This window comes from Burkholderia sp. NRF60-BP8 (assembly GCF_001522585.2).
Lineage (GTDB): Bacteria > Pseudomonadota > Gammaproteobacteria > Burkholderiales > Burkholderiaceae > Burkholderia.
Genome location: NZ_CP013373.1, coordinates 1763036 through 1817985, shown reverse-complemented (window position 1 = coordinate 1817985; position 54950 = coordinate 1763036). Strand labels below are relative to the sequence as shown.

Below are 54950 nucleotides of genomic sequence, written 5' to 3'. Positions count from 1 at the left end.
TGGCGGGCACTGGCGGGATCGGCGGCTGCGGGCCGCGCGGGAGTCTGCAGGGTGTTGTCGCTGCTCATGGTTCGATATCAAGGACGGTTGGAAGGCGTGGCGGCAAGCGCAACGTCGTCGGGCTCGGCGCGAAAGCCGCCGCCGAGGGCTGCAACGAGCTGCAGCGACTGGTCCGCGCGCTGGGCGCGCAACGCGGCGACCTCGCGGCTCGCGATCAAGAGCTGCTGGCGCACGACGAGCGCGTCGAGGTAACTGCCGACGCCGGCCCGGTAGCGCGCGTCCGCGAGCCGCCATGCGTCGGTGGCGGCATCGAACGCGCGCTGTTGCGCATCGGCCTGCACGGCGAGCGCATGCAACCGGTGCAGATCGTCGGCCACCTCGCCGATCGCGCCGATCAGCGTCTTGTTGTAGCTGGCGACCGCGACGTCGTATTGCGCGTCGCGCTTGCGCAGCACGCCGCGCCGTTCGCCGCCGTCGAAGATCGGCAGGCTCACGGCCGGGCTGACGTTGTAGGTGCGCGAGGCGGCCTGGAACAGCGATGCGCCGCCGCGCGTTGCAAAACCGATCAGCGCGGTGAGACTCACGTCGGGCAGGAAGTCCGCGCGGGCGGCCTCGACGTTGCGGCTCGCGACCTCCACCCGCCAGCGTGCGGCGACGAGATCGGCGCGCCGGCCGAGCAGCGCGGCCGGCAAGTCGGCCGGCACCGCGAGCGCGGCGGCGGGCAGCGGCGCAGGCCGCGCGAGCGCGAGGCCGCGATCGGGGCCTGCGCCGAGCAGGATCGCGAGCGCGATGCGCGCGCTGTCGACCGCCTGGGCCGCGCGTGCCTGTTCGCGCATCGCGGTCGCGACTTCGCTTTCCGCCTGGCGCTGCTGCGCGACGTTGTCGATGCCTTTCGTGACACGCTGCCGCGTCAGCGACAGCGCTTCGCCGGCGCGGTCGTATTCGGCCTGCGCGACGTCCTGCTGATCGAACGCATAGGCGAGATTCACGTAGGCCCGCGCGACGTTGACGGACAGCAGCACGCGCGCGGCCCGCGCATCGATCCGTGCGGCCCGCGCTTCGCCGAGCGCGGCTTCCCACGCCGCGCGGCGGCCGCCCCACAGATCGAGATCCCAGCTCAGGCCGAGATTGATCTCGCGCGTGTGGCTGAAGAAACCACCGCCCTCCCCCGCCGAGAATTGCGTGCCGGACGTTCGCTCGCCTTTCGCGCTTGCACGGCCGACGAGGTGCGGCAGCCGGGCGGCCTGCGCTTCGATCACGAGCGCCTGCGCCTCGCGCGCACGCGCATCGGCGGTCGCGAGATCGGGATTGCCGGCAAGCGCTTCGTCGATCAGCGCATTCAGTTGCGCATCGTTCAGCGCAACCCACCAGTCGGCGGCCGGCCAGTCGCCGGCCGGCGCATGCGCGAGGCTGCGCGATGCGGCGAGCGTATCGGCGCCGCGCAGCGTGCCGGCGGGCGCGAGCCCGTCGCGGCTCGCGCAGGCGCCTAGCAAGGCGAGCGCCACGGCGACGGCCATGCGCGACAAGGTGCGCAGCGTGACGGCATCGCGTGGCGAGGGAGCAAGTGCTGCATGCATCGCGTTCCTCTGCTTCGTTTGGGTTTGAACACGACTCGCATTGTTGGACGCTCGCGGGCAAAGCTGATAATGTTGTTTAGACAAAAAATAATGAATTCCGGCCATGCCCATCCGAGACGCTTCTCCCGCCCGCGCAGTGCAGCGCGCCAACGCCGATCCGAGCGAACGCGCGGACGGCCCGTCACTGATCGCCGTCTGGGGCGAGGACGACGGCAGCAACGCCTACCAGCTCGGCACGCGAGAGGTCGACTGGCACAGCCATCTGCGCGGCCAGGTGTTCTGCGTCGAAAGCGGGTTCGCGCACGTGCGCACGCCGCACGGTTCGTGGCTGCTGCCGCCGCATCGCGCGGGCTGGATTCCGCCGGGAGAGCAGCACAAGGTCAGCATCAGCGGTGCGTTGAGCGGCTGGAGCGTCGTGATCGCACCGGCCGCGAGCCGCCGGATGCCCGATCAGCCGTGCGTGATCGCGATCACCGAACTGATGCGCGCACTCGTGCGGCGCGCGGTGTCGTGGGCCGACCAGGATCGGCTCGACATCGAGCAGGCGCGCATGAGCGTCGTGCTGCTCGACGAGATGCGCCGCGCGCCGCACGAACCGCTGCACTTGCCGATGCCGCACGACCGGCGGTTGCTGCGGATCGCCAACGCGATCCTCGGGCAGCCGCACGATGGCCGCACGCTCGACGCGTGGGCCGAATGGGCCGGGCTGTCCGCCCGCACGCTGAGCCGGCTGTTCGTCGCGGAAACCGGCACGAGCTTCGCGCAGTGGCGGCAGCAGGCGCGGCTCACGCATGCGCTCGAACGTCTGGCGAACGGCGACAGCGTCGCCAACATCGCGGACGCGCTCGGCTATGCGACGCCGAGCAATTTCATCGCGATGTTCCGTCGCGCGTTCGGCGATTCGCCTGCCCATTACTTCGCGAAGCGCAAGCAGCCGTAATGCCGCACGGCCCCTATCACCCCTGCCAGTACTGCGCGCGCATCGACGTCGCTATAGTCGCCGTGCGACCGGCCGGTCGGTCGCCCAATGTGACCTGTGGAGGGTGTCGATGTCGAATGCCGTCGGATCGGACAACACGCCGATCGTCTCCGAGCAGCAGCTCGCCGATCATCTGGCCGCCGGCTGCAAGCCGGCCGCGCAGTTCCGGATCGGTACCGAGCACGAGAAGTTCGTCGTTTCCCGCGCGACGCACGCGGCTGCGCGATATGAAGGGCCGTCCGGCATCGCCGCGGTGCTGGCGCGGCTGCGCGGCGACGGGACGCCGATCGTCGATGCCGGGCAGACCGTCGGCGTGATTCAGCGCGACGGCGCCGCGATCTCGCTCGAGCCGGCCGGCCAGCTCGAACTGTCGGGTGCGCCGCTCGATACGCTGCACGACACGCATGCCGAACTGCATGCGCACCTCGCCGCGGCCCGTGCGGCATGCGATCCGCTCGGCCTGCGCTGCGTGCCGCTCGGCTTTCACCCTCACCTGTCGCGCGATGCGCTGCCGTGGATGCCGAAACAGCGCTACGCGATCATGCGGCGCTACATGCCGCGCGTCGGCACGCGCGGGCTCGACATGATGCAGCGCACCTGCACCGTGCAGGCCAACCTCGATTTCGCATCGGAAAGCGACATGGCGCGCAAGATGCGCGTCGCGCTCGCGTTGCAGCCGGTCGCGACCGCGCTGTTCGCGAATTCGCCGTTCCGCGACGGCCGCCCGTCGGGCCTGCTGTCGACGCGTGCGCACACGTGGCTCGATACCGACGAGGATCGCTGCGGCGTGCCCGCGCTGTTCCTGTCGCGCAGCTTCGGCTTCGAGCGCTACGTGAACTGGCTGCTCGACAACGTGCCGATGTATTTCGTGCGGCGCGGCGATCGTTATGCGGATGCGACCGGGCACACGTTCCGCGATTTCATGCGGCGGCGCATTCCGCATCTCGAAGGCGAGACGCCGACGCTGGGCGATTTCGCGGACCATCTGACGACGGTGTTCACCGAGGTACGGCTGAAGCGCTATCTCGAGATGCGCGGCGCCGATGCCGGCTCGCCCGGCATGATGGTCGCGCTGTCCGCGTTCTGGACCGGCCTGCTGTACGATCCGGCCGCGCTGTCGGACGCCGCGACGCTGGCTGCCGCGATCGACCGCGGCACCTTGCTTACGCTGCGTCGCGACGTGCCGCGTACCGGGCTCGATACGCCGGTCGACGGCCGGTCATTGCGCGCGATCGCGGCCGATGCGCTCGCGATCGCGCGTCGCGGCCTGCGCGCGCGGACGCGCATCGATGCGGCCGGCCGCGATGAATCGATGTATCTCGCGCCGCTCGACGAGATCGTCGCCGGCGCGCCGACCCAGGCCGAACACTGGCTGGCCCGCTATCGCGACGCGTGGGCCGGCGACGCGACGCGGATCCATGACGAAGCCGCCATCTGAGCGCGTCGCGCCGGGCCGTTCACGCGCAGCAGGCGAGCAGCGGCTCGTGAGCGAACTCGGCGCCGAGCGGCAGCGCGTGGCCGCGTCGCCGCGTACGGACGGCGTGCGCGAGCGTCTCGAACAGCTGTGCGGTATCGGCGAACGACAGGCACGCGTCCGTGATGCTCTGCCCATAGCGCAGCGGTACGCCGGGCACGAGATCCTGCCGCCCTTCGATCAGGTTCGACTCGATCAGCACGCCGACGATGCGCGTATCGCCGGCCGCCACCTGCGCGGCGACTTCCGCGCCGACCGCGAGCTGATTCCGGTACTGGCGGCGGCTGTTGCCGTGACTGACGTCGATCATCACGCGCGGTGCGAGGTGCGCGGCCGTCATGCGCTCGCACGCGGCATTCACGGCGGCCGCGTCGAAATTCGGCTCGCGGCCGCCGCGCAGCACGACGTGCGTATGCGGATTACCGGACGACGCGGCCGCGCATAGCCGGCCGCCCGCATCGATCGACAGGAAGCGGTGCGCGTGCGCGGCCGCGCGCATCGCATCGACGGCGATCTGGACATTGCCGTCGGTACCGTTCTTGAAGCCGATCGGGATCGGCAGCGACGACGCCAGCTCGCGATGCACCTGCGATTCCACGGTGCGCGCGCCGATCGCGCCCCACGCGACCAGATCGGCCAGGTAGCGCGGCGACAGCGGATCGAGCAACTCGGTCGCGGCCGGCATTTCCGCGCCGTTGATGTCGCACAGCAACGCGCGGGCCGTGTGCAGTCCGACGTCGATCCGGTCGCTGCCGTCCAGCAGCGGATCGTTGATCAACCCCTTCCAGCCGACCGTCGTGCGCGGTTTCTCGAAATACACCCGCATCACGATTTCCAGTTCGTCCGCAAAGCGCGCGCGTTGCAGCGCGAGCCGCGCCGCGTAGTCGCGTGCGGCGTCCGGATCGTGTATCGAGCACGGGCCGGCGATGACCACGAGCCGGTCGTCCGTGCCGTCGAGCACGTCGACGATCGCGCGGCGGGTCGTATGAACGGTGCGCGACGCGCGCCACGCCGGCGGCAGTGCGTCGGCCAGATCCGCGGGGGACGGCAAGCGCAGCACGGCGTCGCGGTTTGTCGTCCAGGCGTTTGCATGCATGGGGACTGCCCTCCTGTCGATAATTAACGAGATTTTTTACTACAGCGCGACTGTATTGAATGGTGCTTTCGGCGCGCAACTAACATAGTTATCAGTATCTAATTCATAACCTTATGAATGTGAAGAATAAGCGTCGGATTCGATAATCGGGGGTCCGGCAATTTGCTGCTATCGGGGCGTGGAATGGGGCGTTCATTCGGTTTTCATTTGAAAACGCGGATGCGATTGTTGCACGGCAATGCGCGCACGTACGGCATTTTTACCAAGCTTCGCTATTCGTTCTGATAGTGGCGGCCAGATAGTCGTTCGATTAATTTTCGGATGCCCGACAGGCCATTCGGGCTCGAAAATATAAATCAACCCAGTCATTGCGGAGAGTCATCATGTCGAAACGACATTACGAAACCCCCATTCACGTCAAGTATCGCGATACGGATTCGATGGGGCATGTGAGCAGTCCCGTCTATTACGACTATCTGCAGCATTCGTATCTCTGCTACATGTTCGACCTGCTCGGCCTGCCGCGCAGCGAGAAACTGCCGCACATCATGGTGAAGACACAGTGCGAATACCTCGCGCCCGCCCAGTTCGGCGACAACCTGACCGTTCGCTCGAGCATCGTGCGCTTCGGCAGCAAGAGCTTCGATCTCGAACACCTGATGGAGCGCGACGACCAGACCATCGTCGCGCGCGGCGTGTCGACGCACGTGATGTTCGATTACGCGAACAACACGACGCTGGCCGTGCCCGACGAATTCAAGACGCGCGTGCTCGAATTCCAGGGGTCGCTGTAATGGGGGCGCGCCTGCTCGGGAGCGGCACGTGAGCTGCACGGTGGCGCGCGCCCGGCGCCGGATCGGCGCGATCGTCGAGCGGCGGGACGATCGCGCGATCGTGATCGTCAGGCATGCGGCGCAGGCATTGCTCGAGCCGGCGACGCTCGAGCGGCACCGCGCGCTCGCATGCCGCCATGAGGACGAGCTGGAGGTGCTGCTGCAGCCGTGCGGTGGCGTGCACGACGGCGTGCGGCCGCTGCTCGGTCGGCTGCGGGACGCCGGCGTAGCCGTGGCGCTCGACGCGGCGACGGTGGCCCACGACGCGTCGCTGCTCGAATTCGCGAGCTGGGTCACACGGTGTACGACGCCCGACGGTTCGGCGGCGGCACCCGACGACACGGCCGTGCCCGGCGGTGCGCTGCTCTACGGGCTGGTCGTGCGGTGGCGCGATCTGCACGGCAGGTGGCGGCGGCCGGGGCGCGACGCGGAGCCTGAACGCACGCCGCGGACCATCGCGGCGGACGCGGCCGAGCACCTCGTGGCCGGCGATCCCGACGCGCCGGTGCTCGGCGCGCTGCTCGACGCCGATGACGCGTCGACCGGCGCGGCGCTCGACACGTTGTCGGACGCGGTGCGCGCGCGACGGATCTGTCTGGCGACGCGGGCGCGCTGGCCGCTCGCGCGACGGCTATGAGCGGCGTGGTCGCGCCGGCTGGCGGGCGCGCGTTCCTGGTCGGCATGATGGGTGCGGGCAAGTCGACGCTTGGCCGCGCGCTCGCGGCTTCGCTCGGCTGGGCGTTCGCCGACAGCGACGACGAGATCGAACGGCGCACGGGGCGCTCGGTCCCCGCGCTGTTCGATGTGGTCGGCGAAGGCGGCTTTCGGCTGCTCGAAACGCAGATCGTCGACGAGCTGACGCAGCGCACGAACGTGGTCGTCGCGACCGGCGGCGGCTCGGTCCTGAATCCGCGCACCCGCGCACGCCTGAGCGAACGCGGCAGCGTGATCTATCTGCATGCGGATCCCGATGTGCTGTGGCGGCGGACGCGCGACGACACGCGGCGGCGGCCGCTGCTGCAGTCGGGCGAGCCGCAGCAGACGCTCGCCGCGCTGTACCGGATGCGCGACCCGCTGTATCGCGAATGCGCGCATGCGCTGGTCGATACGGCCGCACATGATGTCGCGCGCGCGACGGCGGAAGTATTGACGTTGCTGTTTGCGCGGATGAAGGCGCCGGAGTGACGGTGCTTTCGCTTCCCTGCCCTTCGAATCGAGCGCGCGTTCGGTATCACGCGCGTTTTTGAAATGGTGAGTTCGGATTCTTTATCGTGCCGTTGTGATAAGAAAAGTTATCCGGATGGTTCTGTTGCGTGATCAAACGGCGTGTTCCGCGACAGAAGAATCGACGCGCCGCACGCCGCGAATCCGTACTCGTCGAACCACCCGGCAGGACGTCGGCGGGTCGCTCGCGATCGGGCCGGCAAGGCTGGAAGAGACGGTGCGCTGTAGAAAGCGAAATAATGACGAGGCGCCTGTTCGCTTTAGGCAAGCGTTGACCGGACGACTGCTCCGCTTTCCCGCGGCCTTTCCGGAATCGTTCGCCGTTCGTCGATGTCCGGCCATTGTCGCCGGATCGCCTAAAAGCCTTGTCCAGCAAGGCGCTACACGATCCAGATACATTGAAATACAAAATATCGCATGCGATTTAATCGAATGCGCTTGACGTAGGTGGTCATCAAGCGGAAACTGCGTCGCATGCGATCGAATCGCATCTGAGACAAACCAACCGACGGAGCAAATGATGAGCAAGATCGACAAAGTGCTGTACACGGGCAAGACGCATACGACTTCCGGCGGCCGCGACGGCGCCGCGCGCAGTTCCGATGGCCGCCTCGACATCCAGTTGTCGTCGCCGGGCAGCGCCGGCACCGGCACCAACCCGGAGCAGCTGTTCGCAGCCGGCTGGTCGGCCTGCTTCATCGGCGCGATGCAGCTTGCGGCGCGCGCCGCGAAGGTGACGCTGCCGGCCGATCTCGCGGTCGACGCCGAAGTGGATCTCGGCACGGCGGGCAACGCGTACTTCCTGCAGGCCCGGCTGAACGTGAGCGTGCCGGGGCTCGAGCGCGACGTCGCGCAACGCATCGTCGACGCCGCGCACCAGACCTGCCCGTATTCGAAAGCGACGCGCGGCAACATCGACGTCGACATCCGGATCGCCTGAACGTGGCATCGGGCGGCCGAGCGCCGCCCTCCCGAATTCCCGATTCCTTTTCCATCGAGGTGAAACATGAAAGTCCAACTGATCGCTGCCCTGTTCGTCGCTGTTTCGGCTGCCGTTGCCGCTCCGGCGTTTGCCAATGAAGCCACCGTGACGCGTGCGCAGGTGCGCGCCGAACTCGTGCAGCTTCAACGCGTCGGCTATCCGCTGAACCGCGCGACCGACGCCACCTACCCGAACGATCTGCAGGCCGCGCTGACGCAGATCCACGCCGACGATGCCGTCGCGGCCAACGCCGCCGCGTCCGGCTACGGCAGCGACGGCGACACCGCGACGCAATCCGGCCGCCGGCACGTCGCAAGCGTGGCCGAGCGCTCGGTGTACTTCGGTCACTGAGCACGCGCGGTACGTGAACCCTGATTCCCTTTATCCCTGATTCCATTTTGTCGAGGTGAACGATGAAAACCCGATTGATCGCTGCCCTTCTCGTCGCTGTTTCCGCTTCTGCCGCCGCACCGGCGTTTGCCGACGAGGCCGTCGTGTCCCGCGCGCAAGTCCGCGCCGAACTCGTCCAACTGGCACAGGCCGGTTATCGGCCTGGCCGCGCGAACGATCCGCACTATCCGGACGACCTGCAGGCCGCGTTGACGCGCATTCACGCCGACAACGCGGTGGCGGCCGATGCTGCGGCATCCGGTTACGGCAGCGATGCCGCCGCCGCGACGCAGTCGGGCAGCCGGCCGGCGACGCGACTCGCCGAACGCTCGATCTACTTCGGCCATTGAACGAACGCGCGAACGGCGCCGATGGCCGGCGTGCGATGCGCAAACCCTGAATTCCTGAATCCCTGTCGAGGTGAATGATGAAGACCCAACTGATTGCCGCCCTTCTCGTTGCCGTGTCGGCTTCTGTCGCCGCACCGGTTTTTGCCGGCGAAAGCACCGTCACGCGTGCGCAGGTGCGTGCGGAACTGGCCGCGTTGCAGCAAGCCGGCTACCAGCCGAATCGCCCGAACGATCCGAACTACCCGGACAATATCCAGGCCGCGCTGAGCCGGATTCGCGATCACGATGCCGTCGCGGCCGATACGCAGGCAGCCGGTTACGGCAGCGATGCCGGCGGTGCCACGCAGTCCGGCAGCCGCAACACGGTGCGTACCGCCGAGCGGTCTATCTATTTCGGCCATTGAGCGCGGTACGGCGAATTCGGCCGCCGAAGCCCATCATATAAAGCGCATGCGATGTAATCGCGTGCGCTTTTTTATTTGTATCGTCCCGAACTGCATCGTCGCCGCTACCTGTTCGCCGGATCCGGGATTATTCTGTGCGGCACCCCATCTTCCACCCAGGAGCCGCCGATGCCGGACGCCATGATCGGAAACGCGACAGGCGATGCGCACGTGCTCGACCGGGTCGTCTGGAATGCGCTCGCGGGCAGGCAGCGCCGTTTCGCGTTCGGCGAGGGCCGCGCGCTGCGGTTCCCGGCGGCCATCGCGCCGTTTGCCGCGATCGACGACACGAGCCCGGCGTCGTTCGATGCGCTGCGCGAACTGATCGCCGCACACGGGCCGGCGGCGCTCGTCACGCCGGACGAGATCGAGCCGCCGGCAGGCTTGTCGGTGATCCGGCGCGCGACGTTGCTTCAAATGACCTGGCAACGGACGTTCGATCCGACGCACGACGCGGAATCTGTCCCGCTCGGCGAAGCCGACGTGCCGGACATGCTCGCGCTGACCGCCGCCGCGCAGCCGGGCCCGTTCGGGCCGCGCACGTGCGAGCTTGGCCACTACATCGGCGTGCGCCGCGAAGGCCGGCTGGCCGCGATGGCGGGCCAGCGGATGCAGGTCGACGGATATACCGAGATCAGCGCCGTCTGCGTGGATGCTGCGTTTCGGCGGCAAGGGCTGGCCGCGCGGCTGATTCGGTCGTTGATCGCGACGATCGGTGCGCGTGCGGAAACGCCTTTCCTGCACGTCCTCACGACGAACCAGGTGGCGATCGAACGCTATCTCGCGCTCGGTTTCGCCGTCCGTCGCGAGATGCGCCTGCTGGTGCTGGGCGACGCACGCGCGTGACAATGCGGCCGGCGCGATTCTCGCGTCGGCCGCTTGCCGTGTCCGGATGGCTTTATGCTTCGGTCGACCGGATCAGGTTGCCGCGCAGCGTGACGATCGCCTTCTGCACCTTGGCGAACTCGTCCGGCTTCAGGCCGGTGGCTTCGACCAGGTTCATGTCGAGCCCCTTCTCGCGCACGCGGCGACCGCTTTTCGTCAGGCTGACGAGCACCTGGCGCTCATCGGACGGATCGCGATGCCGCTCCAGATAGCCCATCGCCTCGAGCTTCTTCAGGATCGGCGTCAGCGTGTTGGATTCGAGGAACAGCTTCTCGCCGAGCTGGCCGACGGTCTGGTTGTCCTGCTCCCACAGCGCAATGATCGTGATGTACTGCGTATACGTGAGGCCGAGCTCGTCGAGGATCGGCTTGTATGCCTTGCCGAACGCGAGGTTCGCCGAGTAGATCGCAAAGCACAGGAACTCGGACAGCTTCGGCGCGGCGGGCGACGGGGTTTCGGTCGGTTTCATGGACTTCCTCCAGCGACACGAAGGGTCGCAGACGATCGCATTATATATCGCATGCGATCTTATCGGAAGCATGATAATCGGTGTCGATCGACCGACGCGCATCGTGCTCGCTCAGCCCGGCTTGCGGCGCTTGCCAGTTGGCTGACGGCTGACCGACAACAACGTGCACTGCACCGGATGCGCGATTTCGGTCGCGAGCCCGCCCGCGGCAAACAGCAGGATCATCAGCCAGCGTTTCATGCGTCCTCCACGACCGAGAGGCTCGCACCATCGGCGACCGTCGCGTCGAGCGCATACGGATCGACGCCGTCGAGGCAGCCGAGATTGACGCGCCAGCATGCCGGATCCTTGCGGGTCTGATGGAACGGATAGACGCCGCACCGGCTGCAGAAATAGTGGCGCGCGGTGTGCGTGTTGAAGCGATAGCACGTCAGCACGCCCTCGCCTTCGACGATCGTCAGGTTGGCGGCGGCGAACATCGGGCTCATCAGCGCGCCGCGCCGGCGGCACAGGCTGCAGTTGCAGCGCACGGCCGGCGCAATGGCCGTCGTGACTTCGAATTTGACGGCCCCGCAATGGCAGGACCCTTTGAACCAGGTGGCAGACATGGTGGGCTCCGAAACGGTCATGCCTGCTTTATAGCGAACCCGCGCGCGGGCGTTGTATCGCACTGTATCGACGGTCGGCGCAGATACAGGACATTGCAAATCCGCGGCGCGCGCGCTCGAACGCACGGTTCGTCGGCGACGTGTCGCCCCGCGCATTGCGGCGCAGCATTCCGCCCTCGGCTGCAACCGGCGTCATGGTTTTCCCGGTCCGCCGGATGGCGCGGGCGCTCATCGTCGTCGATACGCGCCCGCGCGCCACGCAGGCTGCAGCGGCCTGTCGCGCGAAGTCGGGCTGCCGCGCCCACCCTACCCTTTCTGCTCGGGAAAGGACGCTTGAAACATCCGCAATTATCACGCGCGGCCGATTTGCCCACCATGTGTCGGACGATCGGCACGGCCCGCATGGCCGGCGCTTGCACGAGCCCGGCGATGCCTGCCGCCGCGTCGCGCGGCCGACGCGTTACGCCGGTGGCGAACGGCTCGGCCCCGCACCACCGCATATCGATAATCAGGAGACACGATGAACAGCCAATCCCTCGACCTCGGCGGCCATGCGGGCGGACCCGAATCCGCCCGGCCGCCGGCCGCTTCAGCCGGCGCAGGCGTCGGCGTCGACGCGGCGGCCCTCCCCGGCCGTCGCGTCACGCTCGGCGATTTCATGGACGATCTGCCGGTCGGTGGGTTGCATCGGTTCGTCGTCTGGGTGATCGGCATCGGGTTGTTCTTCGACATGTACGAGATCTTTCTCGTCAGTACGATCGGCTCCGCGTTGCAGCACGAATACGGGCTGAGCCGGCAAAGCGCCGATTTCAAGCTGTTGCTGGCGTCCGCGTTCATCGGCATGTTCGTCGGGGCGATGTGCCTCGGCAGCCTGGCCGACCGTATCGGCCGGCGCAAGGCATTCCTGCTCACGCTCGGGTGGTACAGCGCGTTCTCGCTGGTCGGCGCGTTTTCGGTGAACGCCGACATGCTCGTCGCGTGCCGGTTCCTGACCGGCATCGGCGTCGGCGCGATCTATCCGGTCGCCGACAGCTACCTGTCCGAAATCCTGCCGAAGGACAAGCGCGGGCGGCTCGCCGCGTGGGCCTATACGACTTCGTACGTCGCGGTGCCGCTCGTCGGCTTTCTCGCGCTGTGGCTGAACCCGCTGCAGGTGGCGGGCGTCGCCGGCTGGCGCATCATCCTCGCGATCGGCAGCGTCGGCGCCGTGTACGTCCTGCTCGTCCGGCACCGGCTGCCGGAAAGCCCGCGCTGGCTGCTCGCGCAAGGCCGCACGGCCGACGCGCACGCGGCGCTGCGGCGCTTCGCGGAAAGCGCCGGCGTGCACGTGCCCGAACATTTCGCGGAACCGGTCGAGCCGCAGCGGCCGCTCGGGCTCGGCGAGCGCATCGCGCTGCTGCGCCGCCGACCGTATGGCGCGCGCTACCTGATGCTGGCGATCTTTCACCTGTTCCAGGGTTTCGGTTATTACGGGTTCGGCACGCTGGCCGGCACGGTCGTGAAGAGCCGCGGTTTCGACGTGACGGACAGCACGCTGTTCATCGCGTTGTCGTTCGTCGGTTATCCAGTCGGGTCGCTGCTGTCGATTCCGCTGCTCAACTGGATCGAGCGCCGCACGCTCGTGATCGTGTCGATCCTGTCGATCGCGGCGTTCGGGCTGTGCTTCGCGTATTCGGGCAATACCGTGCTGATCGTCGTCTTCGGATTCCTGACGACGTGCGCGTCGAACGTGTTCAGTAACGCGTATCACGTGTACCAGGCCGAGATCTTCCCCGCGCGCGTGCGCTCGACGGCGATCGGCAGCACGTATGCGCTGTCGCGCATCGTCAGCGGCGCGCTGCCGTTCGTGTTGCTGCCGGTGCTCGGCAGTTACGGCGCGGGCGCGATGTTCGGCGTGATTTCGGCCGCGCTCGGCATCGTCGCCGTCACGCTGCGCGTGCTCGGGCCGGTGACCACGCGGCGCAGCCAGGACGACATCAATCCGGTGTAACGCCGCGACCGGCGCGGCGCGCACGCAGGCGTGCGCCCTACGTCGCGTGGTGCCGCAGTTACCGCGCCGACATGAACTCGAACAGCTTCGCGACGTCGGTCGTCAGCACCGTGCCCGCCTTCACGCCGACCCACAGCGTGCGCGTCGCCCACGCGTCGTCGAGCTTCACGACACCGAGCCGCGCCGCCCGCTCGCCGGTTACCGCATCGCGCGGCAGCACGCCGATGCCGAGGCCGGCTTCGATCATCCGGCTCACGCCGTCGAAATTCGATACCTGGATCCGCAGCTTCAGCGAGCGCTCGGCCGCGAACGCGGCGTCGGTCATGCGCGCGAGCAGCGAACTGCCGTCGCTCAGGCCCACGTAGTCCTCGTCGAGCGTATCCGCGAAGCGGATGCTGTCGCGCGCCGCGAACCGATGCGTGCGTGGCACGAGCAGCACGAGCTCGTCGCGCCGGTACAGCCGCCGTTCGATGCCGGGCGCCGGCACGTTGTCGGCGAATACGCCGAGATCGGCCTTGCCCGACGCGAGCGCGTCGACGATCTCGTGGCTCAGGCGCTCCTCGAGACTGACCTTGATGCCGGGGTTGCCGGTGAGGAACGCGGCGAGATCGGCGGGCAGGAACTGGACGATCGCCGACGTGTTGGTCCATACGTGAATGTGGCCGCGCACGCCGGCGACGTAGTCGCTCATCTCGTGCGCCATCCGGTTGACCTGCTCGATCACCTTCGCCGCATGCTCGAGCAGCGCGCGGCCCGCGGGCGTCAGCTCGACGCCGCGCGCATGCCGGACGAACAGCGCGCTGCCGGTCACGCTTTCGAGTTCGGCGATGCGCTTGCTGACCGCCGACAGCGTGAGTTGGCCGTGTTCGGCCGCCTTCGTCAGGCTGCCGTGCTCGGCGACGAGCGCGAACACGCGCAGCGACTGCAGATCGAAATGAAGCGGGTTCACCATGTCGGGGTCCTGGAAGGCCGTGCGGGATACGCAGTCGGCGCGCCGGCCTGACGCCGATCATACGCCGCGCGATGCGCGTGCGATATGGTCGTCGTGGCCGACGTGGCGCGGCTAGCGCGGCGCGATGTCGTGCAATGCGGCGAGCATCGCGCCGTCCGGCGTCGCGAGATCGTCGAGCACCGCGAAGTGCTGCATGCCGGGCAGCCACGCGCGGGCGATGCGCTCGCCGGCGGCTTCGCACGCCGTCGCGTATTCGTCCGCTTGCCGGATGAGCTCGGGCAGTTCGGCGTTGCCGACCGCGACGACGGTCGGAGCGCCGCGCTCGATGCGATGCAGCGGACTGTATGCGTCGACTTCGTGCGCGGTGAGCTGCAATTTGTCGTTCAGGCAGCACAGCGCGATCGGTTCGAGATCGACGAGCGGACTGATCGCGAGCGCCGACACGACGGCCGGATGCGCGCGGTGCATGGCCGTCAGGTGGCCGCCCGCCGAATGGCCGCTCAGGTGGATCGGCCTTCCCGAGATGCCGAGGCCGGCGGGGTCGGCCGCCAGATGGTCGAGCAGCGCGCCAATCTCGCCGACGATATCGGTCATCGTCGCGACCGGCGCGAGCGTGTATTCGGCGAGCACGACGTCGTAGCCGCGCGCGAGCGGCCCAGCCGCCGCATACGCGAAATCCTCTTTCGCGCAGTGCTGCCAGTAGCCGCCGTGGATGAACACGAACAGCGGCGCGTGGGGCTGCCCGCACGGCAGCCAGTCGAAGCGCTGCGCGGGCTGCGCGCCGTAACGCAGGTCGCGGCGGCCGGGCGTCGCTGCGTACAGCGCCGCGCTGCGCGCCCGGCATGATGCGAGCAACGCCGGGAAATCGGCAACAGCCTTCGTGTTCAGGTACGCGGCGTCGAGCGCCGTGCGGTCCATGCCGCGATAGAGCGTCGTCATTCGAAAGTGCCTGGAGCGGGTTGCGGATGCGCGCGGCGGGGGGCCGGCGCGCGGCGAAGGCGGCGGCCGGGCCGACGCCGTTGCGCCATTATCCGCAGCGCGGCCGTGCACGGCTATCCGGAATCGGCGGGCGCGGCGCGTGCGTGTCCGCTTTCGGCGAAGTACTGCGGCGCCGTGCGCCGGCGCTCGCGCGGGCGGCCGAACCGCGTGCGTCAGATCGGCTCGGAGATTTCGATCAGGTTCAGGTCGGGATCGCGCACGTAGACGGAGCGGATCTTCTGCGTCGCGCCCGTGCGTTCGACCGGCCCTTCGACGATCGGCCAGTCGACGCGCCGCAGGTGCGCGATCACGTCGTCGAGCGGGACCGACGCGATGAAGCACAGATCGAGCGCGCCGGGTACCGGCACGTGCGCTTTCGGCTCGAATTCCGCGCCGCGCACGTGCAGGTTGATCTTCTGGTTGCCGAAACGGAACGCGAGCCGGCCCGCGCCGAAGGTTTCGAGCTGCATCTGCAGCACCTCGGTGTAGAAATGCTTCGTCCGTTCCGGATCGACGCAGGTCAGCACCAGATGGTCGAGGTGGTCAATCAGCGCCATGGAATTCGCTCCTGTTCCTGTTCACGAGAAAGCGCGTTGCGCGGGCATGTCGCCGGCGGCGGCGCGCGGCGGCGGATGAAGGTCCGAGCGGCGCCCGGCCTTCAGGATCTGGCTCGGCACGTCATGCCCGATCAGCGCGGGCAGCCGTGCCGACACGACGAGCACGGCCGCGAGGTCGATGCCCGTATCGTAGCCGTCGAGTTCGAGCATGTGCACGAGTTCCTCCGTGCAGACGTTGCCGGTCGCGCCCGGCGCATAGGGGCAGCCGCCGAGTCCACCGAGCGACGCGTCGAAGCGGTCGATGCCGGCGTCGAGCGCCGCGAGCGTGTTCGCGAGCGCCATCCCGCGCGTGTTGTGGAAGTGCAGCGTGAGCTGCAGCGCGCGAAAGCGCGCGCGCGCTCGTCCGGACAAATCGCGCACCTGCGACGGAAACGCCATGCCCGTCGTGTCGCACAGCGTGAAGCCGTCCACGCCGAGATCCGCGAAGCGCTGCATCCACGCGAGCACCGCCTCGGCCGGCACGTCGCCCTCCATCGGGCAGCCCATCGCGGTCGACAGCGACACGTTGATCGCGACACCCGTGCCGCGCACCGCGTCGATCACGTCGCGCAACTGCGCGAACGACTGCTCGCGCGTCATCCGCAGGTTCGCGCGATTGTGGCTCTCGCTCGTCGACATCACGAGGTTCACTTCGTCGACGCCGCACGACAGCGCGCGCTCGGCGCCGCGCACGTTCGGCACGAGCGCCGTATAGACGACGCCCGGCGCGCGCGCGATGCCGTGCATCACGGCCTCCGCGTCGCGCAGCGCGGGGATCGCCTTCGGCGACGTGAACGACGTGACCTCGATCTTTGCGTAGCCGCACGCGCTCAGCGCGTCGACGAGCGCGATCTTGTCGTCGGTGTCGACGAACGCCGCTTCGTTCTGGAAACCGTCGCGGGTCGCGACTTCGTGAAGATGGATGCGTTGCGTAGGGTGGGTCATGGGTTCGTCCCGGTGGCTGTGTCAGATCACGCCGCGCGTGCGCCAGTCGTCGCGCGTCGCCGCATCGATGCCGAGCGATTCGAGTACCGCATCGGTATCCGCGCCGAGCGCGGGCGCCGGCCGCTCGATGCGCCCGGGCGTGGCGTCGAGTTTCGGCACGATACCCGGCACGAGCACGGGCGTGCCGTCGGGCAGCTCGGCGTCGACGATCATGTCGCGCGCGCGGTAGTGCGGATCGGCCGCGATGTCGGCCACGTCGTAGATGCGCCCGGACGGAATGCGCGCGTCGTGCAGCGCGGCGAGCACGTCGTCGAGGTCGTGGCGGGCGCTCCATTCGCCGATCGCCGCATCGATGCGCGCAACCTGCGCGACGCGCCCGTCGTTGTGCGCGAGCGCCGGATCGTTGCCGAGATCGGGCCGGCCGATCAGTTCCATCAGGCGGCGGAAGATACTGTCGCCGTTGCCGGCGATCAGCGCGTACCTGCCGTCGCGGCAGCGGTATGCGTTGGTCGGTGCGATGCCCGGCAGGCTGCTGCCGGCCGGCTCGCGCACCGCGCCGAAGGCCGCATATTCGGGCAGCAGGCTCTCCATCATGTTGAATACCGATTCGTACAGCGCGACGTCGACGACTTGCCCGCTGCCGCCCTGCCGTTCGCGATGCCGCAGCGCGAGCAGTACGCCGATCACGCCGTGGAGCGCCGACAGCGAATCGCCGAGCGAGATGCCGACGCGCACCGGCGTCCGGCCGGGCTCGCCGGTCAGGTGGCGCAGGCCGCCCATCGCCTCGGCGATCACGCCGAAGCCGGGGCGGTCGCGATACGGGCCTGTCTGCCCGAAGCCCGACACGCGCAGCATCACGAGCCCCGGGTTGATCGCGGAGAGCGCGTCCCAGCCGAGCCCCCAGCCTTCGAGCGTGCCGGGCCGGAAGTTTTCGATCAGCACGTCGGTTTCGGCGACGAGGCGGCGCACGACGTCCTGCCCTTCGGGCGTGCGCAGGTCGAGCGTGACCGAGGTCTTGTTGCGCGATTGCGCGGCCCACCAGACCGACGTGCCGTCGTGCAGCAGCCGCCATTTGCGCAGCGGATCGCCGACGCCGGGCGGCTCGACCTTGATGACGTTCGCGCCGAATTCGGCGAGCATCCGGCCCGCGAACGGCCCGGCGATCAATTGGCCGAGTTCCAGCACGCGGATGCCGTCCAGCGGACGTGTCATGACTGTCTCCGATGAAATCGTGTTGTCGATGACGGCGATCATGACGGCGTTCGCGCACCGCGAAAATCGATCGATGGTCAACCAGCCTTTCCGAAACGGAAAAGGTGGACGACGGCGCGAGCGCGACGCCGGCGCGTGTGGGTAGCCGGCCTTTCCAGACGGGAAAGCGCGCTCGCCCAACGGTCAAACGACGGTGCGCGCGGCGCCGGCAGAATCGGATCCGTTCCGCGCCGCCGGGCGCCTGTCAGCGAGACCCGCCATGTTTTCCGTTTCCTCTCCCGCGAAGATCGTGTTTCTCGATCGCGCGACGCTGTCGCCGCAAATCGTACTGAAGCCGTTTCCGTTTCCGCACGTCGTGCGGACATTCGACCGGACGGCCGCGCACGAGGTCGCGGCGCGCATCCGCGACGCCGACATCGTCGTGACCAACAAGGCGCGCCTCGACGCGGCGGCCCTCGCCGACGCGCGGCAGTTGCGGATGATCGCGATCGCCGCGACCGGCACGGACATCGTCGATCTCGATGCGTGCGCGGCACGCGGGATCGTCGTGAGCAATATTCGTGGCTATGCGGTCCGCACGGTGCCCGAGCACACGTTCGCGCTGATCCTTGCGCTGCGCCGCAGCGTCGTCGCTTATCGCGACGCGGTGCGCGCGGGGCGCTGGCTCGACAGCGGGCAGTTCTGCTTTTTCGATCATCCGACTCGCGACCTGGCCGGCTCGACGCTCGGGATCGTCGGCGACGGTGCGCTCGGGCGTGCGGTGGCCGTCATCGCGCGTGCGCTCGACATGCGCGTGCTGTTCGCGGCGCACGGCGACGCGGCCGGCGACGGTTATGGGCCGCTCGACACGCTGCTGCGCGTCAGCGACGTGATCACGCTGCACTGCCCGCTCACACCCGCGACGCGGCATCTGATCGATGCACACGCATTCGCGCGGATGGCGCGCCGGCCGCTGCTGATCAATACCGCGCGCGGCGGCCTCGTGGATGAACGCGCGCTCGTCGATGCGCTGCAGTCGGGGCAGATCGCGGGGGCGGGATTCGACGTGGTCACGCAGGAGCCGCTGCCGGACGCGCATCCGTTTCACGCGATCCTGTCGCACCCGGCGTTCATCCTGACGCCGCATGTCGCATGGGCGAGCGACGAGGCGATGCAGGCGCTGGCCGATCAGCTCGTGGACAACGTCGCCGCGTTCGTCGGCGGCGAGCCGCGGCATGTCGTGTGACACGCACGAACGGAACGGCCCCGCTCGATTGCTCGAAGCGGGGCCGACCGGATGTGGGGCTGCTTACGCCAGCGACTCGGCACGTAACGGGTTCGTGCATCCGCCCTGTCTGGCGGCCGGTTTCCGAATACCGGATGGACGCTGCTTCAACGCACTCCGACCGGCGGCGATGCCGGGCCAGTCCGGCGAGCGGAAAAGCGGCTCCGGCTCAGTAAGCGGACATCTCGACGCAAGGATCGACCTTGGACGGCGAGCAGATCACCGAGTACCTGGCGCTCTCGCGCATCAGCGCTTCGCCTTCGTGCAGCGCGATCTTGATCTCGGGATGACGCTCGTACGCGAGGAAGGCCGAGCACACGACGGCGGACATCACGACGATGGAAAACACAAATTTTTCAAGGGTTTGGAAGCGTTCAGGCATGGTATGACCTTTCTCTCATGGCCGAAATTATACCTTGAGATAAGGGTTTTCCCTATAACCCTGCCTGCATACCGAGGATGCGTTCGAACGAGATGGGCGCGATGCTCGCGCCCTTTTTATCGAGGGAAGCGCGGCGCTGCGGCCGGCAAGGCCCGCGCCGCCTATCCGGGGAAGAGAACGAAGGCTTGCCGCCCGCGCATTACTGCGGCGCGGACGCGCCACTCGCCGCGTTGCTCGGCCACGCGTTGCCGATACGGTCGATCAGCGACTTCGCGGTGCCCGTCACGATCGCCGCGTCGACGCCCGACGTCTGCCACGAGCCGTCTGCCGCCTTCACGAAGGTCAGGTTCGCGCGCGACGGCGCGTAATCGGCGTTGCGCCACGTGACCACGACGTCGCACGAATACGTGCGATCGCCGAGCTTCTTGCAGTCGCCATCGGGTTTCGCCGACACGACGTCGGCCGACACGGGCAGCGGCTGGCCGAACAGCGCGTTCAGGCCGCCGTGGTTTTCCGCTTCGAGCGCGCGGCGCACGGCGGCGTCGACGTCGCTCGGTCCGGGGCCGTCGTGAAGCAGGTTGCAGGCGACCAGCAGCGTCGAGGCGCCGGCGAGTGTCAGCAGCGTTTGAACCTTCATGGATATCCGTCGATCGGGGGAACGCCGCGTAGTCTGCAACGTCCGCGTGTCGTGCGCGGTATCCATTTGTAACCAATTGCACGCTGCCGGCAGCTTCATGCGATCGTACGGCGCCCTCGCCTACTGCCGCTCCTGCTTCACGCGACTCACGAGCTGGGTCGGACTGACGAACTGCAGCGCGATCACGACCCACACGAGCGTGATGGCCATGTAGATCATCGCCATCGCGTCGATCGACTGCGGCGCGCGCACGCCGGTCGAGAACACCGCGTAATACAGCGCGACGACGAGCGTCTGCGTGCTCGGGCCCGCGGTGAAGAACGTCAGCTCGAACATCCCGATCGTGCGCACCAGCACGAGCAGCCCGGCCGCGAGCATGCCCGGCACCAGCAGCGGCAGCAGCACGTAACGGAAATAGCGCCACGTGTTCGCGCCGAAGATGCGCGCGGCGGCTTCGAGATTCGGATCGATCTGCTCGATGAACGGCGTCATCACGAGGATCACGAACGGCAGCGCCGGCACGAGGTTCGCGAGGATCACGCCCGGCAGCGTGCCCGCGAGCCCGATCTTGTACATCACGGTCGCCATCGGGATCCCGTAGGTGACGGGCGGCACCATCAGCGGCAGCAGGAACGCCAGCAGCGCGAAGCGCTTGCCGCGAAACTGCACGCGCGCGAGCGCATACGCGGCCGGCACGCCGAGCGCGATCGACAGCAGCACGACCGCGCCGACCACTTCGACGGTCACCCACAGCACGCTCGCGAGCTGAAAGTCTTCCCACGCCTTCGCATACCAGTGCAGCGTGAAGCCCTGCGGCAACGGCGTGCCGAACCAGCGCGTCGCGACCGAATTCACCGCGACGGTCGCGATCAGCAGCATCACGTTCAGCAGGAAGAACGCCATCAGCGCCCACACGAGCGCCTTCCATGCGCGGCCGGCGAGATTGCTTCTCATCCTGTGCGGTTTTCCCGTGTCGACGGGGCGCGCGTCGGGTGCATCGTGCTTCGGCGGCCACGTGCGAGCGGCATGATCGTCGGTCGCCATCAGCCCTTGCCTCCCGTCACCGCGCCCGTATAGAAGAAGCGGCGCGCGCCGAGCATCGACGCGACCACCAGCAACTGCACGAAGCCCATCACGATCGCAATCGCCGACGCGAGCGAATAGTCGTAGCTCTCGAACGCGGCTTCGGCCGCCGCGATCGAGATCACGCGTGTCGGCCCGGCCGGCGCGCCGAGCAGCACGGCCGACGGAAATACCGAGAACGCCTGCACGAACGACAGGCACGCGGCCATCGTGAGCCCCGGCACGAGCAGCGGCAGGTAGATCTGCCGGAACTGCTGCCACGGGTTCGCGCCGAGCGTCGCGGCCGCGCGCGCGAGCGTCGGGTCGATGCCGCTGATGTACGACAGCATCAGCAGGAACGCGAAGGGAAAGCCCGACACGATCAGCGACAGCAGCACGCCCCAGTAGTTGTGCGTGAGGCGCACTTCGTCCGTGTACAGGTGCAGCCCCTGCAGCGCCTGCGGAAACCAGCCGTTCGGCCCGAAATACGTGAGCATTCCGTCGGCGACGAGCACCGTGCCGAGCGTGACGGGAATCACGAGCAGCGTCGTGACGAACTTCTGGTATGGCGAGTTGCGGCGCAGCGCGAACGCGACGGGCACCGCGATGCCGACGTTGAGCAGCGTCGCCGGCACCGCGAGCTTCAGCGTGACGAGCACGGTCGGCCACATGGCGGTGTCGGTGAAGAACTGCACGTAGTTCGCGAGCGCGCCGCCGCCGTTCATCGGCTGGAACGACAGCACGAGACCGTACGCGAACGGATAGATGAATAGCGCGGCGATGAACGCGAGCGCCGGCGTGACGAGCCACGCTTTCGCGTCGCGCGGCGCGCTGCCGGTCGCGAGCGTGCTCATGCGGCCTCCGCTCGAGATGCCGCCGTGCATGCTACTTTGCGCAGCCCGTTCATTGCACGTCTCCCGGATAGACCAGCGTCCGGGCCGGCGCCACGCGCAGCCGCAGCGGTTCGCCTTCGGCGAACTCGCCGGCCATACGGGCCCAAATCGCGCCGAACGGCGTGATCGCGCGAATCAGCGAGTCGCGCCCGCCGTACTCGACGGTCTCGACGGTCGCGTCGAACGCATTGTCGGCGCCTTCTTCCGCGCGCTCGACGTCGTCGGGGCGCAGCGCGACCACGACGTCCTTCGCGTCGAAGCCGGCCATCGGCACGCCCGCGAGGCGCACGCCGCCCGACGCGACGCTCACGCGATCGCCGGCCATGCCTTCGAGCGTAAACGGCAGCACGTTGCGATAGCCCATGAAGCGCGCGACATGCAGGTTGTGCGGGCGCGTGTACACGTCCTTCGGCGACGCGACCTGCTGCACGACGCCCTCCTTCATCACGACGATGCGGTCGGCCATCGACAGTGCTTCGTCCTGATCGTGCGTGACGTAGATCGTCGCGCGTTCGAGCTGCGTGTGGATGCGGCGAATCTCCGCGCGCATCTCGATGCGCAGTTTCGTGTCGAGATTCGACAGCGGCTCGTCCATCAGCACGAGCGGCGGCTCGATCACGATCGCGCGCGCGATCGCGACGCGCTGCTGCTGCCCGCCCGACAATTGCCCGGGCAGCTTGCCTTCGTGGCCGACGAGTTGCACGAGCTCGAGCGCCTGCTGCGCGCGCCGCCGCATTTCCTGCTTCGGCACGCCGCGCATCTTGAGGCCGAAGCCGACGTTGTCGAGCACCGACATGTGCGGAAACAGCGCGTAGTTCTGGAACACCATCCCGAAGCCGCGACGCTCGGGCGGCAGTACGTCGATGCGCGTGTCGTCGAGCCAGATGCCGCCGCGCGTGAGCGGCTGCAAGCCGGCGATGCAGTTCAGCGCGGTCGATTTGCCGCAGCCCGACGGGCCGAGCAGCGCGATGAACTCGCCGCGCCGGATCTCGAGGTCGAGCCCGTTCAGCGCGGCGACCTGTGCGCCTTGCGCATTGATGAAACTGCGGCACACGCCGTCGAGCCGCAGCCGTTCGAAACCGTGCTTCATTCCACGAACTCCATCGACGCGGGCGCCGCGGCGCCCGCCGGTTCAGCCGTCACTTCGACTTCTGCGAACCGATCTCGCGGTCCCACTTCTGGAACGCGGCGACCATCGCCTGCGCGCTGAGCGGCTGCACGTGCGGGCGATCGGCGAGCAGCTTCGCGTATTCGGGACGGCCGAACTTGCGCACGACTTCCTGGCTGTGCGCGGGCGCCATCTCGAGCGTCACGCCCTTCACCGCCGGCCCCGGATAGAAGTACCCGTCGTCGTAGGTCATCGCCTGCTGCGCCGGTTCGAGCAGGAAATTCATCAGCTTGAACAGCACGTCGAGCTTTTCCTTCGGCACGCCCTTCGGGATCACCATGTAGTGTGCGTCGTTGACCCACGTCATGTCGTCGAACGCCTGGATCCTGAATTCGGCCGGCACGATGCCGAGCGCGCGCGGGTTGAGGTCCCAGCCGGTGACGGTCACGGTCATGTCGCGCGTGCCTTCGCCGAGTTCCTTCATCACCGCCGACGTGCCGCCCGGGTAGTACGGCACGCAGTCGTTCAACTGTTTCAGGAACGCCCAGGTCTTGTCCCAGCCGTTGATCGGGTCCTGCGGATTCTTGTCGCCGAGCACGTACGGCAGCCCCATCAGGAACGTGCGGCCGGGGCCCGAGTTTGCCGGGCGCGCATAGATCAGCTTGTTCGGGTGCGCCTTGCACCAGGCGAGCAGTTGATCGGGCGTCTTCGGCGGGGCGCTCACCTTCGCCGGGTTGTATTCGAGCAGCGGGCCGGCCGGCATGTAGGTGACCTCGAGGCCGAAGCCCTGCGCGAGATCCTGCATCTTGCGCGGGCCGGGCGCGTACTTGTCGAGTACGCCGGGGAAGGCGGCCGCGTTGTCGGGCAGAAGTTTCTGCCACAGGTTCTGCTCGATGCCGGCGGCCAGCGCGTCGGTGCCCGTCAGCACGAGGTCGATGTCCGAGCGCCCCGCCGCCTGCATCGCCTTGATCTTGCCCGGCAACTGCGGCGCGGGCGCGTTCGTGAACGTGACGTTCGCGACGAGATTCGGATTCTTCTCCTTGAACGCCTCGATGGCCTTCTGCGTGAGCTGCAGGTTGCCTGCGACGTCGACGATGTTCAGCGATACGGGGGCGGCAACGGCTGCGGCGGCCGACAGCGCGAAGCCCAGTGCGAGGGCGATCCGGCGGACACGGCGAGCGATCGGGGTGGTGTTCATGTCTCCTCACTTCGGTCGGTGGATGGGACCTTTCTTGTCAGGAAATCATGACGGCGTTATACGATGTCGGTCAACAAAAAACCACGGGATCCGGGGCGGGACTTTCCCTGACAAAAAGCTTCCGTTTCGTCGACGAATCGCGTGCCGCGCGATTGAGTCGGGTTGGCGGAACGGCTCCTGCCGCGTGTTAGGACGTCGTATCTCGATGCAGGACGAACGTGTATCGGGGCCGTATGCGGTCCGTCGGCCGACGGAGACGCGTTGCTCGTCGTGTCTCATGGCATCGTGAGCGATACCGAGGCGGCTATCACGCCGAACAGGCGGCGGCCGACCGGCCCCTGCATCGATTTCCCGGATCGGCTACAGTGGGCGCTTTCGGCGCGCCCCGCCCCGCCGCCGCGCCGCGAACCGTGCGCGAGCGCGGCGGCACGGGCGGGCGCGGATCATTCACTTCGACGAGCGAACCTTCATGCCCGATCTGTCCGCCTTCCCGATCACGCACAAGTGGCCGGCCCAGCACCCCGACCGTCTCCAGCTCTACTCGCTGCCGACGCCGAACGGCGTCAAGGTGTCGATCATGCTCGAGGAAACCGGCCTGCCGTACGAGCCGCACCTCGTGCGCTTCGACACGAACGACCAGATGTCGCCCGAGTTCCTGTCGCTGAACCCGAACAACAAGATCCCCGCGATCATCGATCCGAACGGCCCCGACGGCCAGCCGCTGCCGCTGTTCGAATCGGGCGCGATCCTGATCTATCTCGCGGACAAGACGGGCCAGTTGATCCCGAAGGATCTCGCGGGCCGCTACGAGACGATCCAGTGGGTGATGTTCCAGATGGGCGGCATCGGGCCGATGTTCGGCCAGGTCGGCTTCTTCCACAAGTTCGCCGGCCGCGATTATGAGGACAAGCGCCCGCGCGACCGCTACGTCGCCGAATCGAAACGCCTGCTCGGCGTGCTCGACGCGCATCTCGCGAACCGCCAGTGGGTGATGGGCGATTCCTACACGATCGCCGACATCGCGATCTTCCCGTGGGTGCGCAACCTGGTCGGCTTCTACGAGGCGGGCGAACTGGTCGGCTTCAGCGAATTCCGGCACGTCAAGCGGGCGCTCGACGCGTTCGTTGCGCGGCCGGCCGTCGCACGCGGGCTCAATATCCCGGCGCGCGATTAAGACCAGGCAGCAGCGCGGGCTCGCCGTGTGCGGCCTGCGCGCTGCTCGAGCCAGGCCCGCCGCATTGCGCGGCGGGCATTTTTTGCCCGCGCGGTGCGCCGGCATCACGCATCCGGCGGCGCTACTTTCCGCCGCGCGCTTCCGGTGAAGGATTTTCCAGCCCGGTCAGCAGCTTGCCCAACAGTTCCGACAACTGCGCCTGTTCCGCCGCCGACAACGCGGCCAGCAGATCGCGCTGGTTGTCGATGTGCGCGACCACCGCTTCGTCGATCAGCGCACGCCCGGCGTCGGTCAGCGCGACCAGCGTGCCGCGCCCGTCGGCCGGGTTCGGCCGGCGCTCGACCCAGCCGGCCTTCTGCAGCCGGTCGATGCGCGCGGTCATCCCGCCCGACGACATCATCAGCGCGTCGTACAGCGCGGTCGGCGTCAGCGCGAACGGCGCACCGCTGCGCCGCAGCGTCGCGAGCACGTCGAATTCGCCCGGCTGCATGCCGTAGCGCGCGAACAGCGGATTGAGACGGTCGCGCGCGATCACGAGCGCGGCTTCCTGCAGCCGCCCCATCACGACCATCGACGTCGCGTCGAGATCCGGACGCTGGGCGCGCCATTGCGCGAGCGCATGCTCGGCTCGATCCATTAACCCTCCTCGGCTTGCCAGTTATCTTGACGTCGAGATAAATCACCATTTATCTTGATGTCGAGATACTTTACCTGAAAAACGCGCGACGCCTCGCGGGCAGCCGCGCACCGATATCGAGGGCTTGCATTGACGCCCTCCTCTCCCTAAAGGGAGGGGATTCCCACACCTGGCGATGCACGTCCGCATCGGAGAATGTTCAGCGCAGCGTTGATATCACGATCATGTACGACACCACATTCACTGCAGGCCCATTCTCTTACTCGCAGTCCCGCGATACCTTTCGGCCGCATCGTGCTGTCTTTCGACCCGCACGACGAACAGGACTGGGTCGAATCGCTTTCGTCGACTTCCTTGTACGTGGCCCCGTGCGCGATCGCTTTGTAGCGGAGCTTGTTTCGGAAGGACGACCAGGATGCGTCGTAGACGCTCTTCGCCATCCTGGTTCTGGCAAGTTTGACGGCAGATACGTTGCCGACCGCGATGTAATCGAACCGCCGCACCAGATCGAGCGCGAGCTTGTGCTGGAAATCGGCACGGGCATTCGCGACCTTGGCGTGCAGCTTCGCGATATGCCGCTTGTGCTTTCGCGCTCGCTGGGCTTTCGCCAGCTTTTCCGCCGCGCGTCTGCCGAATTGGTCGTTGGGCAGTTTCTCGCCGGTCGAAAGTGTGGCGAAGTCTTTCAGGCCGAGATCGATGCCGACACCAGAGCGGATCGATCGGGCCTCCACATCCGGCATCTCGATCACGATGTCGAGAAACCAGTTGCCGCGTGCATCCTGCGCAAAGTTGGTCCCGTCCTTGATCTTGCCTTCGGGAAGCGGTCGGCTGTTGAACACGCGAAACGTGTTGCCGGCAAAGCGGAACGCGTCGCCCTCGCGCTTCAGGTCACGCCCCTTCAGCGGCACCCAGCCCAGCGATTTCCTGCCGCGATAGCGCAGGTAGGGCCGACGGTGCTGACTGCGCGATTTCGCATATTGCTCGCACGTCGCGTTGATCGTGCCGGAGTGAATGCCGAGTTCCTTGCTGCTGCCGGTCGTCAGCACGTTCAGATCGAATCCCGTCGGCCACTTCTTGCTCCACTTGAGCGCGTGCTTCTGCGTGTCATTGCAGAAGTTCCAGACGTAGTTCACCGCACGGCTCTGCTTGCCAAGCAGTCCGTTGAGCGACTTCACCCGGTAGCGGTAGACAAGGATCATGCAGGTGATCCTAACCTGTGGAAGAAGCTGCCTGTCAACCGTACGCCTTTCTTTCCCGCCATCAATGGCGGGGTTTCTCGGAGCAGCTGATGATGAATCGCTTCACTTCCCCCGGATGGCGGCTCGCCGCGATCGTGCTCGTCGGGCTGAACCTGCGGCCGGCGCTCGCCGCGATCGGTCCGCTGCTCGACATGATCCAGCGCACGACCGGTATCGGCGACGGCGCGGCGAGCCTGCTGACGACGATCCCGATCCTGCTGATGGGGTTCGGCGCGCTGGGCGCGCGGCGCCTGCAGCGCATCGCCGGGATCGCGGGCGGCGTGTGGCTCGGCGTCGCGTTGATCGGACTGGCTTGCGCATCGCGCGTCGGCGCGCAGCACGCATGGCTGCTGCTCGCGAGCGCGTGCTGCGCGGGCGTCGGAATCGCGATGGTGCAGGCGCTGTTGCCCGGCTTCGTGAAGGCGCATTTCGCGACGCGCATCGGCGGTGCGATGGGCGTCTACTCGACGTCGATCATGGGCGGCGCGGTGCTCGCGAGCGTCGTCGCGCCGTTCGCGGCGGCGCGCTGGGGCTGGCTTGCCGCGCTCGCCGGCTGGGCGCTGCCGGCGGCGCTCGCCGCATTGGCGTGGCCGCTGGCGAGCCGTGGCGGCGACGCGTTGGCCGGCGGGCCGGTATCCGGATCGGGCGCGCGGCCGTCGCGTTCGCCGCGCGCCTGGCGACTCGCGCTGTTCTTCGGCATCGCGACGGGCGCCTACACGCTCGTGCTCGCATGGCTGCCGCCGTACTACATGCGGCTCGGCTGGTCGCCGACCGCGGCGGGCAGCCTGCTCGGCGGCGTGACGCTCGCGGAAGTCGTCGCGGGGCTGACGATCTCCGCGACGATCGACCATCTGCCTGATCGCCGGCCCGCGCTGCATGCGGCGATCGCGTCGCTATGCGTCGGGTTGCTGGTGATGCTGGCCGCACCCGATGCGCTCGCGCTGCCGGCCGCGCTGCTGCTTGGCGCGGGAATCGGCGCACTGTTTCCGCTGTCGCTGATCGTTACGGTCGACCATGCGGCGACGCCGGCTGATGCCGCGTCGCTAACGGGGTTCGTGCAGGGTGTCGGCTATTTGATCGCCGGCTTGTTTCCATTCGCGGCCGGCATCGTGCGCCAGCATCTCGCGGACCTGACGCCCGCATGGATCGCGATGGCGTGCCTGTGTGTCGTGCTGTTCGTGCTCGCGTCCGGGTTTGCGCCAAAACTGGTGCGGCACGTCGCGCGGGCCTGAGCGACGCCGCGGGCCAGCGGCGCGGGTGCCTGCATGCCCGGTGTCGTCCCCGGCATGCTCGCACCGGCAATATCCTCGCGGCCCGTCCAGATACCCGGCTCCACGGCGCGGGCGCGTTCAGCCCGCGCTCGCGTACAGCGTCGAATCCGCGAACCCGTCGGCGTCGAGCACGCGGCCAATCAGGATCAGCGCGGTGCGCTCGATCTGCGTGCCCTGCACCTTGCCGACGATGTCGGCCAGCGTGCCCGTCACGCGCTCCTCGTCGGGCCAGCTCGCGCGATAGATCACCGCCACCGGGCAATCGGCGCCGTAATGCGGCAGCACTTCGTCGACGATGCGCGCGAGATGGCGCACGCCGAGATGGATCGCGAGCGTCGCGCGGTGCGCGGCGAGCGAGCCGAGCGCTTCGCCTTCCGGCATCGTCGTCTTGCCCGCGAAGCGCGTGAGGATCACCGTCTGCGCGACGCCGGGCAGCGTCAGCTCGACGCCGAGCGCCGCCGCGCACGCGGCCGTGGCCGTCACGCCCGGCACGATTTCGTACGGAATTCCGAGCGCTTTCAGGCGGCGGATCTGCTCGCCGATCGCACCATACAGCGACGGGTCGCCCGAATGCACGCGCGCGACGTCCTGCCCTTTCGCATGCGCGGCGGCGAGCAGCGCGACGATCGCATCGAGGTCGAGTTCGGCCGTGTTGACGACCTGCTCCGCGCGATGACCGTCGAGCACGGCGGCCGGCACGAGCGAGCCCGCATACAGGATCACCGGGCACGTGCGCACGAGGCGCTGGCCCTTCACCGTGATCAGCTCCGGGTCGCCGGGGCCGGCGCCGATGAAATACACCGTCATCGAAATTTCTCCGTCAATTCGTGGGATGACCGCTGCGTCGCGTCAGGCGCGCGCGGCCGGATCGAGTGCGTCGACGAGCGCCGCGACCGAGTCGAACGCACGGTCGGCATCGGGCAGCGGCGGCCGGCGCAGCATCACGACCGGCAGCCTGCGTTCGCGTGCGACGTCGAGCTTGGCCTCGGTGGCCGCGCCGCCGCTGTTCTTGCTGACGACGACGTCGATCCCCGCCAGCGCGAACAGCGCGCGCTCGCCGTCGGGCGTGAACGGCCCGCGCGCGGCGACGACCTGCGCGCGGGCGTTGCCGGGATGCGCGTCGAGGCAGCGCACGAGCCAGAACTGGTGCGGCGGGATCGTGTCGAGATGCGCGAGCGGTTCGCGGCCGAGCGTGAACAGCGGGCGCCTGAACGGCGCGAGCGCGGCCTCGATGCCGGCCCAGTCGTCGACCATCCGCCAGTCGTCGCCCGGTTGCGGCGTCCACGGCGCGCGGCGCAGCGCCCAGAGCGGCACGCCCGCGTCGCGCGTCGCCGCCGCGGCGTTCGCGCTGATTTGCGCGGCATACGGATGCGTCGCGTCGATCACGAGGCCGATGCCGGCGTCGCGAAGATACGCGGCGAGCCCGGCTGCGCCGCCGAAACCGCCGACGCGCACGTCGCAGCGCAGATCGTCGGGCGTCTTGCCGAGGCCGGCGAGACTATAAACATGATGCGGGCCGAGCGCACGCGCGATTTTCAGCGCATCGCCGGTGCCGCCGAGCAGCAGAATGCGCGGGCTCATCGCGCCTCCCCGACGAAGCGGCCCTGCCGGTCGATCGCGAACATCTCGACCGCGACCGACGGCGGCACGATGTCGCGCGCCACCTGCAACGCATGGGCGCAAACGAGATCGCCGAGCGGCACGCCATCGGTTTGCGCGAGTTTCAACGCTTCCTGGCTCGTGTTCGCGGCGCGCATCGCGGCCTGCAGCGCATCGCTCGCGCCGGCTTCGGCCGCCCATTGCGCGAGCAGCGGCAGATCGATGCTCGAATGGCGACTGTGCAGGTCGAGATGGCCGGCCGCGAGCTTGCTCAGCTTGCCGAAGCCGCCGCACATCGACAGACGCGCGACCGGCGCGCGCCGCAGGTGCTTGAGCACCGCGCCCGCGAAGTCGCCCATCTCGATCAGCGCCATGTCGGGCAGACGGTAGTGCGCGCGCATCGCGTCCTCGCTCGCGTTGCCGGTGCAGGCGGCGATGTGCGCGATGCCGTTCGCTCGCGCGACGTCGATGCCCTGATGGATCGACGCGATATAGGCCGAACACGAGAACGGCCGCACGATGCCGGTCGTGCCGAGGATCGACAGCCCGCCGACGATGCCCAGGCGCGGGTTCATCGTCTTCAGCGCGAGCGCCTCGCCGCCGTCGACGCCGATCGTCACGTCGAAGCCGCCCGCGTAGCCGTGCTCGGCGGCGAGCGCTTCCAGGTGCGTGGTCATCATCCGGCGCGGCACCGGGTTGATCGCCGGCTCGCCGACCGGCAGCGTGAGCCCCGCCCGCGTGACCGTGCCGACGCCCGGCCCCGCATGAAAGCGCACGCCGGACGCCGCCGCGAGCGCGACGCGCGCGAAGATCAGCGCGCCGTGCGTGACGTCCGGATCGTCGCCGGCATCCTTGATCGTGCCGGCTTCGGCGCCGTCGGCCGTGGCGCGGCAGAATTCGAGCCGCATCATCACGCGCTGGCCCTTCGGCAGCACGATCTCGACCGCGTCGTCCGCGTGGCCCGCGAGCAGCAGTCGCGCGGCCGCGAGCGACGTCGCGGTCGCGCAACTGCCGGTCGTGTAGCCGAAGCGCAGCGGCGCGGGCTGTTCGGGCGTTTCGTCGCGCATCACGCGTCCGTTGCGTTCGACGGATTCGACGGGGTCGACGAGCCGGCCGTATCGGCCGCGTCGGGCTTGCGCACGTCGTACAGCGTGACCGGCAGCGGTTGTCGCCACGTGTCGAAGCGGCCGAGCGGTTCGGCATGCGCGAGCGACACGCGCGTGAGCGTGCCGCCGTGCACGTCGCGCCACGCGGCGAGCGCCATCTCGCCCTGCAGCGTGACCGCGTTCGCGACGAGCCGCCCGCCGGGTTTCAGCGACGCCCAGCACGCGTCGAGCACGCCGGGCGCCGTCGCGCCGCCGCCGATGAAGATCGCGTCGGGCGCGGCGAGCCCCGCGAGCGCAGCGGGCGCACGGCCCGCGACGAGTTGCAGGCCCGGCACGCCGAGCGTCTCGCGGTTGTGTTCGATGAAGCGCTGCCGCTCCGCATGCCCTTCGATCGCGATCGCCTGGCACGATGGATGCGCGCGCATCCATTCGATGCCGATCGAGCCGCTGCCGGCGCCGACGTCCCACAGCAGTTCGCCGGGCGCGGGCGCGAGTCGCCCGAGCGTCATCGCGCGCAGGTCGCGCTTGGTGAGCTGGCCGTCGTGACGGTACGCGTCGTCGGGCAGGCCGGGCGTGAGCGCGCGGCGCGGTGCGTCGGGGCCCGCCTGACAGTCGAGCGCGACGAGATTGAGCGCGGCGGCTTCGTCGACGTTCCAGTCTTGCGCGAGGCCATCGATCCGTCGCTCGAGCGGGCCGCCGAGGTGTTCGAACACGCTGACGCGCGTCGGCCCGAAACCGCGGGCGGCGAGTTCGGCCGCGACGGCGGCCGGCGTGCGGCCGTCGGCGCTCAGCACGAACAGGCGCCGGCCCGGCAGCAGATGGCGCGCCAGCGTCGCGAGCGGCCGCCCGACGAGCGAGACCGCGCCCACGTCCTGCAGCGCCCAGCCGAGGCGCGCGGCCGCGAGCGACAGCGACGACGGCGCGGGCAGCACGCGCCATTCGTCGGGAGAAAGCACACGGGCGAGCGTCGCGCCGACGCCGAACAGCATCGGGTCGCCGCTCGCGAGCACGCACACGGGCGCGCCGCGGCGTGCGAGCAGCCCCGACAGGTCGAACGGCGACGGCCATGCTTCGCGCGTCGCGCGCAGCCGTGCGGGCAGCATGTCGAGATGCCGTTTCGCGCCGACCACGCGCGTCGCGTCGAGCAGCGCGCGCCGCGCGTGGCGTCCGAGCCCCGCGTAACCGTCGTCGCCGATGCCCACTACCGTCAGCCACGCCGTCATCCACCCTTCCCCATCGTTCGATTTCATCGTGTCGCCGCGCGGCCCCGAAAGCGCCGATGCGGCCGTCCGCATGGCGAAAAACGGCATGGTACCGTGTTCCACTCCGCGTTTCATCCGGCCGCCCGCTCGCCCCCGGGCATTGCCTGCGCCGCCCGCCGCGAACGGCCAGCCGGTCGCGAATCGCGGCCGAAATCGGGTATCCTACGGCCGTTCGTTCGCCGGTGCCCTTCGGGGCCGAAGAGGGAACACAGGGCGCACCGCGCGCCGCTGTGGCTGCCCCCGCAACTGTAGACAGCGAGCCGATCCCCCCTCATGCCACTGGTTTCACCGGGAAGGCCGGGAGCCGGCGCCGACCTGTCAGCCAGGAGACCTGCCGGCCAGAAAGTGCGTGCGTGCCAGTCGGCGTCGGGCGGGGTGTACCGATGCGTTGGCCGCGGCGCCACACTGTTGCGCTATCCCGTTGAGTTCCGTTCCCGATTCGATTCCTGCGTCGTCCGTCGTGCGCCCGTCGGCCTGCCCGGGGCTCGTGCGCGTGGTCGCGGCCGCCGACGGCGGGCTGTGCCGGATCAAGCTGCCGGGCGGCCGGCTCGACGCGCGCCAGGCGCGCGCGATCGCCGCCGCCGCGCGCCTGTACGGCTCCGGCGCGATCGATGCGACCAATCGCGCGAATCTCCAGCTGCGCGGCATTCGCGACGGCGCGGCCGATGCGCTGGCGCGCGCGTTGCTCGATGCGGGGCTCGGCCCGCGCGCAAGCGCCGACGACGCCACCATCGTCAATGCGGCCGCGCTCGCGGCGAGCGACGACGTCCGCAACGTGATGTTGAGCCCGCTCGCCGGGCACGACCCCGCCGCACTCGTCGATAGTTACGCGCTCGCCGTGCCGCTGCTCGACATGCTCGCGAGCGAGCCGCGTCGCGGCGAATTGTCGCCGAAATTCTCGATTCAGCTCGACGGCGGCGAAACGGTCGCGGCGCTCGATCATCAGCACGACATCTGGCTGGCCGCGTGGCGCCGCGGCGACGGCGCGGTACGCCTGGCGGCGGGGCTGGCCGGCTGTCCGCCGGTGGCGCACGGCGATCGGCCCGCTTCGGTCGACGTGTCCGTCGATCAGGGCGTGGCACTGGTTCGCGCGCTGCTGCTCGCGTTCCTCGATCTCGCGCCGGCCGACGTCACGCGGATGCGCGCATTGCTTGCGACGTGCGGCGAGCCCACGCTGCTCGCGCGCGCGCAACACTACCTGCCCTTCCCGCTCGCGGCCGATCCGGCGCTTGCCGGCTGGCGGCGCACGCGCGTCGACCCAGCGCTGCGTTTCGGCGCCCGCCCGTCGCGCGACACGGCGCGTTGCAGCGTCGGCGCGCAATTCGCGCTCGGGCGGCTCGACGCGACGCAACTGGAGCGGCTCGCCGTACTGGCCGAAGCCGACGGCGACGGCACGCTGTCGATGACGCCGTGGCAAGGCGTGTTCGTGCACGGCGTGCCGAACGAGCGCGCGGCTGCGATGCGCGACGCACTCGCGTCGCTCGGCCTCGTGTGCGCGTCGTCCGACCCGCTGGCCGCGCTCGTCGCCTGCACCGGCAGCACGGGCTGCGCGAAAGCGCGCGCCGACACGAAACACGACGCGCGCGCACTCGCCGCGCGCGTCGGCCATCCGCTCGACGTGCATCTGACCGGTTGCGAGCGCCACTGCGCGCTGCCGCACCCGGCCACCCATACGCTCGTCGCGGTGGCGCCCGCGCATTACGACCTTTACCGGCGCGACGCGGCCGCGGGCTTCGGCGCCCCACTCGCGCGCCATCTGACGATTGATCAGGCCGCGGTCCGACTCATGGACGCGCGGCACAGCCAGGACACCACCGATGCTTGACTACATTCGCGACGGGCAGGAAATCTACCGCCAGTCGTTCGCGACGATCCGCGCCGAGGCCGACCTGTCGCGGGTTCCGCCCGATCTCGAGAAACTCGCGGTGCGCGTGATCCACGCGTGCGGGATGGTCGACGTCGTGTACGACCTGCGCTTCTCGGCCGGTGCCGGTGCGGCCGGCCGCGCGGCGCTCGCGGCCGGCGCGCCGATCCTGTGCGACGCGAGGATGGTCGCCGAAGGCATCACGCGCGCGCGGCTGCCGGCGGCCAATCGCGTGATCTGCACGCTCGGCGAGCCGGAGGTGCCCGACCTCGCACGGCACCTCGGCAACACGCGTTCGGCCGCCGCGCTCGAACTGTGGCGCCCGCATCTCGCGGGCAGCGTCGTCGCGATCGGCAACGCGCCGACCGCGCTGTTCCACCTGCTCGACATGATCGACGCCGGCGCGCCACGCCCCGCGCTGATCCTCGGTTTCCCGGTCGGCTTCATCGGCGCGGCCGAATCGAAGGCGATGCTCGATGCCGACAGCCGCGGCGTGCCGTACGTCGCGCTGCTCGGCCGGCGCGGCGGCAGCGCGATGGCCGCTGCCGCGGTCAATGCGCTGGCGACGGAGGTCGAATGACGCGCGCGCACGGACGGCTGTTCGGGGTCGGCGTCGGCCCCGGCGATCCCGAACTGATGACGATCAAGGCGCTGCGCGTGCTGCAGGCGGCGCCCGTGGTCGCGTATTTCGTCGCGAAAGGCAAGAAAGGCAATGCGTACGGCATCGTCGAAGCGCACCTGCTCGACGGGCAGACGCAATTGCCGCTCGTCTATCCGGTGACGACCGAGGCGCTGCCGCCGCCGCTGTGCTACGAGACGGTGATCGCCGATTTCTACGACACCGCGGCCGAGATCGTCGCGGCGCACCTCGATGCGGGCCGCGACGTCGCGGTGATCTGCGAGGGCGACCCGTTCTTCTACGGCTCGTACATGTACCTGCACGACCGCCTCGCGCCGTGTTACGACACCGAGGTGATCCCCGGCGTGTGCGCGATGCTCGGCGGCACGGCGGTGCTCGGCCAGCCGCTCGTCTATCGCAACCAGAGCCTGTCGGTGCTGTCGGGCGTGCTGCCCGAGCACGAGCTGCGCGAGCGGCTCGCGCGCGCCGATGCGGCGGTCGTGATGAAGCTCGGCCGCAACTTCGACAAGGTGCGGCGCGTGCTCGACGAACTCGGGCTCGCGAAGCGCGCGCTGTACGTCGAGCGCGCGACGATGGCGAACCAGCGCATCGTGCCGCTCGACGAGGTCGATCCGATGGCGTCGCCGTATTTCTCGCTGCTCGTCGTGCCGGGGGAAAAATGGCAAGGATGACGACGGCGCCCGCGATCGTGATTCTCGGCGCGAGCGCGCTCGATACCGCGCAACGCATCCAGATGCGTTACCCGGGCGCCCGTGTGCACGGGCTCGCGTCGCGCGTCGACGCCGACGTGCCGTTCGACGAACTCGGCACGCACCTGCGCGAACTGTATGCGCGCGGCTTGCCGATCGTCGCGCTGTGCGCGGCCGGCATCGTGATCCGCTGCCTCGCGCCCGCGCTCGCCGACAAGGGCGTCGAGCCGCCGGTGCTCGCGGTCGCGGAAGACGGTTCGGCCGTCGTGCCGCTGCTCGGCGGGCTGACGGGCGTCAACGCGATCGCGCGCGAAATCGCCGAATGCGTCGGCGTCGCGCCCGCGATCACGACGAGCGGCGAACTGCGCTTCGGCGCGTGCGTGCTCAATCCGCCCGAAGGCTATGCGCTCGCCGATCTCGCGCAGGGCAAGCGCTTCGTGTCCGACCTGCTCGCGGGCGCGTCGACGCGCGTCGACGGCGCCGCGCCGTGGCTCGACGACGTCGCGCTGCCCCGTGATGCCGCAGCCGCGCACGCGATTCGCGTGACGCCCGACGCGTGGCGTGGCGCGCGCGACGAACTCGTGATTCATCCGCGCAGCGTGGTGGTCGGCGTCGCCGCTCATGCCGTGCATGCCGACGAAGCGCTGGCCGCGCGCGTCGCAGCCACGCTCGACGAACAGGGTCTCGCCCGGCTGGCGCTCGCGGCCATCGTCGCGCCCGCATCGGCGATCGGCGACGCCGCACTGGAAGCAGCGGCGAGCACGCTCGACGTGCCGCTGCGCTTCGTCGATAGCGACAGCGACCGCGATACGCCCGCCGACGCCGCCACGCTGCTCGCTCGCGCATTGCGCGTTCCCCACACGCTGCGTGAAGAATCGAACGGCCTCGCGTGCGCGGTCGCGTCGCATCCGGTCGATCCCGCGACGCTCGGCCGCGCGCGCGGCCGCCTGACGGTGCTCGGTCTCGGCCCGGGCGGCGGCGCGTGGCTCACGCCGGCCGCACGCGCAGCGCTCGCGGACGCGACCGACATCCTCGGCTATACGACCTACGTGAACATGGCCGGCCCGTTCCGGGCCGACCAGCGCGTGCACGGCACCGACAATCGCGAGGAAATGCAGCGCGCGCGCCATGCGTTCGAACTGGCGGCCGAGGGCCGCCGCGTCGCGGTCGTGTCGTCGGGCGACCCCGGCGTATTCGCGATGGCCGCGGCCGTGCTCGAAGCGCTCGACGCAGCGCGCGACCCGCGATGGGCCGCAGTCGACCTGCGCGTGGAGCCCGGCATCTCGGCGTCGCTCGCGACGGCCGCGCAGGCCGGCGCGCCGCTCGGCCACGACTTCTGCGCGATCTCGCTGTCGGACAACCTGAAGCCGTGGGACGTGATCGAGACGCGCCTGCGGCATGCGGCGCAAGCCGATCTCGTGATGGCGTTCTACAACCCGATTTCGCGCGCGCGGCCGTGGCAGCTCGACCGTGCGCTCGATATCGTGCGCGCGCATCGCACGGCCGACACGGTGGTCGTGCTCGGCCGCGACATCGGCCGGCCGGGCGCGACGCTTTCGACGACGACCCTCGGCGCGCTACGCGGCGACCAGGTCGACATGCGCACGATGGTGATCGTCGGCTCGTCGACGACGCGGCGATTCGCGATCGGCAACGCGCGCGAATGGGTCTATACGCCGCGCTGGTATCGCTGAAGGCCGCGGCGTTCCAGCCGGCGCGCGTCCCGCATCCGGCGGCGCTCTCCGGCGGCGCTCGCGTGAATGCGGATGCACGCGAGCCGGAAGTCGTCATGCCGGTGCGTCGCCGGTTCGCTGGAACCGGTCCATACGCACCGCGTCGCGCGATCGGTCGGAAAAAGTGCCCGCCCTGCGTTTCGAAATGCGACCGAATCGGCAAGTTCGTTACGTATCGGGAATCGAATAACAAAAAGAAGAACACCTAAATTCCCTATTCGACGCGAATCCTCCAAGATAGGCACGCCGCCGGCGGGGCACGTGCCGCCCCATCGGCGGCGATACGCAGGCCAGCGTATCCCTCTTCCACTTGGAGAACACAGAATGAACAACAATGCGTTGACGCGTTTCGTTCCGCGTGCGTTTGCCGCGGGTTGTCTGCTCGCGATGGCGAGCGTGTCGCACGGTGCCGGCGTCTATGCGCCCTATGTCGACGTGACGCTCTATCCGACACCGCTGGTCGACCAGATCGGCGTGCGCCAGGGCATCCAGCAGTTCACGCTCGCGTTCGTGGTCGCGGGCAACGGCTGCGTGCCGTCGTGGGGCGGCGTGCAGCCGATCGGCAACGGCGCGAGCGGCGACCTGCTGACTGCGCTGTCCACGTCGATCGCGAGCTACCGCGCGAAAGGCGGCGAAGTCGCCGTGTCGTTCGGCGGCGCGAACGGCACGCCGCTGATGCAGGCGTGCTCGACGGTCTCCGCGCTGAAAGCCGCGTACCAGACGGTGATCGACACGTACGGCCTCACCCACGTCGACTTCGACATCGAGGGCGGGTCGCAGCAGGACACGGCGGCGATCGCGCGCAACTTCCAGGCCGTCGCGCAACTGCAGGCCGACTACGCGGCGAAGGGCAAGCCGCTGCACGTGACGCTGACGCTGCCGACGATGCCGACCGGGCTCACGCAGGACGGCGTGAACGTCGTCAACGCGGCCATCGCGAACAAGACCGCGTTCGATGCGGTCAACGTGATGGCGATGGATTACGGTCCGGCGAACATCGACATGGGCGCCGCGGCGATCAGCGCCGCGCAGGCGCTCTACTCGCAGCTCGACACGGCGTTCAAGTCGGCCGGCCAGCCGAAGACCAATGCGCAGCTGTGGCAGATGGTCGGCGTCACGCCGATGATCGGCGTCAACGACGTGCAGGGCGAGACGTTCACGCTCGCGAATGCGCAGACCGTACTGAACGCGGCGGTCGCGAACGGCTACGGCTTCTTCGGCAACTGGTCGGTCGGCCGCGACCAGGCGTGTCCGTCGGGCGGCACGTATGCGTCGCCGACCTGCTCGGGCGTCGCGCAGCAGCCGTACGCGTTCGCGACGATCTTCAAGAAGCTCGACGGCAAGTGGGGCGCGGGCGTCACGCAGGACCCGAACTACGGCGGCGGCACGAACGGCGGCACGCCGCAGCCGGGCGCACCGTGGGCGGCCGGCCAGGTCTATACGGCCGGCGCGACGGTCACCTACCAGGGCACGACGTATCAGGCGCAGTGGTGGACGCAGGGCGACGTGCCCGGGCAGGCGGCCGTGTGGAAGCCGGTCGGCGGCGGCACGCCCGCGTGGTCGGCGACGACCGCCTACCAGGGCGGCACGTGCGTGACGTACCAGGGCGCGAAGTATTGCGCGAAATGGTGGACGCAGGGCGACAACCCGAGCGCGGGCGGCGTGTGGGTGAAGTCGTGACGGTGCGACGGGCCGGCGCGTGACGCGCGGCGGGCCGTGTCCGGCATGGCAGGACCGCACGCCGGCGACGGCCCGCTGCCGGCGCCGTCGGGTGCCGCTGCCCTACCCGCGTGCGTGCTCGGCCAGCAGCCGCGCCTTCGCGTCGACGAGCAGCGCCGCATGCGCGTCGCGATGCTGGCGAATCCGCTCGGTCGGCCCGACGACCGACAGCCCGTACCAGTCGCCGTCGAGCGTCAGCGCGACCGCGATCGCCGACAGTTCGGGCGCGCTCTCGCCGAAGTTCTCCGCCCAGCCGAGCTCGCGGAATCGCGCGGTCTGCGCGACGAGCGCCGGCAGGTCGGCCACCGTCGCGTCGGTAAAGCGTTCGAACGGCAGTTGCGCGCCGAGCGCCTGCTGCGCGTCGCTCGCGAGTTCCGCGAAGATCGCCTTGCCGATCGAGTTCGCATGCAGCGGGCGCAACTCGCCCGGCTGGCGCGTATAACGGATCGCCTGCTCGGATTCGACGACGTCGAGGTACGTGACCGACACGCCCTGGATCTTGCCGAGCACGGCGGTTTCGCGGCTCGCGTCGCGCAGCGCGACGAGGTGCGGATGCACGACGTCGACGACCGGATCGGTCGCGTCGATCGCGGCGGCGACCGTCTGCAGGCGCCGCGTCGGATAGTAGCCGCCGCGCCTGCGCACTTCGTACAGGTAGCCGCGGCTCACGAGCGTGCGCGCCATCGCCAGACAGCTCGATGCCGGCACGTTGAGCAGGCGCGCGAGTTCGGTCAGCGGCAGCGGCCGCCGTTCGGCGGCGAACAGCTCGAACAGGTCGAGCGTGCGGGCAACGAGTTTGACGTCCATGACGAGCGCTTGATTCGGAACGGGAAACCGCGCGCCGGGCGAGCCGCCGGGTCGGTACGGTCAGTACGACTTCGGCAGCCCGAGCACCTTCTCCGCGATGTAGCACAGGATCAGTTGCGGACTCACGGGCGCGAGCCTCGGAATCATACACTCGCGCAGGTAGCGCTCGACATGGTATTCCTTCGCATACCCCATCCCGCCGTGCGTCGCGATCGCCGTCTGGCAGGCCTGGAACGCGGCTTCCGCACCGAGGTATTTCGCCGCGTTCGCCTCCGCGCCGCACGACTGGCCCGCGTCGTAGCGCGTCGCGGCCTTCATCACCATCAGCCAAGCGGCTTCGAGCTGCATCCACGCCTGTGCGAGCGGATGCTGGATCGACTGGTTCTGCCCGATCGGCCGGCCGAACACGACGCGCTCGCACGCATACTGCGTCGCGCGGCGCAGCGCGGCCTGCCCGAGCCCGATCGCCTCGGCGGCGATCAGGATCCGTTCGGGGTTCAGGCCGTGCAGCAGATAGCGGAAGCCGTCGCCTTCGTGGCCGATCAGGTCGTCGCGCGACACGCGCAGGTTGTCGATGAACAGCATGTTCGAATCGACCGCCTTGCGGCCCATCTTCTCGATTTCGCGGACCTCGACGCGCGAACGGTCGAGGTCGGTATAGAACAGGCTCAGCCCGTCGGTCGGTTTCGCGACCTGGTCGAGCGGCGTCGTGCGCGCGATGATCAGCATCTTGTTCGCCACCTGCGCGGTCGAGATCCAGATCTTGCGCCCGCTCAGCACGTAGTGATCGCCGTCGCGGCGCGCCTGCGTGCTCAGGTGCGCGGTATCGAGCCCGGCGTCGGGCTCGGTCACTGCGAAGCACGCCTTGTCGCGCCCGGCGATCAGCGGCGGCAGGAAGCGCGCCTTCTGCGCGTCGTTGCCGAACACCTGCACCGGGTTCAGCCCGAAGATGTTCATGTGCACGGCCGACGCGCCGGACAAGCCGGCACCCGATGCGCTGATCGTGCGCATCATCAGCGCGGCTTCGGTCATCCCGAGCCCGGCGCCGCCGTAGGCCGGATCCATCGCGATGCCGAGCCAGCCGGCGTCGGCGAGCGCCGCGTGGAAATCGGCCGGGAACCCGCCCACGCGATCGCGTTCGAGCCAGTAGTCGTCGCCGAAGCGCTCGCAGATTTTCTCGATCGCGCTTTCGATCGCGCGCTGGTCGTCGGTCAGGTCGAACTGCATGGATTGCTCTCCAGGAAAACGTGAACGGCCGCGCCGCCTTCGCGACGACACCGGGCCGCCCCGGCCGTCGCGCCGACGAAAAACGCTTTCGGGCGGCCGGCACGTGGCGTCGGGGCAACGCGCACGGTCATAACGGAAACACGCCCGTCGCGACCGCGGCGAATACCATCAGCACGGTGGCGGCGAACAGGAACGGAATCGTGAATTTCTGGTGCTCGGCGAGCTCGACGCCGGTCAGGCCGACGATCAGGAACGTCGCGGGCGTGAGCGGGCTCACCGGGAAGCCCGTCGTCATCTGGCCGAGCAGCGCGGCCTGCGCCATCCGGATCGGCGGCACGCCGAGCAGCTTGCCGCTTTCCGCGAGCACGGGCAGCACGCCGAAGTAGAACGAATCGGGGTCGAACAGCAGGCTGAGCGGCATCGACAGCAGCCCGAGCACGAACGGCATGTGGCGCGCATGCTCGATGGGCACGTGCGCGACGACGACCTCGGCCATCGCCTTGAGCATCCCGGTGCCGGACATGATTCCCGTGAACGCGCCGGCCGCGAGCAGCACGCTCGCCATCATCAGCGCGGCCTTCGCATGCGCGTCGATCCGCTCGCGCTGCGCCTGGACGTCCGGGTAATTGATCACGAGCGCGGCGACCGTGCCGAGCATGAACATCACCATCGGGTCGACGATGCCCGACACGAGCGTGACGAGCACGACGAGCGTCAGCGCGACGTTGATCCCGAATCGTCCCGGCCGGCGCAACGCGCGTTCGGCGTCGGTCAGCTCGCGCGGCGCGATCGCGAGCGATGCGGCGCCGGCGCGGTCGAGCCCCAACCGCTTCGCCTCGCGCACGCCGAGCACCCAGGCGGTGCCGAATACGAACGCGAGCCCGACCATCTGCACCGGAATCATCGGCATGAAAATCGCCGAGCCGGGAATGTGCAGCGCCGCCGATGCGCGCAGCATCGGCCCGACCCACGGCAGGAAGTTGACGCCGGCCGCCATCGACGCGACGCACGCGAGGATGCGGCGATCCATCCCGAGCCGCGTATAGAGCGGCATCATCGCCGGCAGCGTGACGAGGAACGTGACCGCGCCGGAGCCGTCGAGATGGATCAGCAGCGCGAGCAGCGCCGAGCCCATCACGATGCGCGGCGGATGGCAGCCGATCACGCGCAGCACGCCGGCGATGATCGGGTCGAGCATCCCCGCATCGGTCAGGATACCGAAAAAAAGAATCGCAAAAACGAACATCCCGGCGATCGGGCCGATGTTCTGTACGCCGTGCACGACGAACTTGCCGGTCTGCAGCCCGAAACCGGCCGCGAGCGACGCGGCCACCGGCACGACGATCAGCGCGACGAGCGGCGACAGCCGCTTCGTGATGATCAGGCCGAACAGCGCGACGATGGCGACCGCGCCGATCGATGCGAGCATGATGCGTCTCCTCTTCTGCCGGTGCGCTTGTCGGTGCGTGTCGACGCGCGGGCCGGCGTGATGTCCGAACGATGATGTGTGCCGCGACACGGCACGGCAGGCGGCCGCGACGGCGGTCAGCTCCGGCCGTCGTCGTTGTCGTTGCCATCCGCGAACACCTGCGCCGCATGTTCGTTCAGCGCGGGCGGCGGACGCCGGTACGTGGCCGGCGTGCGGCCCAGCTTGATCGGCGACGCGATGCCGCGATGCCGGCCCAGTTCGACCTTCATCCGCCGATGCGCGACATGCGGGTGGTCGAGCGCCGCATCGAGCCCGAGCACGGGCGCGCACGGCACGCCGCGACGCATCAGTTGCTCGGCGAGCACGGCGCCGTCGTGCGCGGCCAGCGCCGTTTCGAGCAGCGTGCGCAGCACGGTCCGATGCTGGTTGCGCGCGCGGTTGTCCGCGAAGCGCGGATCGTCGAGCCAGTCGCGCGTGCCGAGCACGTCGCACAGCGCGGCGAACTGCCCGTTGTTGCCGACCGCGAGGAAGATGTCGACGCCCGCCGTCGGAAAGCTGTCGTACGGCGTGATGTTCGGATGCGCGTTGCCGGTGCGCACGGGCGCGTTGCCGGAATGGAAGAAGTTCGGCGTATGCGGATGAAGGATCGACAGCGCGCAGTCGAACAGCGTCGACTCGACGAACTGGCCGCGGCCGCTGGCGTCGCGCTCGCGCAGCGCCATCAGCACGCCGAGCGCCGCGTTCAGCCCCGTGACGAGATCGACGATCGGCACGCCGACGCGCAGCGGCGCGCCGCCGGCTTCGCCGTTGACGCTCATCAGCCCCGCAAGCGCCTGCACCGCCGCGTCGTAGCCCGGCAGCCCGCCGAGCGGGCCGTCCGCGCCGAAACCCGACACGCGGCAATGGACGAGGCGCGGAAACCGCGCATGCAGCGCGTCGAACCCGAGCCCCCAGCGTTCCATCGTGCCGATCTTGAAGTTCTCGACCAGTGCGTCCGCGTGTTCGAGCAGCCCGAGCAGTCGCTCGCGATCGGCCGGCTGCGTCAGGTCGAGCGCGATGCCGAGCTTGTTGCGGTTCACGCCGAGGAAGTACGACGCGGTGTCGCCGTCGAACGGCGGGCCCCACGTTCGCGTTTCGTCGCCGGACGGCGGTTCGACCTTGATCACCTCCGCGCCGTGATCGGCGAGGATCTGGGTCGCGTACGGACCGCCCAGCACCCGCGACAGATCGATGATGCGCAATCCTGCCAGCGCGCCCTGCTGCTCGTGTTCCGCCATGCGTCTCGCTCCTGGTTCCGGTTGATCGGACTGCCGGTTCCGGCAGCCCGGCGCGTGCGGCGCGGTTTCTCCGGATTCGACGAATAATTCTTGTATGTGAATTTATATTCACACTCACGAATTATGTTGTCAAGCCCGGATGGACCCGGCTGTCGCGCCGAGCCCATCGTCGCGCGCAAGCGGGGACGACACCGAACGCGCCGGTTGCGGTCGCACCCCGCCGTTGGCTAAGCTGGCGGGCGACATTCATCCCTACCCAAACAAGGCGGAACATTCATGAAACGGTTGTGGCTGGCGGCCTTCGTGCTGGCGTCGACGCTGGGCGTCGCGCACGCGCAAAACCAGACTTTCCACTTCGGCGAAGGACAAACCGGCATGCCGGGCGCGGCGCCGCACGCTGCCGCGCCGGCGGCTCGGCCCGCGCCCGCACGCCGGCACGTCACCGCGCCGTCGCCTCGTCACCGGCGTGCGGTGCACAAGCGCCGCCATTCGCGCCCCGTGAAGCCGGCGCGCGGCGGCATCTACACGCACGCGTGAACTGGCGTGCGTGGCACGAGCGCGGGGTGCACGCGACTGTCACGAACGGCCGGTAACATCGGCGCGGCGGCTTGCATGCCGTCGCCGCCTGCTGCCGAACCCTGCGCAGCCGACGGGCCTTTCCTCCACGATTCAGCACCTGTTTTGCCAGAACATGAGCACCGGGCCGGATACCCTCGCCGTCAACAAGGAACGCGCCACGATCGTGTGCCGCCAGCGCAGCAGCGTGCTGCTGGTCGCGCGCACCGCGGCGCGCTGGTCGCTACCGGGCGGCACGATCCGGCGCGGCGAGACGCCGCTCGAAGCCGCGCTGCGGGAACTCGCGGAGGAAACGCGACTGGAGGGGCTCGCGCTCGACTACGCGGTGCAGTTCGGCGGGCTGACGAAGCTGCATCACGTGTTCGTGGCCGACGTGCCGGCGCACCTGACGCCGCGCGCGAGCAACGAGATCGCCCGCTGCAAGTGGTTCACCGTCGACCGGCTCGACACGCTGCGCGCCAGCGTGCCGACGCGCAAGATCATCGAGTTGCTGCGGCTCGACTGTTTCTCTGCGCTCGCGAGCGGGCCGCTTCGCTGAGGTCGATGCCGGCTCGGCTGCCGACCGCGGCGATTACGCGCGCAGGAACGGGCCGGCCTTGCGTTCGAGCAGTGCGACGAGTTCGGGCTGCATGAACGCGTAGCGGTCGGGGATGTCGAGGCAGACGATCTTCCGGTGCTTCAGATGCGCACCGAATTGCGCCGACAGTCGCGCGTTGTGCGCGCGCTCCATCACGAACACGATGTCCGCCCAGTCGAGTTGCTCGACGGACAGCCGTACGTCCGCGTCGGGCGCGAGGCCCGCGGAGTCGGTTTCGATGCCGGGCCACGCGGCGAACACCGCTTCGGCCGTCGGGCTGCGTAGCCGGTTGCGGCTGCAGATGAACAGTGCCCGTGTCATGTCGCTTCACGGCCGCCCGAGCGGCCGGCTCAGCCTTGCGGAATCGTGCCTGGCCGGACGTACGCGAGCATGTGCGGCACGTAATCGGCCTTGCCGAGCTCGACGCCGTGATGGCGCAGGATCGCGTACGCAGCGATCGCGTGGAAGTAGAACTGCGGCAGCGCCCAGTCGCGCACGTACTGTTCGCCCGTCATGTCGAACGCGATCCCGTTCGGCAACTCGAGCGTGATCGGCAGCGCTGCGCCGCCATCGAGCGCATCCGGCGCGAGTTCGCCGAGAAAGGCGAGCGTGCCGGCGATGATCGCCTGCGCATCGGCCGGCGAACCGGGTTGCGCATCGGCGTTCCAGCCCGCCTCGCGCAACGCGAGCAATGCCGCCGGCAGCGGTTCGCCGCGCAGCCGATGGACCGGCTCCATCGCCTGGAAACACGAAAAGCGCACCTGGGCGGCGAGCGGATACATGTCGGGCGCCAGCCTCAGCGTCATCGCCGCGTCGGGTTCGTCGCCGGCGGACTGCCGGTGCGCGACGGCCTTGTCGAGCCACGCGGACTGCGCCCGCAGCATCTGGGTGTAGGTCGGAACGAGAAGTTGGGTCGGTGACACGCGCGCGCTCCTGTACTGGGGTTCGCGTCACACGATAGCAGCGTCGGCGCAAGCCTGCATCCCGGCCGGGCGCGCCGTGTGCCGTCACGGCTTGCCGTGCCGCGCCAGGAACCGGTCGAGCTGCGACGCAAACGCCTTGCCGTCGCGCGCGCCGAACGGCGCCGGCCCGCCCGTGTCGATGCCCGCGCTGCGCAACTGGTCCATCATCGCGCGCGTCGACAGGCGTTCCTCGATGTTCTCGCGGCTGAACCAGTTGCCGCGCGGGTCGAGCGCCTGCGCGCCCTTGTCGAGCACGGCGGCGGCCAGCGGGATGTCGGCCGTGATCACGAGGTCGCCGGGTTCGGCCAGCTCGACGATGCGCGCATCGGCCACGTCGAAGCCGGCCGGCACCTGCACGGCCTTGATGAACGGCGACGGCGGCGTGCGCAGAAACTGGTTCGCGACCAGCGTCACGCAGATCTCGGCGCGACGCGCGGCGCGAAACAGCATGTCCTTGATGACGGCGGGACACGCGTCGGCATCGACCAGTACTTGCATGGCGGAGGTTTCCGGTGGGCAGAAGCAGAAGCGGCGATCATAGCGCACCGCCGGCCGGCTATCGGCCGGCGAGATCGGTGCGAAGCGCGTCGGCCGTCACCCACTGCGCGCCCCAGGCCGCGGCGAGCCGCGCACCCTGCCCGATCCGCACGGCCGCATCGTCGAAGTCGACGAACACGACGTGATCGGCCGCCGCGGGTCTGGCCGGCGTGTCGCGCGTGCGCCCGTCGGACAGCACCCACAGCCAGCGCGCTTTGCCCGGCGCGCGCCGCGCCGCGCGGGCGAGCAACTGCGCGGCGGCCGCGATGCCGTCCGCGAGCGGCGTGCCGCCGCCGCCGTCGACCGGCTCGAGCCAGCGCGCATTCCACCAGCGCGGCACGGCCGGGCCGAAGCGCCGCGCGGCGCCGTTGCCGCCGAAGCAGACCAGCGCGGTTTCGACACGTGCGCGCGCGGCCTGATCGAAATACGCGACGATCAGTCCCTTCGCGAGCGCGAGCCGTTCGTGCGACAGCATCGACGCCGAACAATCGAGCACGAAGCAATGCAACGCGTGCGGCGTGCCCGCGCGTTTCCCGTAGCGCAGATGATCGCGATGCAGCGGACCGCCGCGTTTCGCGGCAAGCGTCGCCGGCCAGGCGACGGCCGTGCCGGCGCGCACCGTGCCCGGCACGCGCGCGGCGGCGCCTGACTGCCATCGAGGACCGCGAATCGCGTTCGCGGCGGCGCCGGCTCGATGGCTCAGCGTTTTTTTAGCGGCAGCGGCACCACGCTTTTCACGTCGCGCAGCCCGGCCGGTTCGGGCGGCAGGTAGCCCCAGTCGCCCTGAGATGCCGACGCGCCGGCCTCCGTGTCGCCCCTTTCGCGCGGTCGGTCGTCGGGCCGCCGGCGCGGGTCCGGCGGCGCACGACCGTCGCGTTCGCCATCGTGCTGCGACGACTGCTGAGAAGACTGCTGCGATGGCGGCGGCCCCGCATGGCGCCGGTGCCGCAGCACGGCCTCGGCCACGCGCTCCACGTGCGACACCGCCACCGCTGCGGCCCGTTCCAGCGCGGCCAGCGCACGCGCGGCGCGCAGCATCACGAGATCGGCACGCAACCCGTCGACGGCCGCGTCGATGCACAGCGCGCTGACGCGCGCATGGACCGCATCGTCGAAATCCAGCGCCGGCAGCCGGGCGCGCGCCGCGCGAATCCGGTCCGCGAGTTCCCGCTGAGCGGATGCGTGACGTGCGCGAAACGCGTCCGGATCGAGATCGAACGCGAGTCGCGCCTTCACGATCCGCTCACGCTGGGCGGCGTCGAAACAGTTCTCCAGTTCGACCATCAGCCCGAAGCGGTCGAGCAACTGCGGGCGCAGCTCGCCCTCCTCGGGATTCATCGTGCCGACCAGCACGAAACGCGCGTCGTGCGCGTGCGACACGCCATCGCGCTCGACGATGTTCACGCCGCTCGCGGCGACGTCGAGCAGCGTATCGACGAGCCCGTCGGCGAGCAGGTTCACTTCGTCGACATACAGCACGCCGAGATGCGCGCGAGCCAGCAGGCCCGGCCGGAAGCGCACGCCGTTTTCGGCCAGCGCATGCGCGAGATCGAGCGTGCCCGTCACCTGCTCGTCGCTCGCCGACAACGGCAGCGTGACGAACTGCCCTTCCGGCAACAGCTCCGCGAGGCCGCGCGCGGCCGTCGATTTCGCGGTGCCGCGCGGCCCGCTCACGAGCACGCCGCCGAGCGACGGGTCGATCGCGGCAAGCAGCAGTGCCTGCTGCAACGCGTCCTGCGCGACGAGCGCCGCAAACGGAAAAACCGCGCGGGCGCGGTGCGTCGTCGGATCGGTCATCGCCGCCCCCCTTCCTGAAGTTGTTCGCTCGCGAGCCAGACCGCTTCGATCCGCTCGCGATAGTCGCCCGGCTGCTGCCACAGGCCGCGCTGCATCGCCTCGACGAAGCGTTCGCAGATCCCGTGCAGCGCCTTCGGGTTGTGCCGTTCGAGGAACGCGCGGGTGGCGTCGTCGAACAGGTACGCGTCGGCGACGAGCGCGTACTGGTGATCCGACAGCACGCGTGCGGTCGCGTCATAGCCGTACAGATAGTCGACGGTCGCGGCCAGCTCGGCCGCGCCCTTGTAGCCGTGACGCTTCACGCCGTCGAGCCATTTCGGGTTGACGACGCGCGAGCGGATCACGCGCGCGATTTCCTCGCGCAGCGTGCGCATCTTCGGCGCGACCGGGTTCGCATGGTCACCGTGGTAGATGCTCGGCTGCTGTCCGGACAGGTGCCGCACCGCCGCCGTCATCCCGCCCTGGAACTGGTAGTAGTCGTTCGAATCGAGGATGTCGTGCTCGCGACTGTCCTGGTTCTGCACGACGACGTCGATCGTCGCCAGCCGTTCTCCGAACACTTCGGCCGCCGCGTCGCCCGCGCTGTTCTGCGCGTACGCGTGGCCGCCCCATCGGCGGTAGGCGTCCGCGAGATCGGCGTCGGTCTGCCAGCGGCGCTGGTCGATCAGGTCCTGCAGGCCCGCGCCGTAGCTGCCCGGCCGCGCGCCGAACACGCGCCAGCCGGCGCGGCGCCGCGCTTCGTCGGGCGCCACGCCCTGCGCGATCCATGCCGCGCGTTCGCGCTCGATGCGCGCGCGGATCGGGTTCAGCGCCTCGGGCTCGTCGAGCGCGGCGACGGCCTGCACGGCCGCGTCGAACAGGTGCATCAGGTTCGGGAACGCGTCGCGGAAGAAACCCGACACGCGCAGCGTCACGTCGATGCGCGGCCGGTCGAAGATCTCGATCGGCAGGATCTCGAAGTCGGTCACGCGGTGGCTGCCGTGCGCCCATTTCGGCCGCACGCCGATCAGCGCGAATGCCTGCGCGATGTCGTCGCCGCCGGTGCGCATCGTGGCCGTCCCCCACACCGACAGCCCGATCGCGCGCGGATAGTCGCCGTGATCCTGCAGATGGCGCTCGATCAATTGCTGCGCGGATTTCAGGCCGAGCGACCACGCGGCCTGCGTCGGCACCGCGCGCGTATCGACCGAGTAGAAGTTGCGGCCGGTCGGCAGCACGTCGGGACGGCCACGCGACGGCGAGCCGCTCGGCCCCGGCGGCACGAAACGGCCGTCGAGCCCGCGCAGCAGCTGACGCATTTCCTCGCCGCCGCAGGCGTCGAGCGCGGGCAACAGCATCGTGCGCACGCGTTCGATCACCGCGAGCGTATGCGGCCATGCGCCGGGCGGCGGAATCGCGATGCCGGGATCCTCGACGGATTCGGTTCTGCACACGGTGTCGAGCCAATGCTGCGCAAGCCGTTCGAGCCGCTCGCGCGTATCGCCCGCATGACGCCACGGCGACGCGTCGAGCGCCTGCAGGACGGTCGGCCGCGGCCCCGTCCACGGCGCGGCCCAGTCGGCCGCGAGCGGATCGAAAGCGTCGCCGAGCGCGAGATCGCGCGCGAGCGCGCCGATCAGCCCGGCCCGTTCGCCCTTGCCGTCGCCGACCGGAAAGCGCGCGAGCGCGAGCAGCGTGTCGCGCCGCTGGCGCTCGAGCGGCGACGCGCCGAACACGTGCAGCCCGTCGCGAATCTGCGCTTCCTTCAACTCGCACAGCCATGCGTCGACCCGCGTGAGCAGTGCATCCTCGTCACCCGCGTCGCGCGGCGGCGACACGCTCAGTTCGTCGTGCAGCCGATGCTCGGCGATCGTCGCGAGAATCGTCTTGCGCAACAGCTTCGCGCGCCGCGCATCGACCATCAACGCTTCGTAGTATTCGTCGACCTGCCGTTCGAGATCCTGCAGCGGGCCGTAGTTTTCCGCGCGCGTGAGCGGCGGCATCAGGTGATCGACGATCACCGCCTGTGCGCGCCGCTTCGCCTGGCTGCCCTCGCCCGGATCGTTGACGATGAACGGATACAGGTGCGGCAGCGGCCCGAGCGTCAGGTCGGGCCAGCACGCGTCGGACAGCGCGACGCTCTTGCCCGGCAGCCATTCGAGATTGCCGTGCTTGCCGAGATGGATGACCGCGTCGACGCGATACGCATCGCGCAGCCAGAAATAGAACGCGAGATACGCATGCGGCGGCACGAGCTCCGCATCGTGATAGCTCGCGTAGTCGTTCTCGTCGCGCGAGCGCGACGGCTGGATGCCGACGAATACGTTGCCCGCGCGCCAGCCGGCGATCGTGAAACGCCCTTGCCGCAGCGTCGGGTCGGCTTCAGGCGGCCCCCAGCGCGCGTTCAGCGCGTCGCGCACGGCCGCCGGCAGCCGCGCGAAATGCGCGACGTAGTCGGCCAGCGGGAAGCTCTGGAACGCCGGTCGCAGCGCGTGCACGGCCGCGTCGTTGGTCACGCCTTCGGTGAGCCGCGCGATCAGCGCGTCGCCGTCGGCCGGCAGGTCGGCCACCGTATAGCCCGCGTCGCGCAACGCCGCGAGCACGCGCAGCGCGGAGGCCGGTGTGTCGAGCCCGACGCCGTTGCCGATGCGCCCTTCGCTTTGCGGATAGTTCGCGAGAATCAGCGCGATGCGCTTGTCGCCATTGTCCAGCGTGCGCAGCCGGCACCAGCCGCGTGCGAGCGCCGCGACGAACGCGATCCGCTCGGCATCCGGCTGGTAGCGCACGACGTCGACCTCGGTATGCGGGCAGCGATACGCGAGCCCCTTGAAGCTCACCGCGCGCGTGACGATGCGCCCGTCGACTTCGGGCAGCGCGATATGCATCGCGATGTCGCGTGCGTGCAGGCCCTGGTTGTCGGCCACCCACGCGTCGCGATTGCCGCCGGACAGGATCACCTGCAGCACCGGCGCGTCGCCGGCGAGCACGTCGTGCCCGGGGCTGTCGATCGCGCCGGCCGCGAACGCGGTGGTATTCAGCACGAGCGCGACGTCGTGCGTGTCGCAGAGTTGCGTGATGACCTCGCGGCTCACCGCGTCCTTCAGCGACGTCACCGCGATCGGCAGCGGATTCAGCCCTTGGTCGATCAGTGCGTCGGCCAGCGCGTCGAACACCGCCGTGTTCGCGGCCTGCCAGTGCGCGCGATAGAACAGGATCGCGACGACCGGCGCGCCGGGCGTCCAGCGCGGCCGCCAGTCGTCGACGCTCGCGCGGTCGCGCGCCGGGTGATACAGCGCGGCGGCGGGCAGCGGCCGCGGCGGTTCGGGTTCGTCGCCGAAGCCGAACGTGTGAAACGCGATGCTGCGCAGCAGCGCGTCGGCGTTGTGCACGCCGCCTTCGCGCAGGTAGCGCCACCACAGCCGGCATAGCTCGGCCCCGACCGTGCTCTTCGCGACGAGGTTCGGGTCCTCCTGCAGGTCGCCCGAGAACATCGCGAGCCGTTGCCCGCGCTTCGACGCGAGCGACACGGCCTGCTCGATCCCGTACGGCCAGTACGCTTCGCCGCCGAGATGATCGATCACGACCGTCTTCGCGTGACGCAGCACGTCGTCGACGTAGAAATCGACCGACGCCGGCTGCCGCAGGAACGTGACGTTCGCGAGCCGCACGCTCGGGAACCCGGCCGGCAAGTGCGGCACGACGCTCGCGAGCAACGACAGCGTCGTGTCGGCCGAACTCAGGATGACGATGTCGGCCGGCTGCTGGTCGATCCGGACGACGCCCTGCGTATCGTCGACGAAGCCGCCCGGCGTGGTGCGCAGCAGATGCATCGTGCGTTACGCCTGTTGCGGCTCGGCCGCGCACGCGGCGTCGAACGCGCGTTGCAGCGCGGCTGCGTCGAGATCCTCGCCGATCAGCACGAAGCGGCTCGCGCGCGTTTCGCCGTCCTGCCAGCGGCGGTCGAAATAGCTGTCGAAGCGGCGGCCGACGCCCTGGATCACGAGCCTCATCGGCGCGCCGGGCAGCGCGGCGAAGCCTTTCGCGCGATAGATCGTGTGCGCTTCGACCACGCGCTGCAGCGCGGCGATCGTCGCTTCGCGCGTGCCGGCGTCGCCCGACACCACCACCGAATCGAAATCGTCGTGATGGTGATCGTGATCGCCGTCGTCGGCCGCACCGTGATGGTCGTGACGCAGGTGGATCGTGTCCTCCGATGCCGACTCCAACCCGAGCAGCATCGCGAGGTCGAGCTCGCCGCGCGTCGCGCGCACGATCTTCACCTGCGGTGGGATCTCGTCGCGGATCGCGGTTTCGATCCGCGCGAACTCGGCGTCGCCGACCAGGTCGGCCTTGTTCACGATCACGAGATCGGCGGACGACAGCTGATCGGCGAACAGTTCGTGCAGCGGCGATTCGTGGTCGAGATTCGGATCGGCGCGGCGCTGCGCGTCGACGGCCTGCGGGTTTTCCGCGAACTGGCCGCTCGCGGCGGCCGGCCCGTCGACGACGGTCACGACCGCGTCGACCGTGAAGCTGTTGCGGATCGTCGGCCAGTTGAACGCCTGCACGAGCGGCTTCGGCAGCGCGAGACCCGACGTCTCGATCAGCACGTGATCGATGTCCGCGCGGCGCTCGACGAGCGCTTCCATCACCGGATAGAACTCTTCCTGCACGGTGCAGCACAGGCAGCCGTTCGCGAGTTCGTACAACTGGCCCGATGCCTCGCCCTGAGCATCGTCGCAGCCGATGCCGCAGCCCTTGAGGATTTCGCCGTCGATGCCGAGCTCGCCGAATTCGTTGACGATCACCGCGATGCGGCGGCCTTCGGCGTGCTGCAGGATATGGCGCATCAGCGTCGTCTTGCCGCTGCCGAGAAAGCCCGTGACGATCGTGACGGGAAGCTTGCGTAGGGTCATGGTAGGTCCTGTGACGGGAATGGAATCAGGCCGGGGGCGTCGCGTCGGTGGCGGCGCGGCCATTCACGGGACGGGACGCGGGAAGATCGCCGCGCGGTCCGGCCGGACAGCCGCAGGACGGGCGGAACAACGAATCGGGCATGGTGCTTCCTTGCGAACGGTCGACATCGTGAATGTCAACACGGCTGCCGCCGGCCCCGCCCCGCGCCGCCTGCCGTTCGCCACGGCGGCCACTCGCGTGCGCGCGGCGGCAGATGGACGAAGGAAGCGTCGAACACCGGGCGTCGGGCCTGCTGCGGCCGTGGACGATGCGCCGCCTCCCCGCGGCGCTGAACCCCAACGTTTAGGCCGGTATCCGGGCTGACGAACACGCCGCTTCGCCTTCCCGGATACGCGCGGCATCCAGTGGCGGTCGTCCGCATGCGCGGGGCATGCGGCGAAGCGGCGCTGCATCGCGCTGCGCGCGACACGTTCGCTTACCGTTGCGGGGGCAGCACAGGTTGGCTCGACTGCGGCGCAGGCAGGCTTCCTGTTTCCCGTTTAACTGCGTGCGCCGGAGCGGCGCGCGCGAGCACCAAAACGCGTGCGAGTGTAGGCGGCGGTGCGGGGAGCGTCAAGGCGAGCGGTCGGCGGCAAACGCGAATGATTGTCGTTTTCAACTTCGTAAGATAAACTTCGCCCGATAACGAAGCCAACCATCACGCAACGGCCATGTGAGGCAATCACTCAGTCATCCTTAAATTTCCATGTCGAAACGACAGATATCCGGGCGGCGGTTTCCTGTGCTGGCCCTGTCGCTGTGCTCGATCGCCTGCGTTGCTCCCTGCCCTGCCCCGGCGGCCGAGTTCGACGACGAGCTGCCCGCGCTCGAGGTGCGCAGCCGACGCCATCCGAACGATCCGCGCGCCGAAAGCGTGAGCACGGCGACCCGCACCGCGAGCGATCCGCGCGACGTACCGCAAACCATCGACAGCGTCCCGGTCGAGGAAACGCTGTCCTATGGCGGCCGCACGCTTGCCGACGCGCTGGCCGGCGTGCCGGGTGTTTCCAATACGTCGGATACGCGCTTCGATGCGTTCCGCATCCGCGGCTTTTCCGCCGCGGGCGACCTGCTGCTCGACGGCATGCGAGACGACGCGCAATACGTGCGCAGTCTCGGCAATATCGAACGCGTCGAAGTGCTGAAGGGACCGGCCGCGGCGCTGTACGGGCGCGGCAGCGGCGGCGGCGTCATCAACCGGATCACCAAGCAGCCGTTGCCGGAAAACTTCGGACATGTGTCGGCGGCGACCGGAAGTTACGGACGGCTCGGCGCATCGGTCGATCTCAACCGGATGCTGTCGAGCGCATGGAGCATGCGGCTCAATGCGGGCCGCGAACACGCAGGCAGCTTCCGCGACCACGTCG

The 54950-nt window shown here is 69.2% G+C and carries 58 protein-coding genes and 2 riboswitches (2 of these 60 running past the window's edge); of the genes, 24 read left to right on the top strand and 34 right to left on the bottom strand.

The annotated features are described in order from the left end of the window. Positions 1–68, bottom strand: the 5' portion of a protein-coding gene (locus tag WS54_RS21810) for an efflux RND transporter periplasmic adaptor subunit (protein ID WP_059785815.1). It extends 1297 nt beyond the left edge of the window; only the first 68 of its 1365 coding nucleotides appear in the window; it begins with the start codon at positions 66–68; its stop codon lies off the left edge, out of view. 9 nt (positions 69–77) lie between these two features. Next, positions 78–1577 carry an efflux transporter outer membrane subunit gene (locus WS54_RS21805; protein ID WP_059785812.1) on the bottom strand — a complete coding sequence of 500 codons (1500 nt, stop codon included), beginning with the start codon at positions 1575–1577 and terminating at the stop codon, positions 78–80. 103 nt (positions 1578–1680) lie between these two features. Here WS54_RS21805 and WS54_RS21800 point away from each other — a divergent pair, with 103 nt between their 5' ends. Further along, entirely contained in the window at positions 1681–2517 is an 837-nt protein-coding gene (locus WS54_RS21800) for an AraC family transcriptional regulator (protein ID WP_034207342.1), read from the top strand. A gap of 109 nt (positions 2518–2626) precedes the next feature. Next, positions 2627–3994, top strand: a complete 1368-nt coding sequence (locus WS54_RS21795) for a glutamate--cysteine ligase (RefSeq protein WP_059785810.1) — start codon at positions 2627–2629, stop codon at positions 3992–3994. Between the two features lie 19 nt (positions 3995–4013). Here the strand turns inward: WS54_RS21795 and WS54_RS21790 are convergent, their stop codons facing one another. Beyond that, positions 4014–5126 carry a 3-deoxy-7-phosphoheptulonate synthase gene (locus tag WS54_RS21790; protein ID WP_059785808.1) on the bottom strand — a complete coding sequence of 371 codons (1113 nt, stop codon included), beginning with the start codon at positions 5124–5126 and terminating at the stop codon, positions 4014–4016. 383 nt (positions 5127–5509) lie between these two features. Here WS54_RS21790 and WS54_RS21785 point away from each other — a divergent pair, with 383 nt between their 5' ends. The 8 genes from WS54_RS21785 (at position 5510) to WS54_RS21750 (ending at position 10194) form a co-directional block, all read left to right on the top strand. Then, complete coding sequence (locus WS54_RS21785; protein ID WP_034207340.1) at positions 5510–5920, top strand: acyl-CoA thioesterase; 411 nt, start codon at positions 5510–5512, stop codon at positions 5918–5920. Positions 5921–5948: 28 nt separating this feature from the next. Beyond that, positions 5949–6596: a hypothetical protein gene (locus tag WS54_RS21780; protein ID WP_059785806.1), complete on the top strand. Its 648-nt coding sequence runs from the start codon at positions 5949–5951 to the stop codon at positions 6594–6596. Next, a complete protein-coding gene (locus tag WS54_RS21775; RefSeq protein ID WP_059785804.1) occupies positions 6593–7144 on the top strand; it encodes a shikimate kinase in 552 nt (183 codons plus the stop codon). Before WS54_RS21780 ends, WS54_RS21775 begins: the two co-directional genes overlap by 4 nt. Positions 7145–7703: 559 nt before the next feature. Then, entirely contained in the window at positions 7704–8123 is a 420-nt protein-coding gene (locus WS54_RS21770; protein ID WP_034201940.1) for an organic hydroperoxide resistance protein, read from the top strand. Between the two features lie 66 nt (positions 8124–8189). Next, positions 8190–8516, top strand: coding sequence for a DUF4148 domain-containing protein (locus WS54_RS21765; RefSeq protein WP_059785800.1), 327 nt, complete (start codon positions 8190–8192; stop codon positions 8514–8516). A gap of 62 nt (positions 8517–8578) precedes the next feature. Beyond that, a complete protein-coding gene (locus WS54_RS21760) occupies positions 8579–8905 on the top strand; it encodes a DUF4148 domain-containing protein (protein WP_059785797.1) in 327 nt (108 codons plus the stop codon). 74 nt (positions 8906–8979) lie between these two features. After that, on the top strand, positions 8980–9309 hold the full coding sequence (locus tag WS54_RS21755) for a DUF4148 domain-containing protein (RefSeq protein ID WP_059785794.1): 330 nt from the start codon (positions 8980–8982) through the stop codon (positions 9307–9309). A 168-nt stretch (positions 9310–9477) separates the two neighbouring features. Next, on the top strand, positions 9478–10194 hold the full coding sequence (locus tag WS54_RS21750; RefSeq protein WP_059785791.1) for a GNAT family N-acetyltransferase: 717 nt from the start codon (positions 9478–9480) through the stop codon (positions 10192–10194). Positions 10195–10246: 52 nt separating this feature from the next. On the opposite strand, the gene WS54_RS21745 is transcribed toward WS54_RS21750, so the two are convergent. The 3 genes from WS54_RS21745 to WS54_RS21740 all read right to left on the bottom strand — a co-directional run bounded on the left by WS54_RS21745 (position 10247) and on the right by WS54_RS21740 (position 11310). Next, positions 10247–10702: a MarR family winged helix-turn-helix transcriptional regulator gene (locus tag WS54_RS21745; RefSeq protein WP_006482257.1), complete on the bottom strand. Its 456-nt coding sequence runs from the start codon at positions 10700–10702 to the stop codon at positions 10247–10249. A gap of 111 nt (positions 10703–10813) precedes the next feature. Then, positions 10814–10942: a hypothetical protein gene (locus WS54_RS34385; protein ID WP_257127842.1), complete on the bottom strand. Its 129-nt coding sequence runs from the start codon at positions 10940–10942 to the stop codon at positions 10814–10816. After that, positions 10939–11310 carry a GFA family protein gene (locus WS54_RS21740; RefSeq protein ID WP_034207334.1) on the bottom strand — a complete coding sequence of 124 codons (372 nt, stop codon included), beginning with the start codon at positions 11308–11310 and terminating at the stop codon, positions 10939–10941. Before WS54_RS21740 ends, WS54_RS34385 begins: the two co-directional genes overlap by 4 nt. 520 nt (positions 11311–11830) lie before the next feature. Between WS54_RS21740 and WS54_RS21735 the strand changes: the two genes are divergently transcribed. Continuing rightward, entirely contained in the window at positions 11831–13300 is a 1470-nt protein-coding gene (locus tag WS54_RS21735) for an MFS transporter (protein WP_059785786.1), read from the top strand. Positions 13301–13358: 58 nt separating this feature from the next. Here WS54_RS21735 and WS54_RS21730 read toward each other — a convergent pair whose 3' ends face one another. From WS54_RS21730 to WS54_RS21710, 5 genes are all read right to left on the bottom strand, one after another. Further along, positions 13359–14252 (bottom strand): LysR family transcriptional regulator, encoded by an 894-nt coding sequence (locus WS54_RS21730; RefSeq protein ID WP_059785784.1) that lies wholly within the window; start codon positions 14250–14252, stop codon positions 13359–13361. A 111-nt stretch (positions 14253–14363) separates the two neighbouring features. Then, positions 14364–15191: an alpha/beta hydrolase gene (locus tag WS54_RS21725; protein ID WP_059785782.1), complete on the bottom strand. Its 828-nt coding sequence runs from the start codon at positions 15189–15191 to the stop codon at positions 14364–14366. Positions 15192–15403: 212 nt separating this feature from the next. Continuing rightward, positions 15404–15787, bottom strand: a complete 384-nt coding sequence (locus WS54_RS21720) for a VOC family protein (protein WP_034207330.1) — start codon at positions 15785–15787, stop codon at positions 15404–15406. Between the two features lie 21 nt (positions 15788–15808). Beyond that, the gene (locus tag WS54_RS21715) at positions 15809–16771 is read right to left on the bottom strand and encodes a hydroxymethylglutaryl-CoA lyase (RefSeq protein ID WP_059785780.1); all 963 of its coding nucleotides are present in this window, start codon (positions 16769–16771) and stop codon (positions 15809–15811) included. 21 nt (positions 16772–16792) lie between these two features. Continuing rightward, positions 16793–17983, bottom strand: a complete 1191-nt coding sequence (locus WS54_RS21710) for a CaiB/BaiF CoA transferase family protein (RefSeq protein WP_059785989.1) — start codon at positions 17981–17983, stop codon at positions 16793–16795. Here WS54_RS21710 and WS54_RS33755 point away from each other — a divergent pair. Both WS54_RS33755 and WS54_RS21705 read left to right on the top strand, forming a co-directional pair. Then, positions 17982–18128 (top strand): hypothetical protein, encoded by a 147-nt coding sequence (locus tag WS54_RS33755; protein ID WP_155294451.1) that lies wholly within the window; start codon positions 17982–17984, stop codon positions 18126–18128. The genes WS54_RS21710 and WS54_RS33755 overlap by 2 nt on opposite strands. 114 nt (positions 18129–18242) lie before the next feature. After that, positions 18243–19208, top strand: coding sequence for a D-2-hydroxyacid dehydrogenase (locus WS54_RS21705; protein ID WP_059785778.1), 966 nt, complete (start codon positions 18243–18245; stop codon positions 19206–19208). A 208-nt stretch (positions 19209–19416) separates the two neighbouring features. Here WS54_RS21705 and WS54_RS21700 read toward each other — a convergent pair whose 3' ends face one another. From WS54_RS21700 to WS54_RS21675, 6 genes are all read right to left on the bottom strand, one after another. Then, positions 19417–19629: a hypothetical protein gene (locus tag WS54_RS21700; protein ID WP_059785775.1), complete on the bottom strand. Its 213-nt coding sequence runs from the start codon at positions 19627–19629 to the stop codon at positions 19417–19419. Positions 19630–19828: 199 nt separating this feature from the next. Then, positions 19829–20266 (bottom strand): hypothetical protein, encoded by a 438-nt coding sequence (locus tag WS54_RS21695; protein ID WP_059785773.1) that lies wholly within the window; start codon positions 20264–20266, stop codon positions 19829–19831. 120 nt (positions 20267–20386) lie between these two features. Further along, positions 20387–21310 (bottom strand): ABC transporter permease, encoded by a 924-nt coding sequence (locus WS54_RS21690; RefSeq protein WP_034207325.1) that lies wholly within the window; start codon positions 21308–21310, stop codon positions 20387–20389. Next, the gene (locus WS54_RS21685) at positions 21310–22182 is read right to left on the bottom strand and encodes an ABC transporter permease (RefSeq protein WP_059785987.1); all 873 of its coding nucleotides are present in this window, start codon (positions 22180–22182) and stop codon (positions 21310–21312) included. Before WS54_RS21685 ends, WS54_RS21690 begins: the two co-directional genes overlap by 1 nt. A gap of 49 nt (positions 22183–22231) precedes the next feature. Then, positions 22232–23311, bottom strand: coding sequence for an ABC transporter ATP-binding protein (locus WS54_RS21680; protein ID WP_059785771.1), 1080 nt, complete (start codon positions 23309–23311; stop codon positions 22232–22234). A gap of 49 nt (positions 23312–23360) precedes the next feature. Then, on the bottom strand, positions 23361–24527 hold the full coding sequence (locus WS54_RS21675) for an ABC transporter substrate-binding protein (RefSeq protein WP_034207323.1): 1167 nt from the start codon (positions 24525–24527) through the stop codon (positions 23361–23363). 469 nt (positions 24528–24996) lie between these two features. On the opposite strand from WS54_RS21675, the gene WS54_RS21670 reads away from it, so the two are divergent. Next, positions 24997–25701: a glutathione S-transferase N-terminal domain-containing protein gene (locus WS54_RS21670; RefSeq protein WP_059785768.1), complete on the top strand. Its 705-nt coding sequence runs from the start codon at positions 24997–24999 to the stop codon at positions 25699–25701. Positions 25702–25822: 121 nt separating this feature from the next. Here the strand turns inward: WS54_RS21670 and WS54_RS21665 are convergent, their stop codons facing one another. Both WS54_RS21665 and WS54_RS21660 read right to left on the bottom strand, forming a co-directional pair. Further along, complete coding sequence (locus tag WS54_RS21665) at positions 25823–26338, bottom strand: MarR family winged helix-turn-helix transcriptional regulator (RefSeq protein ID WP_059785766.1); 516 nt, start codon at positions 26336–26338, stop codon at positions 25823–25825. A gap of 146 nt (positions 26339–26484) precedes the next feature. Then, positions 26485–27537 (bottom strand): RNA-guided endonuclease InsQ/TnpB family protein, encoded by a 1053-nt coding sequence (locus tag WS54_RS21660; RefSeq protein ID WP_059785763.1) that lies wholly within the window; start codon positions 27535–27537, stop codon positions 26485–26487. A gap of 92 nt (positions 27538–27629) precedes the next feature. Between WS54_RS21660 and WS54_RS21655 the strand changes: the two genes are divergently transcribed. Next, positions 27630–28808 carry an MFS transporter gene (locus WS54_RS21655; protein ID WP_059785986.1) on the top strand — a complete coding sequence of 393 codons (1179 nt, stop codon included), beginning with the start codon at positions 27630–27632 and terminating at the stop codon, positions 28806–28808. 117 nt (positions 28809–28925) lie between these two features. Here WS54_RS21655 and cobM read toward each other — a convergent pair whose 3' ends face one another. From cobM to WS54_RS21635, 4 genes are read right to left on the bottom strand one after another with little or no spacing between them, the layout of a single operon-like run. Continuing rightward, positions 28926–29654: a precorrin-4 C(11)-methyltransferase gene (cobM, locus tag WS54_RS21650; RefSeq protein WP_059785759.1), complete on the bottom strand. Its 729-nt coding sequence runs from the start codon at positions 29652–29654 to the stop codon at positions 28926–28928. Between the two features lie 42 nt (positions 29655–29696). Then, the gene (locus WS54_RS21645; RefSeq protein WP_034207318.1) at positions 29697–30428 is read right to left on the bottom strand and encodes a cobalt-precorrin-6A reductase; all 732 of its coding nucleotides are present in this window, start codon (positions 30426–30428) and stop codon (positions 29697–29699) included. Then, positions 30425–31513, bottom strand: coding sequence for a cobalt-precorrin-5B (C(1))-methyltransferase (locus tag WS54_RS21640; protein WP_059785756.1), 1089 nt, complete (start codon positions 31511–31513; stop codon positions 30425–30427). The genes WS54_RS21645 and WS54_RS21640 overlap by 4 nt, the downstream gene beginning before the upstream one ends. Next, positions 31513–32775 (bottom strand): bifunctional cobalt-precorrin-7 (C(5))-methyltransferase/cobalt-precorrin-6B (C(15))-methyltransferase, encoded by a 1263-nt coding sequence (locus WS54_RS21635; protein WP_034207903.1) that lies wholly within the window; start codon positions 32773–32775, stop codon positions 31513–31515. Before WS54_RS21635 ends, WS54_RS21640 begins: the two co-directional genes overlap by 1 nt. Positions 32776–32977: 202 nt before the next feature. Next, positions 32978–33167, top strand: a riboswitch (cobalamin riboswitch). Positions 33168–33274: 107 nt separating this feature from the next. On the opposite strand from WS54_RS21635, the gene cobG reads away from it, so the two are divergent. The 6 genes from cobG to WS54_RS21605 all read left to right on the top strand — a co-directional run bounded on the left by cobG (position 33275) and on the right by WS54_RS21605 (position 39420). After that, positions 33275–34639 carry a precorrin-3B synthase gene (gene cobG / locus WS54_RS21630; RefSeq protein ID WP_335671906.1) on the top strand — a complete coding sequence of 455 codons (1365 nt, stop codon included), beginning with the start codon at positions 33275–33277 and terminating at the stop codon, positions 34637–34639. Then, the gene (locus WS54_RS21625) at positions 34632–35258 is read left to right on the top strand and encodes a precorrin-8X methylmutase (RefSeq protein WP_034207315.1); all 627 of its coding nucleotides are present in this window, start codon (positions 34632–34634) and stop codon (positions 35256–35258) included. Before cobG ends, WS54_RS21625 begins: the two co-directional genes overlap by 8 nt. Then, positions 35255–35989, top strand: a complete 735-nt coding sequence (locus WS54_RS21620) for a precorrin-2 C(20)-methyltransferase (RefSeq protein ID WP_059785751.1) — start codon at positions 35255–35257, stop codon at positions 35987–35989. The genes WS54_RS21625 and WS54_RS21620 overlap by 4 nt, the downstream gene beginning before the upstream one ends. After that, complete coding sequence (cobJ, locus tag WS54_RS21615) at positions 35986–37701, top strand: precorrin-3B C(17)-methyltransferase (protein ID WP_059785748.1); 1716 nt, start codon at positions 35986–35988, stop codon at positions 37699–37701. The genes WS54_RS21620 and cobJ overlap by 4 nt, the downstream gene beginning before the upstream one ends. After that, positions 37671–37949, top strand: a complete 279-nt coding sequence (locus WS54_RS33870) for a hypothetical protein (RefSeq protein ID WP_059785746.1) — start codon at positions 37671–37673, stop codon at positions 37947–37949. Before cobJ ends, WS54_RS33870 begins: the two co-directional genes overlap by 31 nt. A gap of 115 nt (positions 37950–38064) precedes the next feature. After that, entirely contained in the window at positions 38065–39420 is a 1356-nt protein-coding gene (locus WS54_RS21605) for a chitinase (protein WP_059785743.1), read from the top strand. A 102-nt stretch (positions 39421–39522) separates the two neighbouring features. Here WS54_RS21605 and WS54_RS21600 read toward each other — a convergent pair whose 3' ends face one another. From WS54_RS21600 to WS54_RS21585, 4 genes are all read right to left on the bottom strand, one after another. Then, entirely contained in the window at positions 39523–40266 is a 744-nt protein-coding gene (locus WS54_RS21600) for an IclR family transcriptional regulator (RefSeq protein WP_059785740.1), read from the bottom strand. A 60-nt stretch (positions 40267–40326) separates the two neighbouring features. Next, positions 40327–41493 carry an acyl-CoA dehydrogenase family protein gene (locus tag WS54_RS21595; protein WP_059785736.1) on the bottom strand — a complete coding sequence of 389 codons (1167 nt, stop codon included), beginning with the start codon at positions 41491–41493 and terminating at the stop codon, positions 40327–40329. A gap of 127 nt (positions 41494–41620) precedes the next feature. Further along, complete coding sequence (locus WS54_RS21590) at positions 41621–42922, bottom strand: CitMHS family transporter (protein WP_059785733.1); 1302 nt, start codon at positions 42920–42922, stop codon at positions 41621–41623. A gap of 116 nt (positions 42923–43038) precedes the next feature. Next, complete coding sequence (locus tag WS54_RS21585) at positions 43039–44199, bottom strand: CaiB/BaiF CoA transferase family protein (RefSeq protein ID WP_059785731.1); 1161 nt, start codon at positions 44197–44199, stop codon at positions 43039–43041. A gap of 276 nt (positions 44200–44475) precedes the next feature. Here WS54_RS21585 and WS54_RS21580 point away from each other — a divergent pair, with 276 nt between their 5' ends. Next, entirely contained in the window at positions 44476–44736 is a 261-nt protein-coding gene (locus WS54_RS21580; protein WP_059785728.1) for a hypothetical protein, read from the top strand. A gap of 154 nt (positions 44737–44890) precedes the next feature. Then, a complete protein-coding gene (locus tag WS54_RS21575) occupies positions 44891–45313 on the top strand; it encodes an NUDIX hydrolase (RefSeq protein WP_034207306.1) in 423 nt (140 codons plus the stop codon). A 33-nt stretch (positions 45314–45346) separates the two neighbouring features. Here the strand turns inward: WS54_RS21575 and WS54_RS21570 are convergent, their stop codons facing one another. The 7 genes from WS54_RS21570 to cobW all read right to left on the bottom strand — a co-directional run bounded on the left by WS54_RS21570 (position 45347) and on the right by cobW (position 53543). Continuing rightward, positions 45347–45673 (bottom strand): low molecular weight protein tyrosine phosphatase family protein, encoded by a 327-nt coding sequence (locus WS54_RS21570; protein WP_059785725.1) that lies wholly within the window; start codon positions 45671–45673, stop codon positions 45347–45349. Between the two features lie 29 nt (positions 45674–45702). After that, positions 45703–46275, bottom strand: coding sequence for a DUF1993 domain-containing protein (locus WS54_RS21565; protein WP_034207304.1), 573 nt, complete (start codon positions 46273–46275; stop codon positions 45703–45705). A gap of 84 nt (positions 46276–46359) precedes the next feature. Continuing rightward, the gene (locus tag WS54_RS21560) at positions 46360–46812 is read right to left on the bottom strand and encodes a YaiI/YqxD family protein (RefSeq protein WP_059785721.1); all 453 of its coding nucleotides are present in this window, start codon (positions 46810–46812) and stop codon (positions 46360–46362) included. Positions 46813–46870: 58 nt separating this feature from the next. Then, positions 46871–47482, bottom strand: a complete 612-nt coding sequence (locus WS54_RS21555) for a vWA domain-containing protein (protein ID WP_059785718.1) — start codon at positions 47480–47482, stop codon at positions 46871–46873. Between the two features lie 68 nt (positions 47483–47550). Further along, positions 47551–48648, bottom strand: coding sequence for an ATP-binding protein (locus WS54_RS21550; RefSeq protein ID WP_059785717.1), 1098 nt, complete (start codon positions 48646–48648; stop codon positions 47551–47553). Next, entirely contained in the window at positions 48645–52457 is a 3813-nt protein-coding gene (gene cobN / locus WS54_RS21545; protein WP_059785714.1) for a cobaltochelatase subunit CobN, read from the bottom strand. Before cobN ends, WS54_RS21550 begins: the two co-directional genes overlap by 4 nt. Positions 52458–52463: 6 nt before the next feature. Continuing rightward, complete coding sequence (gene cobW, locus WS54_RS21540) at positions 52464–53543, bottom strand: cobalamin biosynthesis protein CobW (RefSeq protein ID WP_034207299.1); 1080 nt, start codon at positions 53541–53543, stop codon at positions 52464–52466. A gap of 329 nt (positions 53544–53872) precedes the next feature. Further along, a riboswitch (cobalamin riboswitch) is annotated at positions 53873–54137 on the bottom strand. A 152-nt stretch (positions 54138–54289) separates the two neighbouring features. On the opposite strand from cobW, the gene WS54_RS21535 reads away from it, so the two are divergent. Further along, positions 54290–54950 carry the 5' portion of a TonB-dependent receptor gene (locus tag WS54_RS21535; RefSeq protein ID WP_034207298.1) on the top strand. 1478 nt of this gene lie beyond the right edge of the window, so 661 of the gene's 2139 nt are visible here — the first part of the coding sequence; its start codon is at positions 54290–54292; its stop codon lies off the right edge, out of view.

Coding starts and splice junctions, on each gene's coding strand:
- WS54_RS21660 (WP_059785763.1), bottom strand. CDS start 27,537: ATGATCCTTGTCTACCGCTACCGGGTGAAGTCGCTCAACGGACTGCTT.
- WS54_RS21640 (WP_059785756.1), bottom strand. CDS start 31,513: ATGCGCGACGAAACGCCCGAACAGCCCGCGCCGCTGCGCTTCGGCTAC.
- WS54_RS21675 (WP_034207323.1), bottom strand. CDS start 24,527: ATGAACACCACCCCGATCGCTCGCCGTGTCCGCCGGATCGCCCTCGCA.
- WS54_RS21575 (WP_034207306.1), top strand. CDS start 44,891: ATGAGCACCGGGCCGGATACCCTCGCCGTCAACAAGGAACGCGCCACG.
- WS54_RS21685 (WP_059785987.1), bottom strand. CDS start 22,182: ATGAGCACGCTCGCGACCGGCAGCGCGCCGCGCGACGCGAAAGCGTGG.
- WS54_RS21645 (WP_034207318.1), bottom strand. CDS start 30,428: ATGAGCCCGCGCATTCTGCTGCTCGGCGGCACCGGCGATGCGCTGAAA.
- WS54_RS21695 (WP_059785773.1), bottom strand. CDS start 20,266: ATGAAGGTTCAAACGCTGCTGACACTCGCCGGCGCCTCGACGCTGCTG.
- WS54_RS21790 (WP_059785808.1), bottom strand. CDS start 5,126: ATGCATGCAAACGCCTGGACGACAAACCGCGACGCCGTGCTGCGCTTG.
- WS54_RS21765 (WP_059785800.1), top strand. CDS start 8,190: ATGAAAGTCCAACTGATCGCTGCCCTGTTCGTCGCTGTTTCGGCTGCC.
- WS54_RS21710 (WP_059785989.1), bottom strand. CDS start 17,983: ATGACACGTCCGCTGGACGGCATCCGCGTGCTGGAACTCGGCCAATTG.
- WS54_RS21655 (WP_059785986.1), top strand. CDS start 27,630: ATGAATCGCTTCACTTCCCCCGGATGGCGGCTCGCCGCGATCGTGCTC.
- WS54_RS21725 (WP_059785782.1), bottom strand. CDS start 15,191: ATGACGACGCTCTATCGCGGCATGGACCGCACGGCGCTCGACGCCGCG.
- cobJ (WP_059785748.1), top strand. CDS start 35,986: ATGACGACGGCGCCCGCGATCGTGATTCTCGGCGCGAGCGCGCTCGAT.
- WS54_RS21715 (WP_059785780.1), bottom strand. CDS start 16,771: ATGACCCACCCTACGCAACGCATCCATCTTCACGAAGTCGCGACCCGC.
- WS54_RS21585 (WP_059785731.1), bottom strand. CDS start 44,199: ATGGCGGAACACGAGCAGCAGGGCGCGCTGGCAGGATTGCGCATCATC.
- WS54_RS21705 (WP_059785778.1), top strand. CDS start 18,243: ATGTTTTCCGTTTCCTCTCCCGCGAAGATCGTGTTTCTCGATCGCGCG.
- WS54_RS33755 (WP_155294451.1), top strand. CDS start 17,982: ATGACTGTCTCCGATGAAATCGTGTTGTCGATGACGGCGATCATGACG.
- WS54_RS21625 (WP_034207315.1), top strand. CDS start 34,632: ATGCTTGACTACATTCGCGACGGGCAGGAAATCTACCGCCAGTCGTTC.
- WS54_RS21620 (WP_059785751.1), top strand. CDS start 35,255: ATGACGCGCGCGCACGGACGGCTGTTCGGGGTCGGCGTCGGCCCCGGC.
- WS54_RS21680 (WP_059785771.1), bottom strand. CDS start 23,311: ATGAAGCACGGTTTCGAACGGCTGCGGCTCGACGGCGTGTGCCGCAGT.
- WS54_RS21785 (WP_034207340.1), top strand. CDS start 5,510: ATGTCGAAACGACATTACGAAACCCCCATTCACGTCAAGTATCGCGAT.
- WS54_RS21690 (WP_034207325.1), bottom strand. CDS start 21,310: ATGGCGACCGACGATCATGCCGCTCGCACGTGGCCGCCGAAGCACGAT.
- WS54_RS21800 (WP_034207342.1), top strand. CDS start 1,681: ATGCCCATCCGAGACGCTTCTCCCGCCCGCGCAGTGCAGCGCGCCAAC.
- WS54_RS21795 (WP_059785810.1), top strand. CDS start 2,627: ATGTCGAATGCCGTCGGATCGGACAACACGCCGATCGTCTCCGAGCAG.
- WS54_RS21550 (WP_059785717.1), bottom strand. CDS start 48,648: ATGACCGATCCGACGACGCACCGCGCCCGCGCGGTTTTTCCGTTTGCG.
- WS54_RS21750 (WP_059785791.1), top strand. CDS start 9,478: ATGCCGGACGCCATGATCGGAAACGCGACAGGCGATGCGCACGTGCTC.
- cobW (WP_034207299.1), bottom strand. CDS start 53,543: ATGACCCTACGCAAGCTTCCCGTCACGATCGTCACGGGCTTTCTCGGC.
- WS54_RS21595 (WP_059785736.1), bottom strand. CDS start 41,493: ATGCAGTTCGACCTGACCGACGACCAGCGCGCGATCGAAAGCGCGATC.
- WS54_RS21730 (WP_059785784.1), bottom strand. CDS start 14,252: ATGGTGAACCCGCTTCATTTCGATCTGCAGTCGCTGCGCGTGTTCGCG.
- WS54_RS21600 (WP_059785740.1), bottom strand. CDS start 40,266: ATGGACGTCAAACTCGTTGCCCGCACGCTCGACCTGTTCGAGCTGTTC.
- cobM (WP_059785759.1), bottom strand. CDS start 29,654: ATGACGGTGTATTTCATCGGCGCCGGCCCCGGCGACCCGGAGCTGATC.
- WS54_RS21775 (WP_059785804.1), top strand. CDS start 6,593: ATGAGCGGCGTGGTCGCGCCGGCTGGCGGGCGCGCGTTCCTGGTCGGC.
- WS54_RS21560 (WP_059785721.1), bottom strand. CDS start 46,812: ATGCAAGTACTGGTCGATGCCGACGCGTGTCCCGCCGTCATCAAGGAC.
- WS54_RS21805 (WP_059785812.1), bottom strand. CDS start 1,577: ATGCATGCAGCACTTGCTCCCTCGCCACGCGATGCCGTCACGCTGCGC.
- WS54_RS21735 (WP_059785786.1), top strand. CDS start 11,831: ATGAACAGCCAATCCCTCGACCTCGGCGGCCATGCGGGCGGACCCGAA.
- WS54_RS21665 (WP_059785766.1), bottom strand. CDS start 26,338: ATGGATCGAGCCGAGCATGCGCTCGCGCAATGGCGCGCCCAGCGTCCG.
- WS54_RS21720 (WP_034207330.1), bottom strand. CDS start 15,787: ATGGCGCTGATTGACCACCTCGACCATCTGGTGCTGACCTGCGTCGAT.
- WS54_RS21605 (WP_059785743.1), top strand. CDS start 38,065: ATGAACAACAATGCGTTGACGCGTTTCGTTCCGCGTGCGTTTGCCGCG.
- WS54_RS21745 (WP_006482257.1), bottom strand. CDS start 10,702: ATGAAACCGACCGAAACCCCGTCGCCCGCCGCGCCGAAGCTGTCCGAG.
- WS54_RS21700 (WP_059785775.1), bottom strand. CDS start 19,629: ATGCCTGAACGCTTCCAAACCCTTGAAAAATTTGTGTTTTCCATCGTC.
- WS54_RS21635 (WP_034207903.1), bottom strand. CDS start 32,775: ATGACGGCGTGGCTGACGGTAGTGGGCATCGGCGACGACGGTTACGCG.
- WS54_RS33870 (WP_059785746.1), top strand. CDS start 37,671: ATGGGTCTATACGCCGCGCTGGTATCGCTGAAGGCCGCGGCGTTCCAG.
- WS54_RS21670 (WP_059785768.1), top strand. CDS start 24,997: ATGCCCGATCTGTCCGCCTTCCCGATCACGCACAAGTGGCCGGCCCAG.
- WS54_RS21760 (WP_059785797.1), top strand. CDS start 8,579: ATGAAAACCCGATTGATCGCTGCCCTTCTCGTCGCTGTTTCCGCTTCT.
- WS54_RS34385 (WP_257127842.1), bottom strand. CDS start 10,942: ATGAAACGCTGGCTGATGATCCTGCTGTTTGCCGCGGGCGGGCTCGCG.
- WS54_RS21740 (WP_034207334.1), bottom strand. CDS start 11,310: ATGTCTGCCACCTGGTTCAAAGGGTCCTGCCATTGCGGGGCCGTCAAA.
- cobN (WP_059785714.1), bottom strand. CDS start 52,457: ATGCATCTGCTGCGCACCACGCCGGGCGGCTTCGTCGACGATACGCAG.
- WS54_RS21755 (WP_059785794.1), top strand. CDS start 8,980: ATGATGAAGACCCAACTGATTGCCGCCCTTCTCGTTGCCGTGTCGGCT.
- WS54_RS21770 (WP_034201940.1), top strand. CDS start 7,704: ATGAGCAAGATCGACAAAGTGCTGTACACGGGCAAGACGCATACGACT.
- WS54_RS21570 (WP_059785725.1), bottom strand. CDS start 45,673: ATGACACGGGCACTGTTCATCTGCAGCCGCAACCGGCTACGCAGCCCG.
- WS54_RS21590 (WP_059785733.1), bottom strand. CDS start 42,922: ATGCTCGCATCGATCGGCGCGGTCGCCATCGTCGCGCTGTTCGGCCTG.
- WS54_RS21580 (WP_059785728.1), top strand. CDS start 44,476: ATGAAACGGTTGTGGCTGGCGGCCTTCGTGCTGGCGTCGACGCTGGGC.